Source organism: Pseudomonas guariconensis, from assembly GCF_024127895.1.
Classification (GTDB): Bacteria; Pseudomonadota; Gammaproteobacteria; order Pseudomonadales; family Pseudomonadaceae; genus Aquipseudomonas; species Aquipseudomonas guariconensis_B.
This window is the reverse complement of sequence record NZ_JAMYBK010000001.1, coordinates 112380-170050: the sequence shown is the minus strand read 5'-3', so window position 1 is coordinate 170050 and position 57671 is coordinate 112380. Positions and strand designations below refer to the sequence as shown.

The following is a 57671-nucleotide window of genomic DNA, read 5'->3' as shown; positions in this document are numbered from 1 at the left end:
CGCCGCCGAGCCCATCTACAACCGCCTGGTCGAGTTCGAGCGTGGCGGCACCGCCGTGCAGCCGGCCCTGGCCACCGCCTGGCAGGTGTCCGAGGATGGCCTGCGCTACACCTTCCAGTTGCGCGAAGGGGTGAAGTTCCACGGCAACAAGGACTTCACGCCAAGCCGCGACTTCAACGCCGACGATGTGCTGTTCACCTTCCAGCGCATGCTCGACAGGCAGCACCCGTTCCGCAAGGCCTACCCCACCGAGTTCCCCTACTTCGTCAGCATGGGCCTGGACAAGAACATCGCCCACATCGAGAAGAGCGGCCCGCTGAGCGTGACCTTTACCCTCAATACCGTCGATGCCGCATTCATCCAGAACCTGGCCATGAGCTTCGCCTCGATCCTCTCCGCTGAATACGCCGACTACCTGCTGGCCCAGGGTCGGCCCAGCGACATCAACCAGAAACCCATCGGCACCGGCCCCTTCGTGTTCCAGCGCTACCAGAAGGATTCGCAGATCCGCTACAAGGGCAACAAGGACTACTGGGCAGAGCAAGAGGTGAAGATCGACAACCTGGTGTTCTCCATCAACATCGACCCGTCGGTACGCATCCAGAAGCTGCGCCGCAACGAGTGCCAGGTCACCCTCCATCCGCGCCCGGCCGACCTGCCGACCCTGAAGGCCGACAGCTCGCTGCAGATCCTGCAGAAGCCAGGCTTCAACCTCGGCTACATCGCCTACAACACCCAGCACCCGCCTTTCGATCGCCTGGAAGTACGCCAGGCCATGGACATGGCGGTGAACAAGCAGGCGATCGTCCAGGCGGTCTACCAAGAAGCTGGGCAACTGGCGGTCAATGCCATGCCGCCGACCCAGTGGTCCTACGACGACAGCATCGAGGACGCCGGCTTCGACCCGGACAAGGCCCGTGCCCTGCTCAAGGCCGCCGGGGTCGAGGAAGGCACCGAGGTCACCCTGTGGGCCATGCCGGTGCAGCGCCCCTACAACCCCAATGCCAAGCTGATGGCCGAAATGCTCCAGGCCGACTGGGGCAAGGTCGGCCTGAAGGTGCGCATCGTCAGCTACGAGTGGGGCGAATACCTCAAGCGCATGAAGAACGGCGAACACGACATCGCCCTGATCGGCTGGACCGGCGACAACGGCGACCCGGACAACTGGCTGGGTACCCTGTACAGCTGCGACGCCATCGGCAGCAACAACTACTCCCAATGGTGCGACCAGGAGTACGACACCCTGGTCAAGCAGGCCAAGCAGGTGACCGACCGCGAGCAGCGCACCGCCCTCTACCAACAAGCCCAGCAGCGCCTCAAGCAACAGGTGCCGATCACGCCGGTGGCCCACTCCACGGTCAACCAGCCGATCAGCGCCAAGGTCGTCGACTTCAAGGTCAGCCCTTTCGGACGCAACGACTTCTCGGGCGTGAGCGTTGATTGAACATCCCTGCCCCGCACTCCCACGCAGTGCTTGTGGGAGCGGGCTTGCCCGCGAAGAGGCCAGGGCTGGGCGGCACTGAAAGCAGCCGCGCCACATACCTCCTGAGTCTTCCCGAATTTGCCCGGCGATCCCGCGGCAAACCTGTGCAACACCGCGTCACCGCAACGACATCCGGCTCACGAGGCCCGGGTGATAACTAAAAAAAAAAGAAAGGGAGCTTTCATCTTGAGACGAACCACACTCACCGCACTGGCCCTGTCCATCGGCGCGTTCTGCGCCACCGCCCAGGCCGAACCCGCCAGCCAGGACTTCATCCCGATCAGCCTCAAGTCAGGCAGCGAGCAGGACGAGGCCAGCGGTTTCCTCGCCGGCCAGAGCCTGACCGGCAGCACACGCAACTGGTATGCCCGCGAGCGCGCCACCCGCGCGCCGCTGTTCAAGTACTACAAGAGCGACGGCAGCCGCCACGCCACCCACAGCCGCGACAACTGGGTGCAGGGCACCATCCTCAACTACAGCTCCGGCTTCACCCAGGGCACGATCGGCTTTGCCGTGGAAGCCGCCGGCTACAACGCCATCGCCCTGGAGCAAGGCCGCGCGGCAGTGGCCGGGCCCAACAACCGGACCCTCACCGACAGCGACGGCGACGTGGTCAGCCAGTGGAGCAAGCTGGGCCTGGGCAACATCAAGGCGCGCATCTCCAACACCACCCTCACCGTCGGGCGCCAGTCGGTCGATACACCGATGATCGCCTATATCGGCAACCGTGCCCTGCCGTCGAGCTTCCAGGGCGCGTTCCTGCACAGCGCCGAATTCGACAACCTGTCGTTCGACCTGGGCACCTTCGACCGTGTCTCGCCACGTACCGAGCAGAGCCTGAGCAAGTTCCGCAGCGAATACAGCGCCACCGGCGTGGAGACCGACCGGGCCAGCACCGCAGGGGTCAACTACCAGCCGTTCAAGAGCCTGACCACCAGCCTCTACGCCACCAAGGTCGACGACTTCTGGAACCAGTACTACTTCGGTGCCAACCATGTGCTGGGCGACAGTGCGGTGCTGAGCCTGACCACTGGCCTGAACTACTACAAGACCGTGGATGCCGGCAGCAAGAAGATGGGCGAGATCGACAACGACACCTACAGCCTGTCGCTCGGCCTGACCCACCAGGCCCACTCGCTGACCTTCTCCTGGCAGCAGGTCAACGGCAACGAGTACTTCGACTACCTGCACGAGACCAACGGCATCTACCTGGCCAACTCGCTGCTGTCGGACTTCAACGGCCCCAACGAGAAATCCCTGCAGATCAGCTACGTGCTGAACATGGCGCCCTATGGCGTACCGGGGCTCAAGTTCAATGTGTACAACGCTCGCGGCTGGGGTATCGACGGCACCCACTACCGAGGCACGGCCTATGATGTCAACGGCATGGACGGGGAGACTCACTACGAGTGGGGCATCGGCACCAGCTACGCGGTGCAGAGCGGGCCGCTGAAAGACACCAGCATCCGCGCCACTTATACCGCACACCGCGCCAGCAAGGCCCAGGCCGACGGCAGCCTGGACGAACTGCGCATCGTCACGACCATTCCGTTCAACATTCTCTGACCCGTATCGCCACGGCCTGCCTTGTGCGGGCCGTGGCAGCTACGCTGGAACAAACTGCAGGGAGGTTCCATGACATCGCTACCGCTACGTGCCGCCCTGGTGGCAGTAATCCTCGGCGCCGCGCCCCACCTCGCGGCCAAGCCGCTGGTGGTGTGCACCGAAGCCAGCCCGGAAGGCTTCGACATCGTGCAGTACACCACCGCCGTCACCGCCGACGCCTCGGCCGAGGCCATCTTCAATCGCCTGGTCGACTTCAAGCCCGGCACTACCGATATCCAGCCGGCGCTGGCGAAAAGCTGGGAGATCAGCCCCGACGGACTCACCTACACCTTCCACCTGCGCGAAGGGGTGAAGTTCCACACCACCGACTACTTCAAGCCGACCCGTGAATTCAACGCCGACGACGTGCTGTGGAGCCTGCGCCGCCAGCTCGACCCGAACCACCCGTGGCACGACAAGACCAGCGTCGGCTACCCCTATTTCGAGAGCATGGCCTTCAAGGAACTGCTCAAGTCGGTGGACAAGACCGATGACCACACCGTGGTGATCACCCTGACCCGTCCGGAGGCGCCCTTCCTGCGTGACCTGGCCATGGCCTTCACCTCGATCTACTCCGCCGAGTACGGCGACCAGTTGCTCAACACGGGCAAGACCCGCGACCTCAACAGCAAGCCGATCGGCACCGGCCCGTTCGTCTTCCAGCGCTACAACAAGGACGCCCAGGTCCGCTACAAGCCCAACCCCGACTACTTCCGCGGCAAGCCACCGGCCGACGCCCTGATCTTCGCCATCACCCCGGACAACAACGTGCGCCTGCAGAAGCTGCGGGCCAACGAATGCCAGGTCGCGCTCTACCCCAAGCCTGACGACGTGCCCTCGATCAAGACCGATCCCAAACTGAAGGTCGCCGAGACCGAGGCCCTGGTCACCGGCTACATCGCGATGAACACCGAGCGCAAGTACCTGAACGACGTGCGCGTACGCAAGGCGATCAACATGGCCTTCGACCGCACGCCCCACGTCGACCAACTGTTCGGCCAGGGCAACGCGCTGGTCGCCGTCAACCCCTACCCACCGAGCATGATCGGCTTCAACGACGAGAACCGGAACCCACCCCGCGACCTGGACAAGGCCCGCGCCTTGCTCAAGGAGGCTGGCGTGCCAGAGGGCACGGTACTGACCCTGTTCACCCGCAACGGCGGCGGTCCGACCAACCCCAATCCACGCCTGTCGGCCGAAATGCTCCAGTCGGACCTGGCCGAGATCGGCATCAAGCTGGATATCCGCATGATGGAATGGGCCGAGATGCTACGCCGCGCCAAGAAGGGCGAGGCCGACATGGTCTCCACCGGCTGGGCCAGCGACAACGGCGACCCGGACAACTTCCTCGGCCCGCTGCTCAGTTGCGAGGCGGCCCGCAACGGCGAGAACTATGCCCGCTGGTGCAACCCCAAGTTCCAGGAACTGATCACCCGCGCCCGCGAGGTCATCGACAACGACGAGCGCGCAAGGCTCTATGCCGAGGCGTTGGCGGTGTACGATGACGACCAACCCTGGATCAGCATGGCCCATCCGAAGATGTTCACGGCCATGCGCGAGAACGTGGAGGGTTATGTGGTCAACCCTCTGACCAACAACAACTTCGCCACCACCAAGGTGAAGTAGAACAACAACGACCGCCGGCAGCCCACGGGGAACCGGCGGCATTGCCCTGACGGGCTGACCGTACTACCGCCTGGAGAGGTACACCCGACGATGTTGAGTTTTATTGCCCGGCGCCTAGGCCTGTTGATTCCGACCTTCTTCGGCATCACCTTGCTGACCTTCGCGCTCATACGCCTGATCCCCGGCGACCCGGTGGAAGTGATGATGGGCGAGCGCAGGGTCGACCCCGAGATGCACGCCCAGGCCATGGAGCGCCTGGGCCTGAACAAGCCCCTGCCGGTCCAGTACCTGGACTACATCGGCAAACTGGCCCAGGGCGACCTGGGCGAGTCGCTGCGCACCCGCGAAAGCGTGTGGAACGAATTCCTCACGTTGTTCCCGGCCACCCTGGAGCTGGCCTTCGCCGCCTTGCTGTTCGCCGGCATCGTCGGCCTGCTGGCCGGGGTGATCGCCGCGCTCAAGCGAGGCTCGCTGTTCGACCACGGGGTCATGGGCATCTCCCTGGCTGGCTACTCCATGCCGATCTTCTGGTGGGGCCTGATCCTGATCATGTTCTTCTCCGTGAGCCTGGGCTGGACCCCGGTGTCCGGACGCATCGACCTGCTCTACGACATCGAGCCGAAGACTGGCTTCATGCTCATCGATACCTTGCTCAGCGACGAAGAAGGCGCCTTCAAGGACGCGGTGATGCACCTGATCCTGCCGGCCATCGTGCTGGGCACCATCCCGCTGGCGGTGATCGCCCGCATGACCCGCTCCTCCATGCTCGAGGTGCTGCGCGAAGACTACATCCGTACCGCCCGGGCCAAAGGCCTGTCGCCCGCCCGCGTGGTGTTCGTGCACGGCCTGCGCAACGCGCTGATCCCGGTATTGACCGTGTTCGGCCTGCAGGTCGGCACCTTGCTGGCCGGCGCCGTGCTCACCGAAACCATCTTCTCCTGGCCGGGCATCGGCAAGTGGCTGATCGAAGCCATCGGTGCCCGTGACTACCCCGTGGTCCAGAACGGCATCCTGTTGATCGCCTGCCTGGTGATCCTGGTCAACTTCGTCGTGGACATCCTCTACGGCCTGGCCAACCCACGCATCCGTCATCAGCGCTGAGGCCCTCGTCATGACTAGCCCGATTGCGAAATCCGTCACGCCGGCCAGCCCGGTGGACCAGAGCCTGCTCTACCCCTCGCCGTACAAGGAGTTCTGGCAGGCCTTCTCACGCAACAAAGGTGCGGTGGCCGGCCTGGCCTTCATGTGCCTGATCGTGTTCTGCGCGCTGTTCGCGCCCTGGGTCGCCCCGCACGATCCGAGCGAGCAATACCGCGACTTCCTGCTGACCCCGCCGGTATGGCTGGAAGGCGGCACCTGGCAGTTCATCCTCGGCACCGACGAGCTCGGCCGCGACCTGCTCTCGCGACTGATCCAGGGCGCCCGGCTGTCGCTGCTGATCGGCCTGTCGTCGGTGGTGATGTCGCTGGTGCCGGGGATCCTGCTGGGCCTGCTGGCCGGTTTCTTCCCGCACATCCTCGGCCCCTCGATCATGCGCCTGATGGACGTGATGCTGGCCCTGCCCTCGCTGCTGCTGGCCGTGGCCATCGTCGCCATCCTCGGCCCCGGCCTGATCAACACGGTGATCGCCATCGCCATCGTCTCGCTGCCGTCCTACGTGCGCCTGACCCGTGCCGCCGTGATGGGCGAGCTGAACCGCGACTACGTCACCGCCGCGCGCCTGGCCGGTGCCGGCCTACCGCGGCTGATGTTCGTCACCGTGCTGCCCAACTGCATGGCACCGCTGATCGTCCAGGCCACCCTGAGCTTCTCCTCGGCGATCCTCGACGCTGCTGCCTTGGGCTTTCTCGGCCTCGGCGTCCAGCCACCGACCCCGGAGTGGGGAACCATGCTGGCCTCGGCCCGTGACTACATCGAACGCGCCTGGTGGGTGGTGAGCCTGCCCGGCCTGACCATCCTGCTCAGCGTGCTGGCGATCAACCTGATGGGCGACGGGCTGCGTGATGCGCTGGACCCGAAACTCAAGAACGCCGTCTGAGGAGAACGCCATGTCACTGTTGCAGATCGACAACCTGAACGTGCGCTTCGGCGACGCCAATGCCGTGCCCGTGGTGGACGGCCTCGACCTTGCGGTGGAGGCCGGCGAGATCCTCGCCATCGTCGGCGAGTCCGGCTCCGGCAAGTCGGTGACCATGATGGCCCTGATGGGCCTGATCGACGCCCCCGGGCGCATCACCGCCGATGCCCTGAACTTCGATGGCACCGACATGCTGCGCCTCAGCGGCCGCCAGCGGCGCAAGGTGGTGGGCAAGGACATCGCCATGGTCTTCCAGGACCCGATGACCGCGCTCAACCCCAGCTACACCGTGGGCTACCAGATCGAGGAGGTGCTACGCCAACACCTGGGCCTGAAGGGCAAGGCCGCGCGCCAGAGGGCCCTGGAGCTGCTCAAGAAGGTCGAGATCCCGGCCGCCGAAAGCCGCCTGGATGCCTACCCACACCAGCTATCCGGCGGCATGAGCCAACGCGTGGCGATCGCCATGGCCATTGCCGGCGAACCCAAGCTGCTGATCGCCGACGAGCCGACCACCGCCCTGGACGTGACCATCCAGGCGCAGATCATGGAGCTGCTGGTGAACCTGCAGAAGGAGCGCAACATGGCGCTCATCCTGATCACCCACGACCTGGCCGTGGTCGCCGAGACCGCCAAGCGGGTCTGCGTGATGTACGCCGGGCAAGCCGTGGAAGTGGGCCAGGTGCCAGAGCTGTTCGACCTCCCTGCCCATCCCTATAGCGAGGCCTTGCTGGCGGCCATCCCCGAGCACAGCATCGGTGCCGAACGCCTGGCCACCCTGCCCGGCATCGTCCCCGGCCGCTATGACCGGCCCCAGGGTTGCCTGCTGTCACCACGTTGCCCATATGTCCAGGACAACTGCCGCCGGCAGCGTCCGCCCCTCGATCCCCAGGCCCACAGCCTGGTGCGTTGCTTCTACCCGCTGAACCAGGAGGTGGCGTGATGACCGTCGTCCTATCCGCCCGTGAACTGACCCGTCACTACGAAGTCTCCCGTGGCCTGTTCAAGGGCCATGCCCTGGTGCGCGCGCTCAATGGCGTGTCGTTCGAGCTGGAGGCCGGCAGGACCCTGGCCGTGGTCGGTGAGTCCGGCTGCGGCAAGTCCACGCTGGCCCGCGCCCTGACCCTGATCGAGGAGCCGACCGCCGGCTCGCTGCAAATCGCCGGCACCGAAGTCAAGGGGGCCAGCAAGGCCGAGCGCAAGCAACTGCGCCGCGATGTACAGATGGTCTTCCAGAGCCCCTACGCCTCGCTCAACCCCCGGCAGAAGATCGGCGATCAGCTGGCCGAACCGCTGCTGATCAACACCTCGCTGAGCAAGGCCGAGCGCCGCGAGAAAGTGCAAGCGATGATGCAGCAGGTCGGCCTGCGCCCCGAGCATTACCAGCGCTACCCGCACATGTTCTCGGGCGGCCAGCGCCAGCGCATCGCCCTGGCCCGGGCGATGATGCTGCAACCGAAGGTGCTGGTGGCCGACGAGCCGACCTCGGCGCTGGACGTATCGATCCAGGCGCAGGTCCTGAACCTGTTCATGGACCTGCAGAAGGAGTTCAACACCGCCTACGTGTTCATCTCCCACAACCTCGCGGTGGTGCGCCACGTGGCCGACCAGGTGCTGGTGATGTACCTGGGCCGGCCAGCGGAGATGGGGCCGAAGCAGGACATCTACGACAAGCCCCTGCACCCCTATACCCAGGCGCTGCTGTCGGCGACGCCGGCGATCCACCCGGACCCGCTGAAACCGAAGATCCGCATCGCCGGTGAACTGCCCAACCCGCTGAACCCACCGGACGGCTGTGCCTTCCACAAGCGCTGCCCGCATGCCACGGAGCGCTGCGCCAAGGAGATACCGGCGCTGAGGCAGGTGGGCACGCGGCAGGTGGCCTGCCACTATGCCGAGCAGTTTCTCTAGAGCGGCATAGCCGTCCAAGCCAGGCCGCTCCCACGCCGGTATCCAGTGCTGTGGGAGTGGCCCAAATGGCAGTTGCAAAGCCTTGACGGGCATTGGGGCAGCCTGCGAATGGTCACCCCCCTGATCTTGTCACCCATGGCCAGGTCAAGGCACTATCCCCGTCCATGACGACGAGCACCCTCCCCGACGGCCCCGAGCAGACCGCGCTCACCGCCGAAACGGTACTGCGCTACCACCTGTGCTGGAAGCACCGCGACCTGGACGGGGTAATGGCGCTGTACCATGCCGACATCCAGTACCACGACTTTTTCCAGAACCGCGTGCTCGGCTTCGATGAGCTGCGCGACTACGTGCGCGGCTGCCTGCCTCATGAAGCCGACGAGGACATCGTCCATAGCGACCGCATCCGCGTCGACGGCTGTACCGCGTTCATCCAGTATCAAGTGACGGTCCAAGGCGGTGAGGGCTTGGTGGCCTTCCAGTCGAGCGAGGCGATCACCGTCAAGGACGGGCTGATCTGGCGGGTCAATGAATACGCCACCCTGGTGCGCCGTTCGAACGACAGCACCCCCCGTTCGGGCCCACGGCCCGCCACTAGCCGCCTGGGCCTGTCACCACGCCAGTTGAGCAGCATGGCCCAGGACCTGGAATACTATTTCCAGCGTCAACGCCCCTACCTCGACCCGGAGCTGGACCTGCAACAGGTCGCCGACGCCAGTGGCTACAGCCGTAACCAGATCTCCTACCTGCTCAACCAGGTGCTGGGGCAGAGCTTCTACCGCTACGTCAACCAGGCACGTCTGCAACACCTGATGGCCAGCCTCGACGATGACAGCCTCAAGGCCTCGATCGAAGACCTGGCTTTCAATGCGGGCTTCAATTCCTTATCGGCCTTCTACAAGTGCTTTCGCGAACATACCGGGCTCTCGCCCAAGGCCTACCTGAAGCAGATTTCCCTGCGTGCACGCACGTAAGACAGCCCCCACCGCATGACACTAGGATCGCCCACAGACCTTCATCGATGTGGAGCCGAACCTGATGCAACCCTGGCGCACGATCAGCCTCTGGATGGACCAGCTCGACGAGCCACTCAGCGCCCGCCCGGCATTGCAACAGGACCTCGACCTGGATGTGTGCATCATCGGCGCCGGCTACACCGGCCTGTGGACCGCCTACTACCTCAAGCGTCAGGCACCGCAGTTGAACATCGCCGTGATCGAAGCCAAGATCGCCGGCTTCGGCGCCTCGGGACGCAATGGCGGCTGGCTGATGGGCAACCTGCTTGGCGAAGATCGCCTGCTCGCCACCCTGTCGCCGCAACAGCGCCGCGCCAGCATCGACCTGCTGCACGGCATTCCCGACGAAGTCCACGCCGTGCTGCAACGCGAGGCCATCGACTGCGACTACCGCAAGGGTGGCGTGCTCTATTGCGCCGCTCGCTATCCGGAACAGGAACGCAGCCTGCGCGCCTACCTCGACGGCCTCTATCGCCTAGGCATGAACGAACACGATTATCGCTGGCTGCGTCCCGATCAACTGGATGCACAACTGCGGGTGAGCAATGCCTACGGCGCGATCTTCAGCCCGCACACCGCGACCATCCAGCCGGCCAAGCTGGCGCGCGGCCTGGCCCGAGCCGTGGAAAGCCTCGGTGTGCCGATCTACGAAAACACTCCAGCCATCGACTGGCAGCCCGGTCAAGTGCGTACTCCCCTGTCACGCATTCGTTGCCAGTGGATGGTGCCCGCCGTGGAGGGTTACGCGGCCAGCCTGCCACCGCTGGGTAAACATCAACTGCCGGTGCAAAGCCTGCTTGTGGCCACCGAACCACTGCCCGAGTCGACCTGGGCACAGATCGGCCTGTCCCAAGGGCAAGCCTTCAGCGAGAACAGCCGCCAGGTCACCTACGGCCAGCGCACCGCCGACAACCGCCTGGTATTCGGCGCGCGCGGTGGCTACCGTTTCGGCGGCCGGCTGCGCGACAACTTCAACCTGAACCCGGCAGAAATAGAACTACGCCGCTACCTGTTCAGCGAGTTGTTCCCGCAGCTCAAACATGTACGCATCACCCACTCCTGGGGCGGCAACCTGGGCATGGCCCGACGCTTCCGTCCGCACATGCTCTGTGATCGCCAACGCGGCGTTGCCCTTTCAGGCGGCTATGGCGGCGAGGGGGTTGGCGCCACCAATCTCGGCGGCCGCACGCTGGCCGCGCTGATCCTCGACCAGCACAACGAACTGACCGCACAACCATGGGTGCTCGACAACCGCCCATTGTCGAGCCTGGCCACCTGGCCGCCCGAGCCATGCCGCTGGCTGGGCTACAACGCGATCATCCAGAGTTTCGTCCACGAGGACCGGACCCTCGCCAACCCCGCCAATGCGCCCTGGAGGCGGCGCCTGGCCAGCTCGCTTGCGGACTTCATGGAAAGCTTCATGCACTGACTCCCCTTCCCCTCACACAGGATCCACCGGTCATGAGCATTACCCACTTCAAACACACCGACAGCACGGAGCTAGGCAGCTCCAACCCCGTCGCGGCACCCATCGGCGAGCCCGTGGCCGTGACGTCTGTCACCTGCGTCGAGCGTAGCGATGGCGTCGAGACGGGCATCTGGGCGTGCACCCCAGGGCGCTGGCGCCGGCAGATCGTGCAACAGGAGTTCTGCCACTTCATCAAAGGCCGCTGCACCTTCACCCCCGATGGTGGCGAGCCCCTGCACATAGAAGCCGGAGATGCCCTGATGCTACCGGCCAACAGCACCGGCACCTGGGACATCCAGGAAACGGTGCGCAAGACCTACGTCCTGATTTTCTGAACCGCCAATCGCCTGCCGCCCTTCGATAACAACAGACAAAGCAAGGTAAACCGGACATGCGCACGATTATTTTCGCTCCCCTGATGTTGGTCGCCTGCGTGGCCAATGCCACTGAGTCGGTGAAGATCTACAACTGGTCCAGCTACATCGCCCCGGACACACTGAAACATTTCCAGCAAACCACTGGCATCGTGCCGACCTACGACGTCTTCGACAGTAACGAAACCCTCGATGGCAAGCTGATGACCGGCAACTCCGGCTACGACGTGGTATTCCCCTCCAACCATTTCATGGCCCGGCAGATCCAGGGCAAGGCCCTGAAGAAGCTGGACAAATCGCAGTTGCCCAACTGGCACAACCTAAACCCGGTGCTGCTCAAGGCGCTGGAGGTCAACGACCCCGGCAACCAGTACGGTTTCCCCTACCTGTGGGGCAGTACCGGCATCGGTTACAACATCGACAAGGTCAAGGCCGTGCTCGGAGACGACGCCCCGGTGGACTCCTGGGACTTGATCTTCAAGCCTGAGTACATTTCCAAACTCAAAAGCTGTGGCGTGGCAGTGCTGGACAATGGCCCAGAGCTGCTGCCAATCGCCCTGCACTACCTGGGCTTGCCGCACCACAGCCAGGACCCGAAGGACTACGACAAGGCCAAGGAGCTGCTGATGAAGGCGCGACCGTACATCAGCTACTTCCACTCCTCCAAGTACACAGGCGATCTGGCCAATGGCGATGTGTGCGTGGTGGTGGGTTTTTCGGGCGATGTGCTACAGGCGAAGAACCGTGCGCAAGAAGCGAAGAACGGCGTGAAGGTGGGCTATTCGATCCCGAAGGAAGGCGCGCCGATGTGGTTCGACATGGTCGCCATGCCGGCCGATGCGCCAGACGAGAAGGCAGGATATGCCTACATGAACTACCTACTGCAACCCGAGGTGATGGCCAATATCAGTAACCATGTGCAGTACGCCAACGGCAACCTCAAGGCCGATGGGCTGGTGGATTCAGCAATGAAGAGCAACAGCATGATTTACCCGAGCGAGGAAGTGATGGGCAAGCTGTATGCACTGCAGGCCATGCCGGCGAAAATCGACCGCATCAGGACGCGCCTCTGGACCAGCATCAAGGCGGGGCACTGACGAGCTCCGGCCAATGACAAGCTTCGAGCTGCAAGGGAAAACAGGCGTGCCTGCGGTCTAATACCGTTCACTTAAGCCATTGGGGCCGCCTTGCGGCCCTTCGCGGGCAAGCCCGCTCCCACAAGTACGCTGCAAACCTCAAGGAATGCACGATCCTGTGGGAGCGGGCTCGCCCGCGAAGGGCTGCAAGGCAGCCCCAATCGATGTCACATCAGACTTAAGTGAACAGCTTGCAGCTTGAGGCTGAATCAGTGGTGCTCGCGCGTCGCGCGGAACTTCACATCCGGCCAGCGCTCTTCCATCAGCGACAGGTTGACCCGGGTCGGTGCCAGGTAGGTCAGGTGACCGCCACCGTCGATGGCCAGGTTCTCCATGGCCTTGTTCTTGAAGTCCTCGAGCTTCTTCTTGTCGTCGCAGCTGATCCAGCGCGCCGACCAGACAGTGATCGGCTCATAGGCGCACTCGACCTTGTACTCTTCCTTCAGGCGGCTGGCGACCACGTCGAACTGCAGCACACCGACCGCACCGAGGATGATGTCGTTGCTGCGCTCGGGGAAGAACACCTGGGTCGCGCCTTCCTCGGCCAACTGTTGCAGGCCCTGGCGCAGTTGCTTGGACTTGAGCGGGTCCTTCAGGCGCACGCGGCGGAACAGCTCCGGTGCGAAGTGCGGGATACCCGTGAAGCCCAGCACCTCGCCTTCGCTGAAGGTGTCGCCGATCTGGATGGTGCCGTGGTTGTGCAGGCCGATGATGTCACCGGCATAGGCCTCTTCCAGTTGCTCGCGCTCGGATGAGAAGAAGGTCAGCGCATCGCCGATGCGCAGGTCCTTGCCCAGGCGCACGTGGCGCATCTTCATGCCCTTCTCGTACTTGCCCGAGCAGATGCGCATGAAGGCGATGCGGTCGCGGTGCTTGGGGTCCATGTTCGCCTGGATCTTGAACACGAAGCCGCTGAACTTCTCCTCGGTCGGCTCGACGGTACGCTCGTGGGCAACGCGGCCCAGCGGGCGTGGCGCCCAGTCGACCACGGCATTGAGCACGTGGTCGACACCGAAATTGCCAAGCGCAGTGCCGAAGAACACCGGGGTCAGCTGGCCATTGATGAACTCGTCCTGGTCGAACGCATGGCAGGCACCTTGCACCAGCTCGAGCTGCTCGACGAACGCATCGTACTGGTCGCCCAGGTGCGCGCGGGCTTCGTCGGAGTCCAGCTTCTCGATGATCTTCGCTTCGGTGCGCTCATGACCATGGCCGGGGGTATAGACCACGATGTAGTCGCCGGTCAGGTGGTAGACGCCCTTGAAGTCCTTGTAGCAGCCGATCGGCCAGGTGATCGGCGCAGCCTTGATCTTCAGCACCGCCTCGATCTCGTCGAGCAGCTCGATCGGGTCGCGGATGTCGCGGTCGAGCTTGTTGATGAAGCTGACGATCGGCGTGTCGCGCAGGCGGCAGACATCCATCAGGGCGATGGTCCGCGGCTCGACGCCCTTACCGCCGTCGAGCACCATCAGCGCCGAGTCCACCGCCGTCAGGGTGCGGTAGGTGTCTTCCGAGAAGTCCTCGTGGCCGGGGGTGTCGAGCAGGTTGATCATGTGTTCGCGGTAGGGGAACTGCATCACCGAGGTGGTGATGGAGATACCGCGCTGCTTCTCCATTTCCATCCAGTCGGAAGTGGCGTGGCGGTCGGACTTGCGCGACTTCACGGTACCGGCGACGGCAATGGCCTTGCCCATCAGCAGGAGCTTCTCGGTGATGGTGGTCTTACCGGCGTCGGGGTGGGAAATGATTGCGAAAGTGCGGCGTTTCGCGACTTCGGCGGCCTGGTTGGTCATGGGAAATCGCCTGACTGGGGATCAAAAAGGGGCAGTATCATACCTGAAGTCGGGCGTCAGGCCAAAATAGCTGCCGCCAGACCGGACGCCCCTTGGCCTCGACACCCTAGCTGCGAGAAATCGGATCCTCTGCGAACCCTTCGATCGTGACGGGTGCTCGACCGGGCATGTAGGCCACCAGCTCCAGCCTGCCGCCCATGGCCTCCACATAGCCACGCAGAGTAGATATCAGCATGTCGCTGCGATTCTCGACTTTCGAAACATTGCCTTGACGGATGTCGAGACGTTCAGCCAGATCCTCCTGGGTGATCTGGAGCTGTTTACGCAGCGCTCGAAGCGTCATTTCTTCACGGACCAATTCGCGACCGCGCTCCTCCACCCTCGCCCTGCGCTCAGGTGAAAGGCCGTTCATTACGTCATCAAGTGTCTTGTACATGCTTTCAACCTCTGGACAGGTGCCGATCGAACCGCTCATCGGCACGGTCGATCAGGTGCCTGTAGAACCTGCGTTCATTGATGCCCGCCTTATCGCCAGCCACCAACAGAAGCGCACAACGAGAACGATCGAAGGCGAACGCCACTCGCCATACACCACCATCAGCATTGAAGCGCAACTCTTTCATATTCGAATGCCTTGAGCCTTTGAGCGTATCTACGCGAGAGCGTCCCAACGCAGGGCCCCAGCGTTCGAGCAGGTGAAGCTGAGCCAGCAGTTCATCCTGAACCGCCTCTGCCAACCTTTCGAACTCGGTCATGAACTCCAGACACATCCCTATAGACCACAAAAAAATACCTCCAAGAGAATATTCCTTCAAGGGATTACTCGGAAAATTTTCGAATGACCATGGAGAGATAGGGATGTGCTCGAAAAGCAGGTGATTCAACGTCCACAAGTAATATCCACGCTGTTTTTTCGCGTGAAATTTCCTACTCGCCAGTGATTAACGCTGGCCAAATGCCGCTTCAGATGGGAACCTTTACCCCCACGGAGACGTCCACTCCCCTGCAACCCGCCTCGGTTCAGGGCTGGAAACACCTGCATTTCGGGCCCGACGGGGTTCGGCTCATGGCGTGACCGCACAGCTCTGCTGGGCACCACGCTGCTACTCGCGACCACACTGCCCGCCGCCAGGAATGGCCGGCCGCCACGGGGTGTGCTCGCCGACTACACAAAGGAGTCCGCCTGTGGCTGCACGCTACGGAAAAGGGCTGTTGGGATGGGCCGCCGTGCTCGTCATCCTGGCCCTGCTGGTCCACTGGATCGGCATCGACACGATCGCGCGCTACCGCGACGATCTTGGTTTCTACCTGCAAGCGCACCTGGTCCTGGTGCTGGCTTCGATGGCGGCGGCGTTGGCCGTGGGCATCCCCGCCGGCATTGCCTTGAGTCGACCGCACCGGGTCGACAAGGCCGAGCGCTTCATGCAGTTGTTCAACGTTGGCAATACCATCCCTCCCCTGGCCGTTCTGGCCATCGCCCTGAGTGTCCTGGGCATCGGCGCAGGCCCGGCGATCTTCGCCCTGTTCCTCGCCTCCCTGCTGCCCATCGTGCGCAATACCTACGAAGGCCTGAAGAACGTGCCCGCCTCGCTCAAGGAAGCCGCCACCGGCATCGGCATGACCCCGCGCCAGCAGCTCTGGCAGGTGGAACTGCCCAACGCCGTGCCGATCATCGTCGGCGGGGTGCGCGTGGCCCTGGCGTTGAACGTGGGTACAGCGCCACTGGCGTTTTTGATCGGTGCCAACAGCCTGGGCAGCCTGATCTTCCCCGGCATCGCCCTGAACAACCAGCCACAACTGCTGCTGGGCGCGGCCTGCACGGCGCTGCTGGCGCTGCTGCTCGACGCCTTGGTGAGCTTCTCCAGCAAGCGCTGGCTGGAACGTGGCCTGGCCTGACAAGAAGAGGGACTGCATGAAGAAAAGAATCGCCTTGCTGCTGGGCGCGGCCCTGCTGTTCGCAGGATTTGCCCAAGCAGCGCAGAAACCACTGGTGCGGATCGGCGCCCGGGTCTTCACCGAACAGACCGTACTCGCCGAGATCACCGCACAGTACCTGCGTGCCAATGGCTTCGACGTGCGCGTCACCGCAGGCCTTGGCAGCAACCTCGCCCGCCAGGCTCAGGAGACCGGCCAGCTCGACCTGATGTGGGAGTACACCGGTGTCTCGCTGGTGTCCTACAACCACATCGACGAGCGCATGCCCAGCGCCGAGGCCACCTATGCCAGGGTCAAGGCGCTGGATGCGCAGAAGGGCCTGGTCTGGCTGACGCCCTCGAGGTTCAGCAACACCTACGCCCTGGCCCTGCCGCGCAAGGTCGCCGAGGCCTACCCGCAGGTCGCGACCATCAGCCAGCTCAACCAGGTGCTGCGCGATGAAAAGGCACGCAAGCACCTGGTGGCCCTGGACACCGAGTTCGCCAACCGCCCCGACGGCCTGGAAGGCCTGAAGGCGATGTACGACCTGCAGGTCGGCCGCGCCAACATCCGCCAGATGGACGCGGGCCTGGTCTATACCGCCCTGCGCAACGACCAGGTATTCGCCGGCCTGGTGTACACCACCGACGGTCGCCTGAGCGCCTTCGACCTCAAGCTGCTGGAAGACGACAAGCACTACTTCCCCGACTACACCGCCGCCCCCGTGGTGCGCAAACAGGTCCTCGACGCCAATCCACAGCTGGCCGCGCTGCTCAAGCCCCTGGCCGAAACGCTCGACGACGAGACCATGCGCCAGCTCAACGCCAAGGTCGATGTCGAGCACCAGAGCCCGACCACCGTGGCCGCCGAGTTCCTGCGCCAGCATCCCTTCAGCGAGGTACAGCCATGAACCTGCTCGACACCTTCGTCCACCTGGACTGGGCCCAGGTCGTGCAACTGACCTGGCAGCACATCGCCCTGGTCGGTATCGCCGTGGGCCTGGCGATTCTCTTCGGTGTGCCGCTGGGCATCCTGATGACCCGTTTCCCCGCCGTCGCCGGCCCCGTGCAGGCTGCGGCCACGGTCCTGCTGACCATACCGTCGATCGCCCTGTTCGGCCTGCTGCTGCCGTTCTATTCCAAGTTCGGCCAGGGCCTGGGGCCGCTGCCGGCGATCACTGCGGTGTTCCTGTATTCCCTGCTGCCGATCCTGCGCAACACCTACCTCGCCCTGACCAATGTCGAACCCGGCATCCGTGAGGCCGCGCGCGGTATCGGCATGACCTTCGGCCAGCGCCTGCGCATGGTCGAGCTGCCCATCGCCGTGCCGGTGATCCTCGCCGGCGTGCGCACCGCCGTGGTCATGAACATCGGCGTCATGACCATCGCCGCGACCATCGGTGCCGGCGGCCTGGGTGTGCTCATCCTCACCTCCATCAGCCGCAGCGACATGTCCATGCTGCTGGTCGGCGCCGTGCTGGTCAGCCTCCTGGCGATCATCGCCGACCTGATTCTGCAAACCCTGCAACGTGCCCTGACTCCGGAAGGACTGCGCCCATGATCGAACTGAAGAACCTCAGCAAGACCTTCAACGTCAACGGCAAGGACGTCAAAGCCGTCGACTCGGTAAGCCTCACCGTCAACGAAGGCGAGATCTGCGTCTTCCTCGGCCCTTCGGGCTGCGGCAAGAGCACCACCCTGAAGATGATCAACCGCCTGATCACCCCGACCTCCGGCCAGGTGTTCATCAATGGCGAAGACACCAGCGCCATGGACGAGGTGACCCTGCGCCGCCATATCGGCTACGTGATCCAGCAGATCGGCCTGTTCCCCAACATGACCATCGAGGAGAACATCACCGTGGTCCCGCGCCTGCTCGGCTGGGACAAGCACAAGTGCCACGAGCGCGCCCGCGAGCTGATGAACATGATCAAGCTCGAACCCAAGCATTACCTACAGCGCTACCCACGCGAGCTGTCCGGTGGCCAGCAGCAGCGCATCGGCGTGATCCGCGCCCTGGCCGCCGAAGCACCGGTGCTGTTGATGGACGAGCCGTTCGGCGCGGTCGACCCGATCAACCGGGAGATGATCCAGAACGAATTCTTCGAGATGCAGCGGGCGCTGAACAAGACCGTGATCATGGTCAGCCACGACATCGACGAGGCCATCAAGCTGGGCGACAAGATCGCCATCTTCCGTGCCGGCAAGCTGCTCCAGCTCGACCACCCGGATACCCTGCTGGCCCACCCGGTAGACGATTTCGTCAGCGACTTCGTCGGCCAGGACAGCACCCTCAAGCGCCTGTTGCTGGTGCGTGCCGAGGACGCGGCGGACAACGCACCCTCGGTCAGCCCGCAAACGCCGGTGAACGATGCCCTGGAACTGCTCGACGAGCACGACCGTCGCTACGTGGTGGTCACCGACGCGGCGAACAAGGCGCTCGGCTACGTGCGCCGTCGCGACATGCACCGTCAACAGGGAACCTGCGGCGACTTCCTGCGCCCGTTCAACGCCACTGCATCCCATGACGAGCACCTGCGCATCCTGCTATCGCGGATGTACGAGTACAACCGCGCCTGGTTGCCGGTGCTGGATGCCGAGCAGGTGTTCCTTGGCGAGGTGACCCAGGAGTCCATCGCGGCGTACCTGAGCTCGGGGCGTTCGCGCGGGGGCAAGACCAGCATCGTCTCGCCGGCGGAGGCAGTCGGCGCCTGACCGAGGCGTGCCGGATATCGGCCGGTCAACTTGGGGTCGCTGCGCGCCCCAATCGCCGGCAAGCCGACTCCCAGGTACTCCACCCAGCGGCCCCCCTGTGGGAGCGGGCTTGCCCGCGATGGGCCGCAACGCGGCCCTCCTCGGCATCAGAACCCGACGCTGGCCTGCACATAGAAGGTCCGCGGTTCACCCACATACAACCCCGCGTTGTTGTCGCTCGAGCGGGTGTAGTACTGCTTGTCGAAGATGTTCTTCACCCCCGCCGCCAACTTCAGGTTCGACAGCTGCGGCCCGAAGTCGTAGCCACCACGGGCATGCCAGGTCACGTAGCCTGGAATATCGCCATACTGGCCGTCGGCACTGGGCTCGGTGATGTAGTTGCCGTTGAAGCTACCGTCGGCGTTCATCCCGGTACCGGGGGCGCGCTGCTTGGATTGAGCGTAGGCATCCAGGTTCCAGGTCCAGCGGTCGACCTGGTAGCGCAGGCCGGCGGTGACCACCTGGCGGGAGTAGAACGGCAGGTCGCGGCCCTTGAAGCCAGGGATCTCGCCCTCGTAGGTAGCGCGGGTGTAGGTGAACCCGGCATTGGCCGACAAGCCCTGCAGCCGCGGGTCGAGGCCCGACAGGTCATAGCGCATCGACGCTTCGATGCCCTGGTGCTTGGTAGCGCCCAGGTTGGTCCAGCCCACATCGTTGCTGATGTATTGCAGCTCATCGTCGAAGTCGATGTAAAAGGCCGTCAGTTCACCGGCGAAATGGCCATCGTCATAGCGTGTGCCGATCTCGTAAGTCTTGGCCTTCTCCGGCTCCAGGCCGTTGGCGGTACTGTCGCCGACACCGCCCTGGCCGAGCTGGAAGTACTGCAGGCTGCCGAACGACGTCTCGTAGTTGGCGAACAGCTTCCAGGCATCCGACAGGTGGTACATCACGCTCAAGGCCGGCAGCGGCTCGTTGCTGGTGATGCTGCGGTTCTTTTCCGGCACCGGTCTGTAGTTGGCATCCAGCACCGGACGGTCGCGCCAGTCGGTATTGATGTGCTCGAAGCGAATCCCCGGGGTGATGGTCCAGTTGCCCACGTCGATCTTGTCATCGATGTAGTAGGCGCTGGCCTCGGTGCCGCCACTGCGGTCCTGGAAGACATGGCCGTCGGAGGTCGGGGTTGGCGTCGGTACGTTGTCGATCAGCGCCAGGCGGGTGGATTGCTCGCGCATGGCCTCCTTCAGGTAGCGATAGCCGACGCTGACTTCCTGGGTGGTCGGGCCGACGAAGAAGATCCGCGACAGGCGTGGCTCGATGGCGAAGGTGTGGTAGTTGCGCGGGTACGACGACAGGGTCTTCATGTCGCGAGCGGCGATGGCGCTGCCACGGAAGCTGTCGGTGTAGTAGGTCAGCACCTCGAACTGGGTCGCGTCGTCGATCTGCCGCTGCCACTTGAACGACACGTCCTTGCGCCGGCCGCTGAAGTAGTCGTAGTCGCGTACCGACTGGTACGGGTCATGGTCGAACTGGGCCTGGGTCAGGCCGCCAGGCATGTCGGCGCGGCCGTCGTAGTAGTGGAAGTTGAGCCAGAACTCGTCGCGCTCGGTGGGCGCCCAGTGGGTCTTGAGGATGACGTCGTCGATATCGTTGTCGTTGTTGCTGCTGCGATAGCCATGGCCGTTGACCCCGGTGTACAGCAGCGCGACACCCAGGCCATTGTCGGCGGTACCGCCGACGAATGCCGATTCGGTGTGCTTCCAACCGCCGTGGCGGGAGGTTTCGAGGGTAGTGGCCAGCTCGCCAGTGGCCTTCTCGGGGATCGCCCGGGTGACGAAGTTGATCACCCCACCGACGTTCTGCGGGCCATAGCGCACCGAACCCGCGCCACGCACCACGTCGATGCTGTCGAGGTTGCCCGAGGAGATCGGCGCCATCGACAGCTGCGGCTGGCCATAGGGGGCGAAGGCTGCCGGGATGCCGTCGATCAGCACGGTCGAGCGTGGCGACAGGCGGGAGGTCAGGCCGCGCACGCCGACGTTGAGCGACAGGTCGCTGCCGCCGGTGCCGTTGGAGTCCTGCACCTGCACGCCCGGAATGCCACGCAGGACGTCGCGCACGTTCATCGCGCCCTTCTCCACCATGGCCTCGCGGCGCACCACGGTACGCGCGCCGGGATGGTTGTGCACGACGCGCTGCTCGGCGTCGCCCAGCCAGTCGCCGACCACCTTCACATCGGTGGGCGCCAGCTCGAGGCTGCCGGGGGTCGCGCCGCCCGCGCCCTGGGAGGGCTTGATCACCACGGTGTCCTGGGACATCTCATAAGTCAGCCCGCTGCCTTGCAGCAGTTGCTGCAAGGCCTGCTCGGGCGCCAGGTTGCCGGATACCGCAGGGGCCTGCTTGCCAGCCACGAGCTCCGGGCTGAAGAACAGCTGCAGGTTGGTCTGCTGGCCGAGCTGGGCCAAGGCCGAGGCCAATGACTGGGCCTGGATCTGCAAGGCGACCGGCGCCTGCTCGGCATAGGCATGGGTTGCGGCGGCACTGACCGCCACGGCCAGTGCCAGGGTGCGCAGGCGAAGAAGAGGTTTGTTGTTGTTCACGTCGTCGAAGGGTCCTGAAAGTCGGGATGAACGCCAACCGCATGCAAGTGGGAATGCTTGGCAGTTGCAGTTGGCGGGGAAGACGAACGAGCGAAAAAAAACCTGAATCTACTTCGCGATAATTTCGCTGGAGCCATCGCCGTAGGTCTTGATCGCCACGGGCAGGATGCTCGGCAGGGCTCGCAGCAAGGCGTCGGTATCGTCGACGCTGAAGGTGCTGGACAGGCGCAGGCCAGCCGCCTTGCCTGGTGCGACACGCAAGGGCTGGGCACGATAGCGGGAAACCTCGGCGACCACCTCCTCGAGGGTGGCGTTGTCGAATACCAGCTTGCCCTGGCGCCAGGCGGTCAGCGCAGCGGCGTCGACCGCATAGGGCGCGGCCACCTTGCCCTGTCGGTCGATGTGCGAACCCTGGCCGGCCTTGAGCTGCGCCAGCGAGTCGCCCGCCCCACGGACCCGCACCGAGCCCTGCTCCACTGCCACGCGGGTCCGCTCGGGGTCCAGGCGCACGTCGAAGCGCGTGCCGGTCACGGTGACGCTGCCTTGCGCGGTGTCGACCACGAACGGTCGGTCGACGTCATGGGCCACGCTGAACATCGCCTCGCCAGCGGTCAGCAAAACTTGACGTCGGCCGGAGCTGAACGCGACCTGCAAGTGGGTACCGCCATTGAGTTCCAGGTGCGAGCCATCGGGCAACTCGACCTGGCGACGCTCACCCAGGGCAGTCTGCAGATCTGCGTGATGGTTCAGGCGCTGGTACTGCCAGCCGCTCCACCCCAGCCCCAGCGCGGCCAGCGCGACCCCAGCGGCCAGGGCCTGACGCAACAGGCGACGACGCGGCAACCGCTGCACGGGCTCGGGTTGGCACAGGGCCTCCAGGTGCTGGCGAGGAATGAGGTCGGCGGCCTGCCACAGCCGGCCCAGTTGTTCATATTCCTCGCGGTGCCGGGGATGCGCAGCGAGCCACTGGCGCAATTGCGCCTGCAGTTCGGCATCCTGGGGAGCATCCTGGACGCGGGCGAACCATTCGGCCGCCTGGTCGCGGACGGCATCGGCACCGTGCTGTTTCATGAAAAGGCTCTCCTGACTCATCTCGACACATCCAGGTGCTCACGCAGATGTCGGAGCGTGCGGATCATATACTTTTCGACCATGTTCTTGGTCAAACCCATGCGCTCGGCGATCTCCGCCTGGCTCAGCCCTTCGAGCTTCTGCCAGATGAAGACCCGCCGGCAATTGACCGGCAGTTGCGCCAACGCCCGCTCGACACTGTCGGCCAGCTCCAGGGCATGCACATAGGCCTCCGGATCGCCGCTGCCCGCGCCGACCGGCGCGAACGCCTCCTGCTCCAGGGACTGGCGCCGGTCTTCGCGGCGAAAGCCATCCACGGCGATGTTGCGGGCGGTCTGGTGCAAGTAGGCGCGGGGCTGCTCGACCTGTTCGCGCGGGTTTTCCAGAACCCGCACGAAGGCGTCGTGGGTGAGGTCCTCGGCTTGCTGGCGGCTGCGCAGCTTGCGCGTCCAGGTGCCGATCAGCTCGTGGTAATGGTCGAGAAAGCCTTTGTGTCCGGACACGGTCGGGGTCGTCAGGGAGGCAGATGAGGTCGCGAATAGTAATGCTTCTCATCAACGACGGCAAATCGACGATGCCATGGCCCGACCAAGCCTCGCCAGGGCGTCAGTAACAAAAAATTTATGACGGGATTCATGCACAGGCGTGCCAGGAACATGTGGCCATAAATATGAACACCTGGTCGCTATTGCAGGCCAACCCGCACACCCCCGAAAACAGCGCTGACCTTGTGGGCACGGGTCTACCTGCGAAGTGGCCAACGGGTTCCATTCCACAATTTTTTACGCTTGTGATCCTGGGGGGAACATCCGAGGGTCACATGAGTCGGTTATTCAAGGCACTGCTCGTCGATCCACGACGATCGCGTCGGGATTGGCTGTTGATCTTGCTTTCTTCACCGCCTAAAGTGCGCGCCGAACGTCCATGCTGGAAACGATCCATCCGGCTCAAGTACTGACGACGAGACAGCAAGGTCACCCGCCGCTCCGTATCACGGGCACGGTTGACCTTTTTGCTTTCGGCGACATGCCTTGGGAAGTAGGCGAACCAAAGTGGGGATACGGAGGACGTTCAGTTTGCAGCCACTTACCTTTTCAGTTTGCCCATGGAGCCCTTGAGCATGTCGATCCAGGTCGAAGACTATTTCGCGCGCGACACCTTCCAGAAGATGAAGGCGTTCGCCGACAAGCAGGAAACCCCGTTCGTACTCATCGACACCCAGATGATCAGCCAGGCCTATGACGACCTGCGCGCCGGGTTCGAGTTCGCCAAGGTCTACTACGCGGTCAAGGCCAACCCGGCGGTCGAGATCATCGACCTGCTCAAGGACAAAGGCTCGAACTTCGACATCGCCTCGATCTACGAGCTGGACAAGGTGATGAACCAGGGTGTCAGCGCCGACCGCATCAGCTACGGCAACACCATCAAGAAGTCCAGGGACATCCGCTACTTCTACGAGAAGGGCGTGCGCCTGTACGCCACCGACTCCGAAGCCGACCTGCGCAACATCGCCAAGGCCGCGCCGGGCTCGAAGGTCTACGTGCGCATCCTCACCGAAGGCTCCACCACCGCCGACTGGCCGCTGTCGCGCAAGTTCGGCTGCCAGACCGACATGGCCATGGACCTGCTGATCCTCGCCCGCGACCTGGGCCTGGTGCCTTATGGCGTGTCTTTCCACGTCGGCTCCCAGCAGCGCGACATCAGCGTGTGGGATGCCGCCATCGCCAAGGTCAAGGTGATCTTCGAGCGCCTGAAGGAAGAAGACGGCATCGAGCTGAAGATGATCAACATGGGCGGTGGTTTCCCGGCCAACTACATTACCCGCACCAACAGCCTGGAAACCTATGCCGAGGAAATCATCCGCTTCCTCAAGGAAGACTTCGGCGACGAACTGCCGGAGATCATCCTCGAGCCAGGCCGCTCGCTGATCGCCAACGCTGGCATCCTGGTCAGCGAAGTGGTGCTGGTGGCGCGCAAGTCGCGTACGGCGGTCGAGCGTTGGGTGTACACCGACGTGGGCAAGTTCTCCGGCCTGATCGAAACCATGGACGAAGCCATCAAGTTCCCGATCTGGACAGAGAAGAAGGGGGAGATGGAAGAAGTGGTGATCGCCGGCCCTACTTGCGACAGCGCTGACATCATGTACGAGCACTACAAGTACGGCCTGCCGCTGAACCTGGCCATCGGCGACCGCCTGTACTGGCTGTCGACCGGCGCCTATACCACCAGCTACAGCGCGGTGGAGTTCAACGGCTTCCCGCCGCTGAAGGCGTACTACCTGTAAGAAACATGGGGCCGCTTCGCGGCCCATCGCCGGCAAGCCGGCTCCCAGGGGCAGCGCTGCTCACTCATCATGAGCCATGCAGAGGACTCCGTGGGCTTGCCGGCGATGGGCTGCAAAGCAGCCCCGATGCGACCTCCAATGCCTCAGAGGCCGCGCTGCTCGATCTCCCCGGCATACGCCGCCGCATACTCCGCCAACAATGGCCCACCACCCAGCAAGGTCGCCAGCGCGCTGCGCAGGAAGTTCAGGTTACCCGCCTCCCGTGCCCGTTCCAGCCAAGGCCTGGCCTCGGCCATCTGCCCCCGCTCGACCAACACCATCGCCAGGCTGAACATGCCACGAAAATCCCCCGCCTCGGCCGAGCGCCGGTACCAGCGCAGCGCACGTGCCGGGCTTGCCGGGGTGGCGATGCCTTGCTCCAGGTAACGACCGTACAGGTTCATCGACTTGGCATGCCCCAGGTACGCGGCCTTTTCGTAGCAGGCGAGCGCCTGCGCCTGGTTCGCTTGCACGCCACGCCCGGTGGCCAGCAGGTTGCCCAGGTTGTACAGGCCCCAGTCCAATCCTGCGCGCGCAGCCTGCTGGAAATGCCGCGCCGCCCCTGGCAGGTCCACCTCGCCGCCCCAGCCATGCTCCAGGCAACGCCCGAGCATGTTGTGCGCCATGGGACTGCCGTTTTCGGCGGCAATGGCGAACCATTGCCGGGCCACCTGCGGATCGCGCTCGATGCCCCGCCCGTCGAGCAGGATCTGCCCGAGCAGCAACTGCGCCTCGACGATGCCCTGCCCGGCCGCGGCGAGAATCGCCTGGGCGGCCTTGCCGGGGCTGTCCTCGAGCATGGCCTGCAGCCCGGCGACATCCACCACGTGCTCACGACGTAGCTGGTACGACATGGCTCAGACCTCGGCCCAGCGGCGCAGCAGGTTGTGGTAGGTGCCGGTCAGTTGCAGCAGCGCCGGGTGATCCGGCACATCGGCGGTCAATTGCTGGATGGCATTGTCCATCTCGAACAACAACGCGCGCTGGCTGTCCTCGCGCACCAGGCTCTGGGTCCAGAAGAACGCCGCGTAGCGCACACCGCGGGTGACCGGGTTGACCTTGTGCAGGCTGGTGCCGGGGTACAGCACCATGTCGCCCGCCGCCAGCTTGACCTGCTGCACACCGTAGGTGTCCTGGATCACCAGCTCGCCGCCGTCGTAGCTCTGCGGGTCGCTGAGGAACAGCGTCGAAGACAGGTCGGTGCGCACCCGCTCCGGGCTGCCCTTGGGCTGGCGCAAGGCATTGTCGATATGGAAATCGAAATTGCCGCCTTCGCGGTAGCAGTTGACCAGCGGCGCAAAGACCTTGTGCGGCAGCGCCGCCGACATGAAACGCGGGTTGCGCCACAGCCGCTCGATCAAGGCGCTGCCGATCTCCTTGCCCAGGGGGTGCCCTTCGGGCAACTGCAGGTTGTGCTTGGCCTTGGCTGACTGATAACCCGCGGTGACCTTGCCATCGGCCCAGTCGGCCTGCTCCAGGGCTTCGCGGATGCGGGAGAGTTCGTCGACCTCGAACAGGCCGGGAATGTGGAGCAGCATGCTGGCGGCACCTGGTAGGGAGATAGGGCGCCAATGATATTGATTCCCTTTTACGCTTCACAAGCCCCATTCGCCACCCAAGACGTTTCAGCAGGGGAAAACCGTAAAGGGAATTTGTAAAGATTGTAAATTTCTAGCGAATGGTAACTCTTCTCAATTGTTAGTCACAATTGCTTACATTATGATCCGCGGCCTTCACACCTTGGGGAAGGTCCACACATGCGTCACGTACCATCTGCTGTGAGTTCACCACGCCTGCTCGTCTCCGCCATCGGCATGGCGATCGGCGCCACCTCTGCCTATGCCGCCGATCCGGCTGCCAACAGTGCCATCACCCTCGACACCACCAGCGTTACCGGCAAGGCCGAACAGGCTTCTACCGAGTACAAGGTCGACAAGGCTTCGTCGCAGAAATACACCGCGCCGCTGGTGGATACTCCGCGCTCGATCACCGTGATCCCGCAGCAGGTGATCAAGGACACCAACGCCCTCACCCTGCAGGACGCCCTGCGCACCGTACCGGGTATCACCTTCGGTGCTGGCGAAGGTGGCAACCCTCAAGGCGACCGGCCTTTCATCCGCGGCTTCGATGCCCAGGGCGACACCTACCTCGATGGCGTGCGCGACACCGGTGCCCAGACCCGCGAAATCTTCGCCGTCGAATCGGTCGAAGTGGCCAAGGGCCCGAACTCGGCCATCGGCGGCCGTGGCGCGGCTGGCGGCACCATCAACCTGGTGAGCAAACGCGCGCACCTGGGTAACACGTTCGATGCCGCCTACACCTGGGGCAGCGACCAGACCCAGCGCTACACCCTCGACGGCAACTACCAGTTCAGCGACACCGTGGCCGGGCGCCTCAACCTGATGACCCACGACAGCAAGGTCGCCGGCCGCGACAAGGTCAACTACGACCGCTGGGGTATCGCCCCCTCCCTGGCCTTCGGCCTCGGCACCCCGACGCGGGTGAACCTCGACTACTACCACATGGAAAGCGATGACCTGCCCGATTCGGGCATCCCCTACAGCATTCCACGTGCCGGCAGCGGTGCCCGTACCTCGGCCCATCCAGACAAGCCGGTCGATGGCGGTGACAGCGACAACTTCTACGGCCTGACCGACCGCGACTTCCGCAAGACCCGCACCGACATCGCGACCATCGCCATCGAGCACGACCTGAGCGACTCGCTGACCATCAAGAACACCCTGCGCCACGGCAACAGCATGCAGGACTATGTCCTGACCCAGCCTGACGACAGCGCCGGCAACGTGAACAACAACGGTGTATGGCGCCGCGCCAACACCCGCGTGGGCAACACCGCCACCACCACCAACCAGACCGACCTGTTCGGCGAGTTCTTCGTGGGCGGTTTCAAGAACAGCTTCTCCACCGGTGTCGAGTTCACCAAGGAAGAGTCCGATCGCCAGGGCTATACGGTAACGCCGAACGGCAAGCTCACCTGCACCGGCCCTGGCAACGGCGGTAGCTGTACCTCGCTGAGCGATCCGAACCCGGACGACGCCTGGGACGGCACCGTCTCGCGCAACTACGCGGGCACCAAGACCAACAGCAAGACGCGTGCGATCTATGCCTTCGACACCCTGGAACTGACGCCCCAGTGGCTGCTGAACATGGGCCTGCGTTACGACCATTTCGACACCAAGTTCCGTACCTACGACGCCTCCGGTGCAACGGTCGTGAACAAGGACGGCGTCCCGACCAAAGGCCGCGACAAGAGCGAGTTCTTCACCGGGCAGTTGGGCCTGGTGTGGAAACCGGCCGAGAACGGCAGCGTCTATATCTCCTATGCCACGTCCGCGACGCCACCAGGCGCCATGCTCGGCGAGGGTACAGAAGGCAACCCGCTGCCAGGCACCACCGACCGTGGCGGCAACATCCTGAGCAGCGACCTGGAACCGGAAGAAACCACCAACTACGAGATCGGTACCAAGTGGGATCTGCTGGACGAGCGCCTGTCGCTGGCGGCTGCGATCTTCCGCACCGAGAAGGAGAACGCTCGCGTCCAGGTCGACACCGCCAGCTACGAGAACGTCGGCGAAACCCGCGTGCAAGGTATCGAGCTGTCGGCCAGCGGCAAGCTCACCGACAAGTGGCAGGTGTTCGCCGGCTACACCTACCTGCAGGCTCGCCAGATCGATGGTGGCCCGCTGGGCAAGGCCAACGACGGCAACCAGCTGCCGAACACGCCGAACAACAGTGCAAGCCTGTGGACCACCTATGCGATCACGCCGAAGCTGACCGTCGGTGGTGGCGCCTTCTACGTGGATGACGTGTATGGCAGCGTGGCCAACACCACCATGGTCGACAGCTATGTGCGCTACGACGCCATGGCGGCATACAAACTGACCAAGAACATCGACCTGCAACTGAACGTGCAGAACCTCACCAACGAGGTCTACTACGACAAGGCGTATTCCACTCACTTCGCCAACCAGGCGGCCGGGCGCACTGCCCTGCTGACCACCAGCGTCCACTTCTGACGACGCTGCTCGAAAGCCCCGCCCATTCCGATGCGCGGGGCTTTCGCGTACCAAGGCATAATGCACGCCGTGCCCCGCCAGGCGGCAAGACAAGGTGAACGATGTGGTGAAGAAGTCGCTGTTTCAATTGCACTGGTTCTTTGGCATCACCGCTGGGCTGGTGCTGGCCTTGATGGGTATCACCGGTGCCATCTGGTCGTTCCAGGAAGAACTGCTGCGCCTGTTCAACCCGGACGTCCTCAAGGTCGAAGTCCGCCAGGAGGGGGTATTGCCGCCCGCCGAGCTGGTACGCCGGGTCGAAGCCGCCCAGGGCGACAAGGTTTCGATGCTGTGGGTCGATACCCGTGAAGGCAACGCTGCGCGGATCTTCTTCACCCCACCACCTGGCGAGCGTCGTGGCCAGCTGCGCTACGCCGACCCGTACACCGGCGAACTCAAGGGCGATGTCGCCGGCCAGGACTTCTTCGGCCTGATGCTGCAACTGCACCGTTTCCTGGCCATGGGCGATACCGGCCGGCAGATCACCGGCGCCTGCACGCTGATGCTGGTGTTCTTCTGCCTGTCCGGCCTGTACTTGCGCTGGCCACGCCAGGCGTTGAGCTGGCGAGCCTGGTTGACCTTCGACTGGGCCAAGCAAGGCCGCGCTTTCAACTGGGACCTGCACGCCGTGGCCGGTGCTTGGTGCCTGCTGTTCTACCTGCTGTTCGCCCTCACCGGCCTGTTCTGGTCCTACGAGTGGTATCGCGAGGGGTTGAACAAGCTACTGGCCGACGCACCTGCCGCCGGCCAGCAGCACAAGCGCGGCGAAGGGCGTGGCCGCCATGGCCTGCAGAACGCGGACAAGAACGCAGCGCCACTGGTGGTCGACTACGACGCCATCTGGAACAACCTCAAGGCCGCGGCCGGCCCGGGCCTGCTCACCTACAACCTGCGCCTGCCCCCGGCAGGCGGGCAGCCCGCCACGCTGTTCTACCTGCTCGACGACGCCGCCCACGAGCGCGCCTTCAACAGCATGACCCTGGACCCGACCAGCGGCCAGGTGAAGCGCCACGAACGCTATACCGACAAGTCCTTCAAGGCCCAGCTACTGCAAAGCGTCTACGCCCTGCACGTGGGCAGCTACTTCGGCCTGCCGGGGCGCATCATCGTGACCATCGCCAGCCTGAGCATGCCGCTGTTCTTCGTCACCGGCTGGCTGCTGTACCTCGACCGGCGGCGCAAGAAACGCCAGGTCCGCGCTGCCCGTGGCAACGTCTCACCCGCCTCGGCAGGCGGCGACAGTTGGCTGATCGGCTTCGCCAGCCAGAGCGGCGTCGCCGAGCAACTGGCCTGGCAGAGCGCCGGCCAGTTGCAGGCCGCCGGCCTGCCGGTGCACGTGCGCCCGCTGGCCGAGTTGGGCGAAACCGACCTGCGCCAGGCCCGGCGTGCGCTGTTCGTGGTCAGTACCTTCGGTGACGGCGAGGCGCCCGACAGCGCCCGCGCCTTCGAACGCAAGGTGCTGGGCCAGCCGTGGGCCCTGGACAATCTCAGCTATGCCCTGCTGGCCCTGGGCGATCGCCAGTACCCGCACTTCTGCGGCTTCGCCCGCCGGCTCCAGGCCTGGCTGGGCGAACGCGGCGCCACCAGCGCCTTCAGCCCGGTGGAGGTGGATAACGCCGACCAGGCGGCCTTGCAACAGTGGCACCAGGCGCTGGCGCAGTTGACCGGTACCCAGCCGGTGACAGCCTGGCAGGCGCCGAGCTTTGGCACCTGGACCCTGGCCCGACGCGAGTTGCTCAACCCGGGCAGCCAGGGCGCGCCAGTCTACCTGCTCGGCCTGCAGCCCGATGAACCGGCGAGCTGGATGGCTGGCGACCTGGTGGAAATCCTGCCCCGCAACGGGCAGGCACACGTCGCCGCCTGGCTCGCTGGGCTGGGCCTGGATGCCAACACACCGGTGCAGGTCGACGGCCTCGGCGAACGGCTCGGCCAGGCCTTGGCCAGCCGCCAGTTGCCAGCCAGCCACGGGCACCTGGTGGGGCTGCATGCCCAGGCACTGGTCGATGCGCTGGTGCCCATCGGCAGCCGCGAATATTCCATCGCCTCCATCGCCAGCGATGGCGTCCTGGAACTGATCGTGCGCCAGGAGCGCCATGCCGACGGTCATCTCGGCCTGGGCTCGGGCTGGTTGACCGAATACCTGCCGCTGCACGGCAGCGTCAGCCTGCGCCTGCGCCGCAACAGCGGTTTCCATCTGCCCCAGGCGCCGGCGCCACTGGTGCTCATCGGCAACGGCACCGGCCTGGCCGGCTTGCGCAGCCTGCTCAAGGCGCGCATCGCGGCGGGCGAGCGGGACAACTGGCTGCTGTTCGGCGAACGCAACCGCGCCCATGATTTTCTCTGTGGCGACCAGTTGCAGGGCTGGCTGGCCAGCGGCGACCTCGCACGCCTGGACCTGGCATTCTCGCGGGACCAGGCGCAGAAGGTGTACGTGCAGGATGTGCTGGTGCAACACGCCGATGAACTGCGCCGCTGGGTCAATGACGGTGCTTGCGTGTATGTCTGCGGCAGCCTGCAGGGCATGGCCGCAGGGGTGGATGCGGCGCTCGAGGGTATTCTTGGTGCCGAGGTGCTGCAGCGCCTGATCGAGGATGGGCGCTACCGGCGGGATGTGTATTGATCGGTCAATCGGTGGTGCTTTGGTCGTCCTGGGGCCGCTTCGCAGCCCCAAGATAGGCGTTGAATGACCACGCTGGCGCGACGCTCAATGCAACTCGAAGCTGTCGGCATCCAGGTTGGCCGGGAAGCGCGAGCGGTACGCCGCCAGGTCCGCCGCGCTCAACACCGCAGTGAACACCCCGTCAGCCTCCCCGGCGCTGAGCAGGCTCTCGCCCTGGAAATCCAGCACCTGGCTGTCGCCCGAATAGGCAAAGCCCTTGCCATCGGTGCCCACCCGGTTCACCGCTGCCACGTAGCACAGGTTCTCGATGCCCCGCGCCGGCAACAGGCGGTTCCAGTGCTGGCGGCGCGCGGCCGGCCAGTTGGCGGTATACAGCAGCAGGTCGGTGTCCTGGGCGTCACGGCTCCAGACCGGGAAACGCAGGTCGTAGCAGATCAGCGGGCGAACGCGCCAGCCCTTGATCTCGAACTGCACCTGGCGCTCGCCCGGCGTATAGTGCTTGTGTTCGCCGGCCATGCGGAACAGGTGGCGCTTGTCGTAATGCAGGATCTCGCCATCCGGCCGCGCCCAGAGCAGGCGGTTGCGATGACTGCCATCGGCGGCCTGGACGATCACGCTGCCGGTGATCACCGCATCGTGCTTCTTCGCCTGGGCCTTGAGCCACTTGTAGGTCGGGCCGTTCTCAGGCTCGGCCAGGCGCTCGGAGTCCATGGAGAAACCGGTGGTGAACATCTCCGGCAGGATCACCAGGTCTACGTCGCCGGCCTGCTCCAGCAGTTCCTCGAAATGCTCGTAGTTGGCCTGGCGGTCCTGCCAGGCCAGGGTGGTCTGCACCAGGGCGACTTTCAGGTTGGGCAGTTGGCTCAGATCGCGCATAGTCTTTCCGCCGCCTGACGCAGCGTCTCCTCACGTTTGGCAAAGCACAGGCGCACCAGGCGTTGCTCGGGGACAGGTTGCTGGTAGAACACCGAGACCGGGATCGTCGCCACACCGTGCTCGCGGGTCAGCCACAGGGACATGTCGACATCGTTGAGGTCCGGGCGGATCTGCGAGTAGTCCACCAGTTGGAAATAGGTGCCCGGCGTGCGGGTGAAGGTGAAACGCGAAGCCTGCAGCAGGTCGCAGAACAGGTCGCGCTTGGCCTGGTAGAAGCCCGGCAATTCGTCCAGGTGCTCCGGATGCTCGGCCATGTAGTCGGCCAGGGCGCATTGCAACGGGGTCACGCCACAGAAGTTGACGTACTGGTGGACCTTGCGCAGTTCGGCGCTCAAGGCCGGCGGCGCGACCACGTAGCCGGTCTTCCAGCCGGTGACGTGGTAGGTCTTGCCGAACGAGCTGACCACGAAAGCCCGCGCATACAGCTGCTCATGGGCCAGCACACTGGCGTGGCGCACGCCATCGTAGATCAGGTGCTCGTACACTTCGTCGCTGACCAGGTAGATGTCGCGTCCTTCGATCAGCCTTGCCAACTGGTCCAGGTCGTCGCGACCGATCAACGCACCGCTGGGGTTGTGTGGCGAGTTGAGGATGACCATGCGCGTACGCGGGGTCAGGGCATCGCTGAACGCCTGCCAGTCGATACGAAAATCGCCATCGCGAAGCTGCACATGCACGCAGCGACCGCCGGCCAGCTCCACGGAAGGTTCGTAGCTGTCATAGGCCGGATCGAAGACGATCACCTCGTCGCCGGCCTGGATCACCGCCTGGATGGCGCAGAAGATCGCCTCGGTGGCACCGGGGGTGATGGTCACTTCATGGTCGGCATCGACGTTCACGCCATAGTGCCGTGCGACCTTCGCCGCCACCTGCTGGCGCAAGGCCGGCAGGCCGGTCATGGGCGCGTACTGGTTATGGCCGGCGGCCACGTGCCGGCCAACCGCATCGAGCAATGCCTGTGGGCCATTGAAGTCGGGAAATCCCTGGGACAGGTTGAGCGCACCGGTCTGCACGGCCAACTGCGACATGGTGGTGAAGATGGTCGTGCCGACGTTCGGCAATTTGCTGCGGATCATGGGGGCCCTCTTTCCTGCACGTTGCATACGGCACGGGGTAGAGCCCGAGCATAGCGGATCGAGCGGTCAGGAAAAAGCTGCAAGCTACAAGCTGCAGCTTGCAGCCCGAAGCTTACTTGCGCTTGTCCTTGCGCTTCTTCTCGGCCTTCTTGTGGTGCGACATCAGGCGGCGCTTCTTGTTGACCTGGCGATCGGTGAGGGTGTTCTTCTTGCCCTCGTACGGGTTTTCGCTGCCCTTGTATTCGATGCGGATCGGCGTACCGACCAGCTTGAGCACCCGGCGGTAGGTGTTCTCCAGGTAACGCGAGTAGGAACGCGGGATCTTGTCGGTCTGGTTGCCATGGATCACGATCAGCGGTGGGTTGGCCCCCCCGAGGTGGGCATAGCGCAGCTTGATGCGCCGACCGTTGACCATCGGCGGCTGGTGCTCGCTGATGGCGTCCTCGAGGATCTGGGTCAGGCGGCTGGTCGGCCAGCGGGTCACCGCCGACTTGAACGCGGCCTGCACCGACTTGTACAGGTGGCCCACACCGGTGCCGTGCAGCGCGGAAATGAAGTGGATATCGGCGAAGTCGACGAAGAACAGCCGGCGCTCCAGCTCGGTCTTCACGTAGTCGCGCTCGCCTGGCTCCATGCCGTCCCACTTGTTCAGCGCGATGACGATGGCACGCCCCGCCTCCAGGGCGAAGCCCAGCAGGTTCAGGTCGTGGTCGACCACCCCTTCGCGGGCATCCATGACGAAGATCACCACGTTGGCGTCCTTGATCGCCTGCAACGTCTTGACCACGGAGAACTTCTCGACTTCCTCGTGGATCTTGCCGCGCTTGCGCACCCCGGCGGTGTCGATCAGGGTGTACTTCTCTTCATCGCGCTCGAACGGGATGTAGATACTGTCGCGGGTGGTGCCAGGCTGGTCGTAGACCACCACACGCTCTTCGCCGAGCATGCGGTTGACCAGGGTCGACTTGCCGACGTTCGGGCGGCCGATGATGGCGATCTTGATACCGTCCTTTTCGCTCGGGCCAGGGATGCGCGCGGCTTCTTCGCCTTCGGCGACTTCTTCGTCGAGGGCTTCCTCGGCCTTGTCGCGCGGGATATGCCCTAGCACCGCTTCCATCAGCGCGTTGACGCCACGGCCCTGGGAGCCGGCCACCGGGATGGCGTTGCCCATGCCCAAGGGCGAAAACTCGGCGCGGGCGACGTCCGCGTCGATGTTGTCGATCTTGTTGGCGACCAGGATGGCTTCCTTGTTCCGCTTGCGCAGGTGTTCGGCGATCATCTGGTCGGCAGCGGTCATGCCGGCACGGGCATCGACCAGGAACAGCACGTAGTCGGCTTCCTCGATGGCCATCAGCGACTGCTCGGCCATCTTCTCGTCCATGCCCACTTCGTCGCCGGTGATGCCACCGGTATCGATCAGGATGTAGGAGCGGCCTTGCCAGGTCGCCTCGCCGTACTGGCGGTCACGGGTCAGGCCCGACAGGTCGCCGACGATGGCATCGCGGGTCTTGGTCAGGCGGTTGAACAGGGTGGACTTGCCGACGTTCGGCCGTCCCACCAGGGCGATTACGGGAACCATGCGGCTCTCCACTCTTGAATTCTTGAAAATGCAAAGGCCGCTGCAAGGCAGCGGCCGGAGTTCGTGCGGCGCGTCATGCGCCATTGCCTGAGCCCCATGACGGACTCAAGCATAGCCTCAGCGGATGGTCAGCGCCTCGAGCTTGCCGCTGTTGCCGAAGACATAGATGGTGTCGCCGACCACCAGGGGACGGGCGCGCAGGCCATCGCTGTCGATCCGCTCGCGACCGACGAAGCGGCCATCGACCTGGCTGAGCAGGTGCAGGTAGCCCTCGAAGTCACCCACCGCCACGTAGCTGGAGAACACTTCCGGTGCCGACAACTGGCGGCGGGCCATGGAATCGTTGCTCCACAGGGCGCTGGAGGAGCGCTCGTCGATGCTCTCGACGGTGCCCGAGGCCTCGCTGACGTAGACGTTGCCGAAGCCCTGGGCGACACCCACGTAGCTGGAGGCATCGCGCTGCCACAGCACGCGGCCGCTTTCCAGGTCGAGGCCGGCGACCCGGCCCTGGTAGGTGCTGACATACAGCATGCCGCCAGAGAGCAGCAGGCCACCGTCGATATCGACCACCCGATCCAGCTCGGAACGGCCCTGCGGGATGGCCACGCGGCTCTCCCACACCGGCACGCCGTTCTGGGTATCCACGGCGATCACCTTGCCGGTGGACAGGCCAGCCACGGCCAGGCGGTTGGTCACGATCGGCGCACCGGTACCGCGCAGGGTCAGCACGGCCGGGCTGCTTTCGTAGATCCAGCGACGGTCACCGGTGGCGGCGTCGAGGCCGATCAGGCGGTCGTCCTGGGTCTGCACCACCACCACGTCACCGTTGGTGGCAGGTGGCGCCAGCACTTCGCTGGTCACCCGCGAACGCCAGCGCTCCTCGCCGGTGCTGGCATCCAGGGCGATGACCTCGCCCTTGAGGGTGCCGAGCATGACCAGGCCATAGCCCACGCCGACGGCGCCGGACACCGGCAGCTCCAGGTCCTTCTTCCACACCACGTCGCCGTTGAGGCGATCCAGGGCGAAGACCAGGCCGTTGACGTCGGAGGCGTAGATACGGTCGTTCTCGATGGCCGGCACCAGGGTGTTGTAGGTCTCGCCCTGGCCGTCGCCGATCGAACGGCTCCACTGCTTCTTGAGCACCACTTCCTCGGTGAACTTGGTCAGCTCGGCCGGAGGCAGTTCCTTCTTGCTGTTGCTGCTGCAACCCGCGGCCAGGACGGCCAGGGCGAGCACTGCTGCTTGTTTCCAACCGATCACGTCAGGCGTCCCCTCTGGCCAGGTCATCCAGCTTCAGTTGCAGGCCACCGACCGCGGCGTCGTCGGACAGCGCGGCCTTGGCTTTCTCGTATGCGCTGTGGGCATCGTCGGCACGGCCGAGCTGGACCAGCAGGTCGCCCTTGAGTTCTTCGCGGCTGGCCAGGAAGGCCTTGTCGGCATCGCCGTCGAGCAGCTTGAGGGCCTCTTCGGCCTTGTCCTGCGCGGCGAGCACGCGGGCCAGGCGCTGGCGCGAGATCTCGCCCAGGGTCGCATCGGCCGGTTTGTCCATCACGCCCTTGAGCTCGGCAGCGGCATCGTCGAGCTTGCCGCTCTCGACCGCGACCTTGGCCACGAACAGGCTGCCGTACTGGGCGTACGCGGTGCCGCCGAACTCGCTCTTGAGCTTGCCGGCCAGCTCGGCGACCTTGGTCGCATCCGGCTCACCGCTCGGCGTCAGGGCGGTCTCCAGCAGGGCCTGGTACAGCACCGAGGCGCCTTGCGACTGGTTGCTCTGGTACTTCTGCCAGGCCTGCCAACCCATCACCACCGCGGCGGCCAGCAGGGCACCGGTCAGCAGCGGCTTGCCGTTGCGATTCCACCAGTCCTTGGCCGCGGCCAGGCCATCATCATCGATACTCGACACCCCAATACTCCTTTTCAGCAATTCGGCTGTTGAACCGCATCACGCCTGGGCGAGCGCGGCTTCCAGGTGCTCGGCCAGAGCATCCCAGGCAATGTTCTGTTGTTCGCCCTGGCCACGCAGGGGCTTGACGCCAATGACCCGTTGCGCCAGTTCGTCGTCGCCCAGGATCAGGGCGAACAGCGCCCCGCTCTTGTCGGCTTTCTTGAACTGGCTCTTGAAGCTGCCACCACCGGCGTTGACCGCCAGGCGCAGGCCCGGCAGGCGATCGCGCAGATTTTCGCAGAGGCGCAGGCCGGCCAGTTCCGCCTGTTCGCCGAAGGCACACAGGTAGACGTCGATCTGGCGGCTGATGGACTCGGGCACCTTGCCCAGGGTCTCCAGCAACAGGATCAGGCGCTCGATGCCCATGGCGAAGCCCACGCCCGGGGTCGGCCTACCGCCCATCTGCTCGACCAGGCCGTCGTAGCGGCCACCGGCACAGACGGTGCCCTGGGCGCCAAGCTTGTCGGTGACCCACTCGAACACGGTCTTGCTGTAGTAGTCCAGGCCACGGACCAGCTTGGTGTTGATGACGAACGGAATGCCAGCGGCGTCCAGACGTGCCTTGAGGCCCTCGAAGTGCACGCGGGAGTCCTCGTCCAGGTAGTCTTCCAGCTTCGGCGCGTCGGCCAGCACCGCTTGGGTGCCCTGGTCCTTGCTGTCGAGGATGCGCAGCGGGTTGCTTTTCAGGCGACGCTGGCTGTCTTCGTCCAGTTGTTCGATGCGCGCGGAAAGGAACTCGACCAGGGCGTCGCGGTAGCGCGCGCGGGCTTCGCTGGTCCCCAGGCTGTTGAGCTCGAGCTTGACCGCGTCCTGGATGCCCAGCAGCCCCCACAGGCGCCAGGTCAGCATGATCAGCTCGGCGTCGACATCCGGGCCGTCCAGGTTGAACACTTCCACGCCGATCTGGTGGAACTGACGGTAGCGGCCTTTTTGCGGGCGTTCATGGCGGAACATCTGGCCCACGTACCAGAGCTTCTGCACCTGGCCGTTGCCGGTGATGCCGTGCTCGAGCACGGCACGCACGCAGGCGGCGGTGCCTTCGGGACGCAGGGTGAGCGAATCGCCATTGCGATCCTCGAAGGTGTACATCTCTTTTTCGACGATATCGGTGACTTCACCGATCGAGCGCTTGAACAGCTCGGTGAACTCGACGATCGGCGTGCGGATCTGGCTGTAGCCATAGGTGTCCAGCAGGCCGGCCACGGTGCCCTCGAAGTAGCGCCACAGGGGCGACTGGTCGGGCAGGATGTCGTTCATGCCACGGATGGCTTGCAGCGATTTGCTCACGGAAAATCCTTACGAATCTGTGTGTCAGCCACGGGCGATCAGCGCCGCGTCGGCCTCGACCTTCTCGGCCGCTTTCTGGCGAATGAGCTTTTCCAGCTCGTCGACCAGGTTCTCGTTGGTCAGCTTCTGCGACGGCTTGCCATCGATGTAGACCAGGTTCGGCGTGCCGCCGGTGAGCCCCACGTGGGACTCCTTGGCTTCGCCCGGGCCGTTGACCACGCAGCCGATCACGGCCACGTCCATCGGTACCAGCAGGTCCTCCAGGCGCCCTTCCAGTTCGTTCATGGTCTTGACCACATCGAAGTTCTGCCGCGAGCAGCTCGGGCAGGCGATGAAGTTGATGCCACGGGAACGCAGGTGCAGCGACTTGAGGATGTCGTAGCCGACCTTCACTTCCTCGACCGGATCGGCGGCCAGGGAAATGCGGATGGTATCGCCGATGCCTTCGGCCAGCAGCATACCGAGGCCGACGGCGGATTTCACCGTCCCCGAACGCAGGCCGCCGGCTTCGGTGATGCCCAGGTGCAGGGGTTGGACGATCTGCCGGGCGAGCTGGCGGTAGGCCTCGACGGCCATGAACACGTCGGAGGCCTTGACGCTGACCTTGAAGTCCTGGAAATCCAGGCGGTCCAGGTGCTCGACATGACGCAATGCCGACTCGACCAGTGCGGCCGGGGTCGGCTCGCCGTATTTCTTCTGCAGGTCCTTTTCCAGGGAGCCGGCATTGACGCCGATGCGGATCGGGATGCCGCGGTCACGGGCGGCATCGACCACCGCACGCACACGGTCTTCGCGACCGATGTTGCCCGGGTTGATGCGCAGGCAGTCGACGCCCAGTTCGGCCACGCGCAGGGCGATGCGGTAGTCGAAGTGGATGTCGGCGACCAGCGGTACGCTGACCTGCTGCTTGATCTTGCCGAAGGCCTCGGCGGCGTCCATGTCCGGTACCGAGACACGGACGATGTCGACGCCGGCATCGACCAGGCGCTGGATCTGCGCAACGGTGGCAGCGACGTCGTTGGTGTCGGTGTTGGTCATGCTCTGCACCGCGATGGGGGCATCGCCCCCCACCGGTACATTGCCGACCCAGATCTTCCGGGATTCGCGACGTTTGATCGGAGATTCGCCGTGCATGACTTACTGTCCCAACTTCAGGCGAGCGGTCTCGCCAGTGGTGAACGAGGCAACGTCGACGGCCTGGCCGTTGTAGCTGACCTGGGCGCCGCGGGCGAAGCCCAGGCGCACCGCGAACGGCGGTTTGCCGGTCAGGTCCAGGCTGTCGCCCTTGCGCTTGATGGCGCTGAACAGCACCTTGCCGTTGCCGTCGGTGACCTGGGTCCAGCAATCGGCGGTGAATTGGATTTGCAGCGTGCCGTTGCCGGCAGGAACCGCGGCCGGGGCGCTGGCCACGGGAGCTACCGGAGCGGCAGGAGCCGCAGGCAGGCTGGGCGCCGCCGGGGCGGCAGGCGCCTCGCTGGCAGCCGGTGCAGGCGTCGGGGCGGTCGCAGGCGCGCTCGCGTCGTCGGCCGCCGGGGTTTCGCCGCCGGTCGCCGTCTCGGTCGCGGGGGCAGCCTCCTGCCCGGTGACGGCCTGGTCGAGCGGCAGCGGTGCGGCCTCGGGCTGCTGGCCAGCGCTCACGGCCTGGTCTTCCGGCTCGTCCAGCGGGTGGATCTGGGTGGTGCCATCGGCGCTCTCGACCTCGACGTGCTCCAGGGCGATCCTGGCCAGGTCCTTGCCGCGCTGGCTGTTCTGGTCCTGCCACCAGAAGAAGCCGCCGCCGACCACGGCCACCAGCAACAGCAGGCTGATGCCGCGCAGGATATTGTGCGACAGGCGCACCGGCTCCTCGATGCGCCCTAGCGCGTGCACTTCGCTGCCCTTGGCATGGGTGCCGGTGAACTGGTCGAATGCCTCGACCAGCGGCGCCTGGTCCATGTCCAGCAGCTTGGCATAGGCGCGGATGTAGCCACGGGCGAAGGTATGCCCCGGCAGCTTGTCGAAGGCGCCGGTTTCCAGGTTGTTCAGCGAACTTACCGTGAGGTTGAGCTTGCGGGCCACCTCGGCTTGCGACCATTCCCGGCGCTCGCGGGCCTGGCGCAAGACCTCACCGGGATTCTGGCGAGTCGCTGCTGCTACTTCGGGGTGCGCGGCTTTCATCGTTGCTCCGACAGGTATTGCTGATATTCCGGCGTACCGGGATAAAGTCGTTGTAGTTGCTGGCCCAGCTCGGCCACGCTGCTGTGCTCAGCGAAAGCCCGGGCGATACGGCTGCCCAGCAGCAGGCTGCGGGCGTTCTGGCCGCTCAGTTGGCTGAAACGATCGTAGTAGTCCCGGGACGGCACATAATGCCTGTTTTCGTAGGACAACTCAGCCATTTCCAGCAATGCCCGAGGCTGGTGCGGATTGAGCTGCAGGGCCTTGCCCAGGTATTCGTGCGCCTGGTCGCGGCGATCGAGCGCCAGGGCCGTCAGGCCAAGGTTCTCGTACACCCGTGACCGCTCAGGATACAGGGTATCGGTGGCGGCTTGGCGAAACATCTGCTCGGCCTGGCGAAATTGCCCCTGAGCATAAAGGAAACTGCCGTAGTTGTTGCGAATCCGCGTGTCGCCCGGGCGTATCGCCAGGGCCTTGCGCCAATGCGCCTCGGCCAGTGCCGGCTCACCCTCGGCCTGGAACACCAGGCCCAAGGCGGCATGGGCGTCGGCGTCGTTGCCGTTGAGCGCCAGGGCTCGGCCCAGTGGCACCTTGGCCTGTTCGGTCAAACCTTGTTGCAAATAACCCAGGCCCAATTGCACGTAGGCCTGCCCTGCTTCCACCCGCCCCTGGCGGCTGGCCAAGGGGTCACCGCCGCCGGACACGCAGCCGGCCAGCAGCGAAAGCGACAGGATCGACAGCGCGGCGCGCAGGGTCATGGGCGGCCTCGTCAGTGGCGCACGGCGTTGCCTTGCGGCTCTGCGTCGGCGTTCAGCTGGCGCACGGCGATGTAGCGCTCGCTGCGGCGGGTACGGTCCATGACCTGGCCGACCAGCTGGCCGCAGGCGGCATCGATGTCGTCGCCCCGGGTGGTGCGGGTGGTGACGTTGAAGCCACCGTGGTGCAGCAGGTCCTGGAAGCGACGGATGGCATTGTTGCTCGGCCGTTCGTAGCCCGAATGGGGGAACGGGTTGAACGGGATCAGGTTGATCTTGCACGGCACGTCGCGCAGCAGCTCGATCAGCTCGGCGGCGTGCTGCGGCTGGTCGTTGACGTCCTTGAGCAGGGTGTACTCGACGGTGAGCACCCGCTTGCCGCCCAGCGTGGACATGTAGCGCATGCAGGAGTCCAGCAGCACCTTCAACGGGTATTTCTTGTTGATCGGCACCAACTGGTTGCGCAACTCGTCGTTCGGCGCGTGCAGCGACAGCGCCAGGGAAACGTCGATGTGCTTGGCCAGTTCGTCGATCATCGGCACGACGCCCGAGGTGGACAGCGTGACGCGGCGCTTGGAAATGCCATAGCCCAGATCATCCATCATGATCTTCATGGCGGCGATGACATTATCGAAATTCAGCAGCGGTTCGCCCATGCCCATCATGACCACGTTGGTGATGGCGCGGTCGATCTTGGCCGGGACGGTACCGAAGGATTTGTTCGCAAGCCACACCTGGCCGATGACTTCGGCGGCGGTGAGGTTGCTGTTGAAGCCTTGCTTGCCGGTGGAGCAGAAACTGCAGTCCAGGGCACAGCCGGCCTGGGACGAGACGCAGAGCGTGCCGCGGTCGTCGGTGGGGATGTAGACGGTTTCGACGCAGCTGCCGGAGGCAACGCGGACCACCCACTTGCGCGTACCGTCGGCGGAAATGTCTTCACTGACCACTTCCGGCGCGCGAATCTCGGCAACGGCCTCGAGCTTTTCGCGCAAGGCCTTGCCGACATTGGTCATGGCGGCGAAATCGTCGACGCCGAAGTGGTGAATCCATTTCATGACCTGACCGGCACGAAAACGCTTCTCCCCGATCGACTCGAAGAATTTTTCCATTTCCTGGAGGGTCAGGCCCAACAGGTTGATCTTGCCAGTCATGTCACTCATGGAATCACCCAAGACCTGCTTCGCTTAGCGAATGCGGTCGCACAGCTCGGTAGCGGAGAAGAAGTACGCGATTTCGCGGGCAGCCGAAGCTTCCGAGTCGGAACCGTGGACGGCGTTCTCGTCGATGGAAACGGCGAAGTCGGCGCGGATGGTGCCTGGAGCGGCTTCTTTCGGGTTGGTGGCGCCCATCAGCTCGCGGTTGGCCAGGACGGCGTTCTCGCCTTCCAGGACCTGGACGATGACCGGGCCGGAAGTCATGAAGGCAACCAGGTCAGCGAAGAAGCCGCGCTCTTTGTGCTCGGCGTAGAAGCCTTCGGCTTCGGCCTTGGACAGCTGCTTCATCTTCGAAGCGACGACGCGCAGGCCGGCTTTCTCGAAGCGAGTGGTGATCTCGCCGATGACGTTCTTGGCGACGGCGTCGGGCTTGATGATGGAGAAGGTACGTTGGACAGCCATGGATAACTCCAGAAATATGAGTGTTGCGAAAAATTAAACCCGCGAATTATACGCGGGTTCCAAGGGATTGCCTAACCTGCGGACACGCTCAGTCGGCTTCTTCGATCCAGGCCGCCTGGATGGCTTCGAGCACTTTCTCGCCGCCACGTTGCGGATCATCGCTGAAGTCTGGCAGCTCCAGCACCCAGCGATGCAGATCGACGAAATTCACATAACGAGGATCGACGTCTGGCTTGCTTTGCGCAAGCTGGATGGCGATCTCAAGTACATCAATCCATTTCAGGCTCATGCGTAGACCTCAGTGCGGCGCTTCGGCGGCGTGGTTGAGCGAGTACTTGGGAATCTCGATCGTCAGGTCCTCTTCGCCGACGATGACCTGGCAGGCCAGGCGCGACTGGGCCTCCAGGCCCCAGGCCTTGTCCAGCATGTCCTCTTCCAGCTCGTCGGCTTCCTCCAGCGAGTCGAAACCCTCGCGGACGATGCAATGGCAGGTGGTACAGGCACAGACGCCACCACAGGCGCTTTCCATCTCGATGTGATGCTCGTGGGCCAGTTCCAGGATGTTGGTCCCTGGCTCCACCTCCACCACCAGCCCATCCGGGCAGAACTTCTCGTGCGGCAGGAAAATCACCTGGGGCATCGGTTACTCCTCGATCTCATTCAGGTTGCGCCCGGCCAGTGCGGCTTTGACCGTCGAATCAAGGCGACGGGCGGCAAATGCATCGGTCACCTGCGACAGACGCTTGGTCTGCTGCTCGATGGCCGCGCCATCGGTGCCGCTGAGCAAATCACGCAATTCTTGCATCTGGTGCTCGATGGCTACGCGCTCCTCGGCACTGAGCAGGCGGTCGCCGTCGGCGTCCAGAGCGCCCTGCACCGCCTCGAGCAGTCGCTCGCCGTCGACCTGGTGCTCGCGCAGCTGGCGCGCCTGCTTGTCGGAGCCTGCGTGCTCGAAGGAATCCTTGAGCATGCGTGCGATCTCGCCATCGGTCAGGCCGTAGGACGGCTTGACCTGGATGCTCGACTCCACGCCCGAGCCGGTCTCCCGGGCCGAAACGCTGAGCAGGCCATCGGCATCGACCTGGAAGGTCACGCGGATCTTCGCCGCGCCCGCGACCATGGCCGGGATGCCGCGCAGCTCGAAGCGCGCCAGGGAGCGGCAGTCGCTGACCAGCTCACGCTCACCCTGCAGGACGTGGATCATCATGGCCGACTGGCCATCCTTGTAGGTGGTGAACTCCTGGGCCCGCGCCACCGGGATGGTGGTGTTGCGCGGGATCACCTTCTCCATCAGCCCGCCCATGGTCTCGAGGCCCAGGGATAACGGGATGACGTCCAGCAACAGCAGCTCGCCGCCCTCGCGGCGGTTGCCGGCCAGGGTATCGGCCTGGATCGCGGCACCGATGGCCACCACCTGGTCCGGGTCGATGGAAGTCAGCGGGGTACGCCCGAACAGCGCGCCAACCGCCTCACGCACACGCGGCACGCGGGTGGAACCACCCACCATGACCACCGCCCCGACATCCTCCAGCTCGACGCCACTGTCGCGCACGGCGCGGCGGCAGGCCTTGAGGCTGCGGGCGATCAGCGGCTCGATCATGGCCTCGAACGCGGCGCGGGTCAGTTCGCCCTGCCAGGCGCCGTGGCTGACACGGACCGCATCGGCATCGGTCAAGGCTTCTTTGGCCGCGCAAGCGGCCTGCAGCAGCTGGCGCTGGGCCGCCGGGTCGAGGTCGGCGGACAGCCCAGCCTGCTCGATGATCCAGCCGGCGATGGCGTGGTCGAAGTCGTCACCGCCCAAGGCGGTGTCGCCGCCCGTGGCCAGGACTTCGAAGACACCTGCGCTCAGGCGCAGGATGGAGATATCGAAGGTACCGCCGCCCAGGTCGAAGATCGCCACGACGCCCTCGGCATCCTGGTCCAGGCCATAGGCCACCGCCGCCGCGGTCGGCTCGTTGAGCAAGCGCAGGACGTTGAGGCCGGCAAGCTTCGCGGCATCCTTGGTAGCCTGGCGCTGGGCGTCGTCGAAGTAGGCCGGAACGGTGATCACCGCCCCCACCAGTTCGCCGCCGAGGGTCTGCTCGGCCCGCTGACGCAGCACCTTGAGGATGTCGGCGGACACTTCCACCGGGCTCTTCGGGCCCTGGACGGTGTCGATGAACGGCATGTGCGACTCGCCACCGACGAAGCGGTAAGGCAGTTGCTCGCCCAGTTGCTTGACGTCGGCCAGGCCACGCCCCATCAGGCGCTTGACCGACAGGATGGTGTTCAACGGGTCGCTGGAGGCGGCATCGCGGGCGGCCTGGCCGACTTCGCTGCGGCCATCGAGGTAGCGCACCGCGGAAGGCAGGATGACCTTGCCCTGTGCATCGGGCAGGGGTTCGCTACGGCCGCTGCGCACCGCGGCGACCAGGGAGTTGGTGGTGCCCAGGTCGATCCCCACCGCCAGACGACGCTGGTGCGGCTGGGGGCTCTGACCGGGTTCGGCGATCTGCAGTAGGGCCATGCTTATCTGAGTACCTTAGGCGTCATCACGGGCGACGCCGGGATTAATCGTCGAGGCGCTCTTCCAGTTGGCGCACTTCTTGGGCGAGCTTGTCGAGGAACTGCATGCGGCGCATCAGGCGCTCGGCCCTGTCGCGCTCGGCAGCATCGTCCCAGCAGGCGGCGAATTCCTCGTTCAGCGTGTCCTGGGCGACCTTCAGGCGCTTCTTGAACACCGCGACGCCGTCCAGGTCGGCCTCGTCCTGCAGCTCTTCGAGCTCTTCGCGCCACTGCATCTGCTGCAGCAGGAAGTCCGGGTCGTGCACGGTGACTTCCTGGGGCACTTCGTGGCCACTGATGGCCAACAGGTAACGGGCACGCCGCGGCGCGCTGCGCAAGGTCTGGTAAGCCTCGTTGAGGGCGGCTGACTTTTCCAGGGCTACGCGCTGCTCACGCTCGGAGGCGTCGGCGAAGCGGTCCGGATGGACCTCGCGGGCCAACTCGCGATAGCGAACGGCCAGCTTGTCGAGGTCCAGGCGAAAGCTGGGCTTGAGGTCGAACAGGGCGAAATGGCAAGGAGTACCCACGTCAACCCTCAGACATTGAAGCTTTCGCCGCAGCCACACTCACCGCGCACGTTGGGATTGTTGAACTTGAAGCCTTCGTTCAACCCTTCCTTGACGAAGTCCAGCTCGGTGCCGTCCAGGTAGACCAGGCTCTTGGGATCGATGATCACCTTGACGCCATGGCTCTCGTACACCTGGTCCTCGGCAGCCAGCTCGTCGACGAACTCCAGCACGTAGGCCAGGCCCGAGCAGCCGGTGGTGCGCACGCCCAGGCGGATGCCCTCACCCTTGCCGCGCCCTTCGAGGGAACGCCGCACGTGGTTGGCGGCGGCTTCTGTCATGCTGATAGCCATCGGAACTCTTTCCTCAACGTCAGTTACCTTGCCACAGGCGACTTAGAGCAAGCCTTTCTTCTGCTTGTAATCGCGCACGGCCGCCTTGATGGCGTCCTCGGCGAGCACGGAGCAGTGGATCTTCACCGGCGGCAGCGCCAGTTCCTCGGCCAGCTGGGTATTCTTGATGGTCTCGGCTTCGTCCAGGGTCTTGCCCTTCATCCACTCGGTGGCCAGGGAGCTGGAGGCGATGGCCGAGCCGCAGCCGTAGGTCTTGAACTTGGCGTCTTCGATGATGCCCTGTTCGTTGACCTTGATCTGCAGGCGCATGACGTCGCCACAGGCCGGCGCGCCGACCATGCCGGTACCGACATCCGGGTCCTCGGCGTTCAGCTTGCCGACGTTGCGCGGGTTTTCGTAGTGGTCGATGACCTTTTCACTGTATGCCATGGTGCAATTCCTTCCTCATCAGGGAGCCGCTCTTGCCGGCGACTGCTTAGTGGGCGGCCCACTCGATCTTGGAGATGTCAACGCCGTCTTTGTACATGTCCCACAGCGGCGACAGCTCACGCAGTTTGTTCACGGCCTCGCAGACCTTCTGCGCGGCGTAGTCGACTTCTTCTTCGGTGGTGAAACGGCCGAAGGTGAAGCGGATCGAGCTGTGCGCCAGCTCGTCGTTGCGGCCCAGGGCGCGCAGCACGTAGGAAGGCTCGAGCGAAGCGGAGGTGCAGGCCGAGCCGGACGATACCGCGATGTCCTTGAGGGCCATCAGCAGCGATTCGCCTTCCACGTAGTTGAAGCTCAGGTTCAGGTTGTGCGGCACGCGGGCGGTGCGGCTGCCATTGACGTACAGCTCTTCCAGGCTCTGGACCTGTTCGAAGAAGCGGTCGCTCAGCGCCTTGATACGGGCGTTCTCGCTGGCCATTTCCTGCTTGGCGATGGCGAAGGCCTCGCCCATGCCGACGATCTGGTGGGTGGCCAGGGTGCCGGAGCGCATGCCGCGCTCATGGCCGCCACCGTGCATGGTGGCTTCCAGGCGCACGCGCGGCTTGCGGCTGACGTACAGCGCGCCGATACCTTTCGGGCCGTAGGTCTTGTGCGCCGAGAAGGACATCAGGTCGACCTTGAGCTTTTGCAGGTCGATCTCGACCTTGCCGGTCGACTGGGCGGCATCGACGTGGAACAGCACGCCGCGGGAGCGGGTCAGCTCACCGATGGCGGCGATGTCGTTGATGGTGCCGATCTCGTTGTTGACGTGCATGACCGAGACCAGGATGGTGTCGTCGCGCAGCGCCGCCTCGACCATGGCCGGGGTGATGATGCCGTCTTCGCCAGGCTCGAGGTAGGTGACCTCGAAGCCCTCGCGCTCGAGCTGGCGAGCGGTGTCCAGGACCGCCTTGTGCTCGATCTTGGAGGTGACGATGTGCTTGCCCTTGGTGTGATAGAAGTGCGCGACACCCTTGATGGCCAGGTTGTCGGACTCGGTCGCGCCGCTGGTCCAGACGATTTCCCGCGGGTCGGCATTAACCAGGTCGGCGACCTGGCGGCGAGCGTTCTCGACCGCTTCCTCGGCCTTCCAGCCGAAGACGTGGGAGCGCGAGGCCGGGTTACCGAAGTTCCCGTCGACCAGCAGGCAGTCGGCCATCTTCTGGGCGACGCGGGGATCGACCGGGGTGGTCGCGGAGTAATCGAGGTAGATCGGCAACTTCATTGAGTATCTCCTATCAGGCGGTGGCGTCGCTCGTCGCTACGTTCAGTCGACGGCGGACGTCTCAATCTTGTCCAACTGGGCGTTGCGGCCCGCGACACGGCGCAGGTCCTGGCGCTGGGCGACTTCCTGCACCTCACGGCGCATGACGAGGTCAGCCAGGCTGATGCCGCTGAGGAATTCATGGATCTGCTGGCTGAGGTCGCACCACAAGTGGTGGGTCAGGCAGGTGTCACCGGCGTGGCAATCCCCCAGCCCCTGGCAACGGGTGGCATCGACCGATTCGTTGACCGCATCGATGACCTGGGCCACCTGGATGGTTTCCATGCCCCGCGACAGCTGGTAGCCGCCGCCCGGACCGCGCACGCTGGAAACCAGGCTGCTGCGGCGCAGCTTGGCGAACAGCTGTTCCAGATAAGAGAGGGAAATGCCCTGGCGCTCGGAAATGTCGGCCAAAGACACCGGCCCATGCTGCGCATGCAACGCCAGGTCAAGCATGGCGGTCACGGCATATCGGCCTTTGGTAGTCAGTCGCATGGCTAGTGGATACCACGGGAGTTACAGGATGTGAGCGAGTATGCGATTCCCGAGCATTTAAGTCAACTATTAGACCTACTGCTTTAGTCGGGCTTACATCGGGGAGGCGGGCGCGATTGTAGCAGACAAGGGGCGTGAGCACACGCCCCATCGTCGCTGCGCCGTAATCAATGTGGCTGAGTGTCGCTCTGCGCGGCCGGCTTGACCTCGGTGAAGTCTTCCTCGGGCAACGCCGGCAGCTCCTTGCCGCAATAGTCGCTGCCCAGCTTGGTCAATGCCCCGCACACGCCCTCCAGGCGCTCGTCGACCGCGTGCAGGTGATCGAGCATCTGGCCGATGGCGCGAGCCACCGGGTCGGGCATGTCGCCACTGACACCATAGGCATCGAAGCCGATCTTGTCGGCCATGGCCTTGCGCTTGGCCTCGACCTCGTCGTCCTCGGCCTTGACGATGATCCGCCCGGGGATGCCGACCGCGGTGGCACCGGCCGGCACCGCCTTGGTCACCACCGCGTTGGAACCGATCTTGGCCCCCGCGCCGACGGTGAACGGGCCGAGCACCTTGGCCCCGGCACCGACCACCACGCCGTTCTCCAGGGTCGGGTGGCGCTTGCCCTTGTTCCAGCTGGTGCCGCCCAGGGTCACGCCCTGGTACAGGGTGACGTCGTCGCCGATCTCGGCGGTCTCGCCGATGACGATGCCCATGCCGTGGTCGATGAAGAAGCGCCGGCCGATGGTGGCGCCCGGATGGATCTCGATACCGGTCAGCCAGCGGCCGAAGTTCGACACCAGGCGCGCCAGCCACTTGAAGTCACGCACCCACAGGGCATGACCCAGACGATGCAGCCAGATGGCGTGCATGCCCGGGTAGCAGGTCAGTACCTCGAAGGCGTTGCGCGCCGCCGGATCACGATGGAATACGCTCTGGATATCTTCACGCAGACGTTCGAACATCTTTTTAGTCCTTGCGCTTATGCGGCTCGCCCCTGGCGACCTTCTGGGTCTCGGTGAGGATGCCGCGCAAAATGCTCATTTCCGAACGATTGACCGCGCTGCGCCCATAGAGCCGGCGCAGGCGCGGCATCAGGTGCTTGGGCTTCTCGGGGTCAAGGAAGCCGATGTCCACCAGGGTTTTCTCCAGGTGTTCGTAGAACAGCTCCATCTCGTCCATGGTCGCCAGCTCGCCGCTGCGCAGCGAGTTGGCTTCGAATTTCTCGACCTTCGACGGCGCCCCTTGGGCCACCAGCCAGGCCATGCGCACCTCGTAGGCGAGCACCTGGACGGCAGCGGCAAGGTTCAACGAGCTGAAGTCGGGGTTCGAGGGAATGTGCACGTGAAAGTGACATCGCTGCAGTTCTTCGTTGGTCAGGCCGGCGTGCTCGCGACCGAACACCAGGGCGATTTCCTCGCCGGCGCCGGCCTGCTCCACGACCTTGATCCCGCACTCGCGGGGGTCGAGCAGCGGCCACGGGATACTGCGGTCGCGGGCGCTGGTGCCAAGCACCAGGCTGCAGCCGACCAGCGCCTGCTCGAGGCTGCCCACCACTTGGGCGTTATCCAGCACATCGTCGGCACCGGAGGCACGCGCAGTGGCGTCCACGGCGGGGAAATCCTGTGGCTGGACCAGTACCAGGCGCGACAAGCCCATGTTTTTCATGGCACGAGCAGCGCCGCCGATATTGCCGGGGTGGCTGGTATTGACCAGAACAACACGAATATTTTGCAGCAAGGTATCGAGCTCACAGATACAAGGAAAAGGGGAATCGATCTTACAGAACCGACAGGCGTAACGCCATGAAAGCAAATGTCACCCTTCTGCCGGAACAGTTTTCTGATAGAATGTGCGGCTTTCTTCTTTAACATCCCAGGTGAAACGCCCATGCAGCCTATGCTGAATATCGCGCTGCGCGCCGCTCGCAGCGCCAGTGAACTGATTTTCCGCTCCATCGAACGCCTGGATAGCATCAAGGTCGACGAGAAAGAGGCCAAGGACTACGTCTCCGAGGTCGATCGCGCCGCCGAGCAGAGCATCGTCAACGCCCTGCGCAAGGCCTACCCGAACCACTCCATCCAGGGAGAGGAAACCGGCCTGCACGCCGGCTCCGGCGAAGACGGCAAGGACTACCTGTGGATCATCGATCCGCTGGACGGCACCACCAACTTCCTGCGTGGCGTTCCTCACTTCGCGGTCAGCATCGCCTGCAAGTACCGCGGCCGCCTCGAGCACGCCGTGATCGTCGACCCGGTACGCCAGGAAGAATTCACCGCCAGCCGCGGTCGCGGCGCCCAGCTCAACGGCCGCCGCCTGCGCGTCAGCTCGCGCAGCAGCCTGGAAGGCGCCCTGCTGGGTACCGGTTTCCCGTTCCGTGACAACCAGATCGCCGACCTGGACAACTACCTGGGCATGTTCCGCGCCCTCACCGGCCAGACCGCCGGCATCCGCCGCGCCGGCGCTGCCAGCCTGGACCTGGCCTACGTCGCCGCCGGCCGTTTCGACGCCTTCTGGGAGTCGGGCCTGTCCGAGTGGGACATGGCTGCGGGCGTACTGCTGATCCAGGAAGCGGGTGGCCTGGTGAGCGACTTCAACGGTGGCCACGACTTCCTCGACAAGGGCCATATCGTCGCGGGCAACATCAAGTGCTTCAAGGCGGTGCTGACCGCCATCCAACCGCACCTGCCCGAGCACATGAAGCGCTAAGCGCGGATTGCAGCCACAAAAAAAAGCACCCCGCGGACCGCGCGGGGTGCTTTTTTTTGTGGCTGCAATTCACAACAGCGTGGGAGCGAGCGTGCCCGCGAACAAGGGTGTAGCCCTTGCTAAAGGGCATCTCCCACAAGGGGAGTTATTGGCCGACCTGGTTGTCACTCAGGACCAGGTTACCGTTCTTGTCCAGCGGGATGGTCGAGCCCGGCTCGTGGTTCATCTTCACCTGGCCGACCTTGTCGCCGATGGAGTACTTCACGTTATAGCCAACCACCTTCTCACTGATGTCGTTGACCGTGTTGCAGCGGGTCTGGGTGGTGGTATAGGTGTCACTGTTCTGCATGTGCTCCTGCACCTTGTTGCCCGCATAGCCACCACCGACCGCACCGGCCACGGTGGCGATCTTCTTGCCCGTGCCACCACCGATCTGGTTACCCAGCAGGCCACCCGCCAGGGCACCGACCACGGTGCCGGCGATCTGGTGCTGGTCCTTGACCGGCGCCTGGCGCGTCACGGTAACGTCCTTGCACACCTCACGCGGCGTCTTCACCTGTTGCTTGATCGGCTGCACGTCCATGACCTGGGCGTACTCAGGCCCCTTGTTCACCAAGCTGTAGGTCGCCACAGCACCTCCGGCGGTCACACCGACAGCACCCAGTACCGCACCCACCAGCATTGATTTGTTCACGCGAACCTCCTGATCGTACCCGCGGGATCTTGCCCGCCTTCTCCCAGCCTTGGAGCGAAAAAAAAGGCGCGAGTTCAACACTCGCGCCCTTCTTTACGCCAAACGGTGTAGGACAACGCCTTACGGACGGTCGTCCACCCCCTCGGCCTTGACCGTCGGGATCAGGTCTTCGCTGCTCAGGTTCAGCCAGATCAACACCACGTTGGCGATGTAGATCGACGAGTAGGTACCCGCCAGGACACCGATGAACAGCGCCAGGGAGAAGCCGAACAGGTTGTCGCCGCCGAAGAACAGCAGCGCGGCCAGGGCCAGCAAGGTCGACACCGAGGTGGCGATGGTCCGCAGCAGGGTCTGGGTGGTCGAGACGTTGATGTTCTCGATCAGCGAGGCCTTGCGCATGACCCGGAAGTTCTCGCGCACGCGGTCGAATACGACGATGGTGTCGTTGAGCGAGTAACCGATGATCGCCAGCACCGCAGCCAGCACCGTCAGGTCGAAGGTGATCTGGAAGAACGACAGGATACCCAGCGTCACCACCACGTCGTGGACCAGCGAGACGATGGCACCGACGGCGAACTTCCACTGGAAGCGGAAGGCCAGGTAGACCAGGATGCCGCCCAGGGCCAGGAGCATGCCCAGGCCGCCCTGGTCACGCAGTTCCTCGCCCACTTGCGGGCCGACGAACTCGACGCGCTTGACCGTCGCCTGGTTGTCGCCGCCAACCTTCTGCAAGGCCGCCGCGACACGGTTGCCCAACTGCGGATCATCGCCCGGCATACGTACCAGCAGGTCGGTGGTGGCACCGAAGCTCTGCACCACGGCCTCCCCGAAGCCCGCCTGGGCCAGCTCGGCACGTACCGTCGTAAGGTCCGCCGGACGCTCGTAGGTCAGCTCGATGAGCGTACCGCCGGTGAAGTCCAGACCGAAGTTCAGGCCCTTCTGCCACCAACTGAACAAGGCCAGCACGGTGAGGAGCAGGGTAATGGCGAACGCGACATTGCGCACGCCCATGAAATTGATGGTTTTCATCGCAGCTCCCTCAAACCCACAGCTTCTTGATGTCACGCCCGCCGCAGGTCAGGTTGACCATGGCGCGGGTCACCATGACGGCGGTGAACATCGAGGTGAAAATCCCGAGGGACATGGTGACCGCGAAGCCCTTGACCGGGCCGGTACCCATGGCGAACAGGATGCCACCGACCAGCAGGCTGGTCAGGTTGGCGTCGATGATCGCGGTGTAGGCACGGTTGAAGCCTTCGTGGATGGCGCGCTGCACCGACATGCCAGCCCTGATTTCCTCGCGGATCCGCGAGAAGATCAGCACGTTGGCGTCCACCGCCATACCCATGGTCAGCACGATACCGGCGATACCCGGCAGGGTCAGCGTCGCACCCAACAGCGACATCAGCGCCAGCAGCAGGACCATGTTGCCCGCCAGGGCGATGGTAGCGATCACGCCGAAGCCACGGTAGATGGCCATGATGAACAGCGAGACGAACAGCATGCCCCACAGGGAGGCATCGATGCCCTTGACGATGTTGTCGGCGCCCAGGCTCGGGCCGATGGTGCGCTCCTCGGCGAAGTACATCGGCGCGGCCAGGCCACCGGCGCGCAGCAGCAGGGCCAGCTCGGACGACTCGCCCTGGCCGTTCAGGCCGGTGATGCGGAACTGGCTGCCCAGCGGCGACTGGATAGTGGCCAGGCTGATGATCTTCTTCTCTTCCTGGAAGCTCTGTACCGGCACTTCCTTCTCGACGCCATCGACCGTCTGCTTGACATAGCGCGTCACCGGTTTCTGCTCGATGAAGATCACCGCCATGCTGCGACCGACATTGGTGCGGGTGGCGCGGCTCATCAGCTCGCCGCCGTGGCCGTCGAGGCGGATGTTGACCTGCGGGCGGCCCTGCTCGTCGAAGCTGGCCTGGGCATCGGTGACCTGGTCACCGGTGATGATCAAGCCACGCTCGACCGCGGCGGAGCGCCCGCCTTCACGGAACTCGAACACCTCGGTGGTGGCCTTGGAAGCGCCCGGCTCGGCACCGAAGCGGAACTCCAGGTTGGCGGTCTTGCCGAGGATACGCTTGGCCTCGGCGGTGTCCTGCACGCCTGGCAGCTCGACCACGATACGGTTGGCACCCTGGCGCTGGACCAGCGGCTCGGCCACGCCCAGCTCGTTGACCCGGTTGCGCACGGTGGTCAGGTTCTGCTTGATCGAGTATTCGCGGATCTCGGCGACTTTCGCCTGGGTCAGCGCCAGACGCAGCACGGCGAGCTCGTTGCGCTCGGTGGTGGTCAGGTCGAAGTCATTGAAATTCTTGCGGATCAGGCTACGGGCCTGCTCGCGGGTGGCATCGTTGGCGAAGCCCAGCATGATGCCGCCGTCCTGCTGGGGCAGGCTGCGATAGCGGATGCGCTCTTTGCGCAGCAGGGTCTTCACTTCGCCTTCATAGACCTTCAGGCGGGCGTTCATGGCCTTGTCCATGTCCACTTCCAGCAGGAAGTGCACACCACCGGACAGGTCCAGGCCCAGCTTCATCGGGCTGGCGCCCAGGTTGCGCAGCCATTGCGGGGTGGTCTGGGCCAGGTTCAGGGCCACGACGTAATCATCGCCCATCGCCTTGCGCACCACATCCTTGGCCGGCAGCTGATCTTCCTGGTTGACCAGGCGCACCAGCGCGCTGCCCTTCTCGCCCAGGCTGCTGCCCTTGACGGTGATGCCGGCATCGGTCAGGGCCGTGGTGGCGCGGTCCAGGTCGGCCTGGGAGACCTGCAGGGCCGAGCTGGCACCGCTGATCTGCACCGCCGGGTCATCCGGGTAGAGGTTGGGAGCGGAATAAATAAAGCCGATCGCCAGTACCACCAGGATCAGCAGGTATTTCCACAGAGGGTATTTGTTCAGCATCACGCCGCCCGTTCAAGACGCGGGGCGCGTTGCGCGCCCCGACTGGAAAAGAAAAACGATGACTCAGATAGCCTTGAGCGTACCTTTTGGCAGGGTCGCCGCCACGGCGCCCTTCTGGAACTTCAGCTCGACGTTGTCGGAAACTTCCAGGACCACGAAATCATCGGAAACCTTGACGATCTTGCCAGCGATACCGCCGTTGGTGACGACTTCGTCACCTTTTTGCAAGTTGCTCAGCAGGTTCTTCTGCTCTTTGGCACGCTTGGCCTGCGGACGCCAGATCATCAGGTAGAAGATGACCAGGAAACCGACCAGGAAGATCCATTCGAAGCCGGTACCGGCGGGGCCGGCGGCAGGGGCAGCAGCGTCCGCGTAGGCGGCGGGAATCAGAAAGCTCATTGGGCACTCCAGTGACTAAGGTTTTGTTAAGTGCGGACAGTCAGTCCAAGGGCGGCACAGGCAGCCCGCGCTTGGCATAGAAGGCGTCGACAAAGGCGGCCAATTTACCTTGTTGAATAGCCTCGCGTAAACCGGCCATCAAACGCTGGTAATGGCGCAAGTTGTGGATCGTATTCAGCATGCTGCTCAGCATTTCGCCGCACTTGTCCAAGTGATGCAGATAAGCGCGAGAGAAGTTCTTGCAGGTGTAGCAGTCGCAGGTTGGATCCAGTGGCGAATCATCATGGCGATGGAACGCGTTGCGGATCTTGATCACCCCGGTATCGACGAACAGATGGCCGTTGCGCGCGTTGCGCGTGGGCATCACGCAATCGAACATGTCGACGCCGCGGCGCACACCCTCCACAAGATCCTCGGGTTTGCCTACCCCCATAAGGTAACGAGGTTTGTCAGCGGGCATCTGCGCCGGCAGGTAGTCCAGCACCTTGATCATTTCGTGCTTGGGCTCCCCCACCGACAGGCCGCCGATCGCCAGGCCGTCGAAACCGATGTTTTCCAGGGCCTCCAGCGAACGCATGCGCAGGTCCTGGTACATGCCGCCCTGGACGATGCCGAACAGCGCCGCGGTATTGTCGGCATGGGCGTTCTTCGAGCGCAGGGCCCAGCGCAGCGACAGCTCCATGGAGGCTTGCGCCACGTCGTGCTCGGCCGGGTACGGCGTGCACTCGTCGAAGATCATCACGATGTCCGAGCCCAAGTCGCGTTGGACCTGCATGGATTCCTCCGGCCCCATGAACACCTTGGAACCGTCCACCGGCGAGGCGAAGGTCACGCCCTCTTCCTTGATCTTGCGCATGGCGCCCAGGCTGAACACCTGGAAGCCGCCGGAGTCGGTGAGGATCGGGCCTTTCCATTGCATGAAGTCGTGCAGGCTGCCGTGCTTCTTGATCACCTCGGTACCCGGGCGCAGCCACAGGTGGAAGGTATTGCCAAGGATGATCTCGGCGCCGATGGCCTCGATATCGCGTGGCAGCATGCCCTTGACCGTGCCATAGGTGCCCACCGGCATGAACGCCGGGGTTTCCACCGTGCCACGGGGGAAGGTCAGGCGACCGCGACGGGCCTTGCCGTCGGTGGCCAGCAGTTCGAAGGACATTCGACAGGTGCGACTCATGCTTGATCCTCGGGGCCGCGTGGCGCCGGATTGCGGGTGATGAACATGGCATCACCGTAACTGAAGAAGCGGTACTCCTGCTCGACCGCCGCCGCGTAGGCAGCCATGGTCTCGGGGTAGCCGGCGAAGGCCGAGACCAGCATCAGCAGCGTGGACTCCGGCAGGTGGAAATTGGTGACCAGGGCATCGACCACATGGAACGGCCGGCCCGGGTAGATGAAGATGTCGGTGTCGCCACTGAAGGCTTTCAGCTGGCCATCACGCGCCGCGCTCTCCAGCGAGCGCACGCTGGTGGTCCCCACCGCGATCACCCGACCGCCACGGGCACGGCAGGCCTCGACGGCGTCCACCACCGCCTGGCTGACTTCCAGCCACTCCTTGTGCATGTGGTGGTCCTCGATCTTGTCGACGCGCACCGGCTGGAAGGTCCCGGCCCCCACGTGCAGGGTGACGAAGGCGCATGCCACGCCCTTGTCGGCGATCTTCTCCAGCAGCGACTCGTCGAAGTGCAGCCCCGCCGTGGGCGCTGCCACCGCGCCGGCACGTTCGGCGTAGACGGTCTGGTAGCGCTCGCGGTCGGCGCCTTCGTCGGGCCGGTCGATATAAGGCGGCAGCGGCATGTGCCCTACCCGCTCCAGCAGCGGCAGCACGTCCTCGCTGAACCGCAGCTCGAACAGCGTCTCGTGGCGCGCGACCATCTCGGCCTCGCCGCCGCCGTCGATGAGGATTTGCGTACCCGGCTTGGGCGCCTTGCTGGCGCGTACGTGGGCGAGCACGCGGTGGTTGTCCAGCACGCGCTCGACCAGCACCTCCAGCTTGCCACCGGAGGCCTTCTGGCCGAACAGCCGCGCCGGGATCACCCGGGTATTGTTGAACACCATCAGGTCGCCCGGGCGCAGGTATTCGAGCAGGTCGGTGAAGCGCCGGTGCGAAAGCGCCCCGCTCGGCCCGTCGAGGACCAGCAGACGGCTGCCATGGCGCTCGGCCAGGGGGTGGCGGGCGATCAGGGAATCGGGGAGTTCGAAGGAAAAATCGGCGACGCGCATGATG

54 protein-coding genes (1 of these 54 only partly in view) are annotated in these 57671 nt (G+C 64.4%); 19 read left to right on the top strand and 35 right to left on the bottom strand.

From position 1 onward, the window contains the following. From NJF35_RS00800 to NJF35_RS00750, 11 genes are all read left to right on the top strand, one after another. On the top strand, window positions 1-1444 hold the 3' portion of the coding sequence (locus NJF35_RS00800) for an ABC transporter substrate-binding protein (protein ID WP_253090583.1). Its footprint begins 149 nt before the window's first position; the window shows 1444 of its 1593 coding nt (coding positions 150-1593); its start codon lies off the left edge, out of view; it ends in the stop codon at window positions 1442-1444. Between the two features lie 225 nt (window positions 1445-1669). Further along, complete coding sequence (locus NJF35_RS00795) at window positions 1670-3049, top strand: OprD family porin (RefSeq protein WP_225788647.1); 1380 nt, start codon at window positions 1670-1672, stop codon at window positions 3047-3049. A 69-nt stretch (window positions 3050-3118) separates the two neighbouring features. Then, entirely contained in the window at window positions 3119-4714 is a 1596-nt protein-coding gene (locus tag NJF35_RS00790; protein ID WP_225788646.1) for an ABC transporter substrate-binding protein, read from the top strand. Between the two features lie 90 nt (window positions 4715-4804). Then, on the top strand, window positions 4805-5815 hold the full coding sequence (locus NJF35_RS00785; protein ID WP_060515691.1) for an ABC transporter permease subunit: 1011 nt from the start codon (window positions 4805-4807) through the stop codon (window positions 5813-5815). 10 nt (window positions 5816-5825) lie between these two features. Then, entirely contained in the window at window positions 5826-6752 is a 927-nt protein-coding gene (locus NJF35_RS00780; RefSeq protein WP_225788645.1) for an ABC transporter permease subunit, read from the top strand. Between the two features lie 10 nt (window positions 6753-6762). Further along, window positions 6763-7731, top strand: coding sequence for an ABC transporter ATP-binding protein (locus tag NJF35_RS00775; RefSeq protein ID WP_225788644.1), 969 nt, complete (start codon window positions 6763-6765; stop codon window positions 7729-7731). After that, window positions 7731-8699 carry a peptide ABC transporter ATP-binding protein gene (locus NJF35_RS00770; protein WP_225788643.1) on the top strand — a complete coding sequence of 323 codons (969 nt, stop codon included), beginning with the start codon at window positions 7731-7733 and terminating at the stop codon, window positions 8697-8699. Before NJF35_RS00775 ends, NJF35_RS00770 begins: the two co-directional genes overlap by 1 nt. A gap of 164 nt (window positions 8700-8863) precedes the next feature. Then, window positions 8864-9673, top strand: coding sequence for a helix-turn-helix domain-containing protein (locus NJF35_RS00765; RefSeq protein ID WP_225788642.1), 810 nt, complete (start codon window positions 8864-8866; stop codon window positions 9671-9673). 64 nt (window positions 9674-9737) lie between these two features. Next, window positions 9738-11144 (top strand): NAD(P)/FAD-dependent oxidoreductase, encoded by a 1407-nt coding sequence (locus tag NJF35_RS00760; RefSeq protein WP_225788641.1) that lies wholly within the window; start codon window positions 9738-9740, stop codon window positions 11142-11144. Between the two features lie 32 nt (window positions 11145-11176). Beyond that, entirely contained in the window at window positions 11177-11518 is a 342-nt protein-coding gene (locus tag NJF35_RS00755) for a cupin domain-containing protein (protein ID WP_225788640.1), read from the top strand. 56 nt (window positions 11519-11574) lie between these two features. Further along, window positions 11575-12654: a polyamine ABC transporter substrate-binding protein gene (locus NJF35_RS00750; protein ID WP_225788639.1), complete on the top strand. Its 1080-nt coding sequence runs from the start codon at window positions 11575-11577 to the stop codon at window positions 12652-12654. A 248-nt stretch (window positions 12655-12902) separates the two neighbouring features. Here NJF35_RS00750 and NJF35_RS00745 read toward each other — a convergent pair whose 3' ends face one another. From NJF35_RS00745 to NJF35_RS00735, 3 genes are all read right to left on the bottom strand, one after another. Continuing rightward, window positions 12903-14486 carry a peptide chain release factor 3 gene (locus tag NJF35_RS00745; RefSeq protein WP_253090582.1) on the bottom strand — a complete coding sequence of 528 codons (1584 nt, stop codon included), beginning with the start codon at window positions 14484-14486 and terminating at the stop codon, window positions 12903-12905. A gap of 106 nt (window positions 14487-14592) precedes the next feature. Further along, entirely contained in the window at window positions 14593-14961 is a 369-nt protein-coding gene (locus NJF35_RS00740; RefSeq protein WP_410900155.1) for a helix-turn-helix domain-containing protein, read from the bottom strand. Further along, a complete protein-coding gene (locus tag NJF35_RS00735) occupies window positions 14927-15241 on the bottom strand; it encodes a type II toxin-antitoxin system RelE/ParE family toxin (RefSeq protein ID WP_253090581.1) in 315 nt (104 codons plus the stop codon). The genes NJF35_RS00740 and NJF35_RS00735 overlap by 35 nt, the downstream gene beginning before the upstream one ends. A gap of 430 nt (window positions 15242-15671) precedes the next feature. On the opposite strand from NJF35_RS00735, the gene NJF35_RS00730 reads away from it, so the two are divergent. The 4 genes from NJF35_RS00730 to NJF35_RS00715 are packed head-to-tail and all read left to right on the top strand — an operon-like array spanning window position 15672 to window position 19114. Further along, on the top strand, window positions 15672-16382 hold the full coding sequence (locus NJF35_RS00730) for an ABC transporter permease (RefSeq protein WP_225788635.1): 711 nt from the start codon (window positions 15672-15674) through the stop codon (window positions 16380-16382). A gap of 16 nt (window positions 16383-16398) precedes the next feature. Beyond that, window positions 16399-17310 carry a glycine betaine ABC transporter substrate-binding protein gene (locus NJF35_RS00725; RefSeq protein WP_225788634.1) on the top strand — a complete coding sequence of 304 codons (912 nt, stop codon included), beginning with the start codon at window positions 16399-16401 and terminating at the stop codon, window positions 17308-17310. Further along, a complete protein-coding gene (locus NJF35_RS00720; RefSeq protein WP_225788633.1) occupies window positions 17307-17960 on the top strand; it encodes an ABC transporter permease in 654 nt (217 codons plus the stop codon). The genes NJF35_RS00725 and NJF35_RS00720 overlap by 4 nt, the downstream gene beginning before the upstream one ends. Then, on the top strand, window positions 17957-19114 hold the full coding sequence (locus tag NJF35_RS00715; protein WP_253090580.1) for a betaine/proline/choline family ABC transporter ATP-binding protein: 1158 nt from the start codon (window positions 17957-17959) through the stop codon (window positions 19112-19114). Before NJF35_RS00720 ends, NJF35_RS00715 begins: the two co-directional genes overlap by 4 nt. 146 nt (window positions 19115-19260) lie before the next feature. Here NJF35_RS00715 and NJF35_RS00710 read toward each other — a convergent pair whose 3' ends face one another. From NJF35_RS00710 to NJF35_RS00700, 3 genes are all read right to left on the bottom strand, one after another. Beyond that, the gene (locus tag NJF35_RS00710; RefSeq protein WP_253080772.1) at window positions 19261-21690 is read right to left on the bottom strand and encodes a TonB-dependent siderophore receptor; all 2430 of its coding nucleotides are present in this window, start codon (window positions 21688-21690) and stop codon (window positions 19261-19263) included. A 108-nt stretch (window positions 21691-21798) separates the two neighbouring features. Beyond that, window positions 21799-22761 carry a FecR family protein gene (locus NJF35_RS00705; protein ID WP_225788630.1) on the bottom strand — a complete coding sequence of 321 codons (963 nt, stop codon included), beginning with the start codon at window positions 22759-22761 and terminating at the stop codon, window positions 21799-21801. A gap of 17 nt (window positions 22762-22778) precedes the next feature. Further along, window positions 22779-23264 (bottom strand): RNA polymerase sigma factor, encoded by a 486-nt coding sequence (locus NJF35_RS00700; RefSeq protein WP_225788629.1) that lies wholly within the window; start codon window positions 23262-23264, stop codon window positions 22779-22781. Window positions 23265-23881: 617 nt separating this feature from the next. Here NJF35_RS00700 and NJF35_RS00695 point away from each other — a divergent pair. Next, window positions 23882-25045 carry a type III PLP-dependent enzyme gene (locus tag NJF35_RS00695; RefSeq protein WP_225788628.1) on the top strand — a complete coding sequence of 388 codons (1164 nt, stop codon included), beginning with the start codon at window positions 23882-23884 and terminating at the stop codon, window positions 25043-25045. Between the two features lie 143 nt (window positions 25046-25188). Here NJF35_RS00695 and NJF35_RS00690 read toward each other — a convergent pair whose 3' ends face one another. Beyond that, window positions 25189-25938 (bottom strand): tetratricopeptide repeat protein, encoded by a 750-nt coding sequence (locus tag NJF35_RS00690; protein WP_225788627.1) that lies wholly within the window; start codon window positions 25936-25938, stop codon window positions 25189-25191. Window positions 25939-25941: 3 nt separating this feature from the next. Continuing rightward, window positions 25942-26622, bottom strand: coding sequence for a Fe2+-dependent dioxygenase (locus NJF35_RS00685; protein ID WP_225788626.1), 681 nt, complete (start codon window positions 26620-26622; stop codon window positions 25942-25944). 219 nt (window positions 26623-26841) lie between these two features. On the opposite strand from NJF35_RS00685, the gene NJF35_RS00680 reads away from it, so the two are divergent. Both NJF35_RS00680 and NJF35_RS00675 read left to right on the top strand, forming a co-directional pair. Continuing rightward, on the top strand, window positions 26842-29121 hold the full coding sequence (locus tag NJF35_RS00680; protein ID WP_225788625.1) for a TonB-dependent receptor: 2280 nt from the start codon (window positions 26842-26844) through the stop codon (window positions 29119-29121). 103 nt (window positions 29122-29224) lie between these two features. Beyond that, entirely contained in the window at window positions 29225-31780 is a 2556-nt protein-coding gene (locus NJF35_RS00675; RefSeq protein ID WP_253090647.1) for a PepSY domain-containing protein, read from the top strand. Window positions 31781-31864: 84 nt separating this feature from the next. Here NJF35_RS00675 and NJF35_RS00670 read toward each other — a convergent pair whose 3' ends face one another. The 21 genes from NJF35_RS00670 to trmJ all read right to left on the bottom strand — a co-directional run bounded on the left by NJF35_RS00670 (window position 31865) and on the right by trmJ (window position 50483). Beyond that, window positions 31865-32656 carry an amidohydrolase gene (locus tag NJF35_RS00670; protein WP_253080774.1) on the bottom strand — a complete coding sequence of 264 codons (792 nt, stop codon included), beginning with the start codon at window positions 32654-32656 and terminating at the stop codon, window positions 31865-31867. Then, entirely contained in the window at window positions 32644-33792 is a 1149-nt protein-coding gene (locus NJF35_RS00665) for a pyridoxal phosphate-dependent aminotransferase (RefSeq protein ID WP_225788623.1), read from the bottom strand. The genes NJF35_RS00670 and NJF35_RS00665 overlap by 13 nt, the downstream gene beginning before the upstream one ends. A 112-nt stretch (window positions 33793-33904) precedes the next feature. After that, window positions 33905-35371 carry a ribosome biogenesis GTPase Der gene (der, locus tag NJF35_RS00660; RefSeq protein WP_225788622.1) on the bottom strand — a complete coding sequence of 489 codons (1467 nt, stop codon included), beginning with the start codon at window positions 35369-35371 and terminating at the stop codon, window positions 33905-33907. A gap of 117 nt (window positions 35372-35488) precedes the next feature. Continuing rightward, window positions 35489-36631 carry an outer membrane protein assembly factor BamB gene (bamB, locus tag NJF35_RS00655; protein ID WP_225788621.1) on the bottom strand — a complete coding sequence of 381 codons (1143 nt, stop codon included), beginning with the start codon at window positions 36629-36631 and terminating at the stop codon, window positions 35489-35491. A 1-nt stretch (window position 36632) separates the two neighbouring features. Then, window positions 36633-37274 (bottom strand): tetratricopeptide repeat protein, encoded by a 642-nt coding sequence (locus NJF35_RS00650; protein WP_225788620.1) that lies wholly within the window; start codon window positions 37272-37274, stop codon window positions 36633-36635. 39 nt (window positions 37275-37313) lie between these two features. After that, window positions 37314-38603: a histidine--tRNA ligase gene (hisS, locus tag NJF35_RS00645; protein ID WP_253080775.1), complete on the bottom strand. Its 1290-nt coding sequence runs from the start codon at window positions 38601-38603 to the stop codon at window positions 37314-37316. 24 nt (window positions 38604-38627) lie between these two features. Beyond that, a complete protein-coding gene (gene ispG, locus NJF35_RS00640; RefSeq protein WP_225788618.1) occupies window positions 38628-39737 on the bottom strand; it encodes a flavodoxin-dependent (E)-4-hydroxy-3-methylbut-2-enyl-diphosphate synthase in 1110 nt (369 codons plus the stop codon). Between the two features lie 3 nt (window positions 39738-39740). Beyond that, the gene (locus NJF35_RS00635; protein ID WP_253090579.1) at window positions 39741-40760 is read right to left on the bottom strand and encodes a helix-turn-helix domain-containing protein; all 1020 of its coding nucleotides are present in this window, start codon (window positions 40758-40760) and stop codon (window positions 39741-39743) included. Further along, window positions 40757-41515 (bottom strand): type IV pilus biogenesis/stability protein PilW, encoded by a 759-nt coding sequence (gene pilW / locus NJF35_RS00630; RefSeq protein WP_253090578.1) that lies wholly within the window; start codon window positions 41513-41515, stop codon window positions 40757-40759. The genes NJF35_RS00635 and pilW overlap by 4 nt, the downstream gene beginning before the upstream one ends. An 11-nt stretch (window positions 41516-41526) precedes the next feature. Beyond that, the gene (rlmN, locus tag NJF35_RS00625; protein ID WP_225788615.1) at window positions 41527-42672 is read right to left on the bottom strand and encodes a 23S rRNA (adenine(2503)-C(2))-methyltransferase RlmN; all 1146 of its coding nucleotides are present in this window, start codon (window positions 42670-42672) and stop codon (window positions 41527-41529) included. 24 nt (window positions 42673-42696) lie between these two features. Next, window positions 42697-43128 (bottom strand): nucleoside-diphosphate kinase, encoded by a 432-nt coding sequence (ndk, locus tag NJF35_RS00620; RefSeq protein WP_225788614.1) that lies wholly within the window; start codon window positions 43126-43128, stop codon window positions 42697-42699. Window positions 43129-43216: 88 nt separating this feature from the next. Next, complete coding sequence (iscX, locus tag NJF35_RS00615) at window positions 43217-43417, bottom strand: Fe-S cluster assembly protein IscX (protein ID WP_225788613.1); 201 nt, start codon at window positions 43415-43417, stop codon at window positions 43217-43219. 9 nt (window positions 43418-43426) lie between these two features. After that, window positions 43427-43768 (bottom strand): ISC system 2Fe-2S type ferredoxin, encoded by a 342-nt coding sequence (gene fdx / locus NJF35_RS00610; protein ID WP_043208095.1) that lies wholly within the window; start codon window positions 43766-43768, stop codon window positions 43427-43429. Between the two features lie 3 nt (window positions 43769-43771). After that, window positions 43772-45634 carry a Fe-S protein assembly chaperone HscA gene (gene hscA / locus NJF35_RS00605; protein ID WP_225788612.1) on the bottom strand — a complete coding sequence of 621 codons (1863 nt, stop codon included), beginning with the start codon at window positions 45632-45634 and terminating at the stop codon, window positions 43772-43774. Between the two features lie 43 nt (window positions 45635-45677). Next, a complete protein-coding gene (hscB, locus tag NJF35_RS00600; protein WP_253080779.1) occupies window positions 45678-46199 on the bottom strand; it encodes a co-chaperone HscB in 522 nt (173 codons plus the stop codon). An 8-nt stretch (window positions 46200-46207) separates the two neighbouring features. After that, a complete protein-coding gene (gene iscA, locus NJF35_RS00595; protein WP_253080780.1) occupies window positions 46208-46531 on the bottom strand; it encodes an iron-sulfur cluster assembly protein IscA in 324 nt (107 codons plus the stop codon). Between the two features lie 42 nt (window positions 46532-46573). After that, entirely contained in the window at window positions 46574-46960 is a 387-nt protein-coding gene (gene iscU / locus NJF35_RS00590; protein WP_225788609.1) for a Fe-S cluster assembly scaffold IscU, read from the bottom strand. Between the two features lie 46 nt (window positions 46961-47006). Next, window positions 47007-48221 (bottom strand): IscS subfamily cysteine desulfurase, encoded by a 1215-nt coding sequence (locus tag NJF35_RS00585; protein ID WP_225788608.1) that lies wholly within the window; start codon window positions 48219-48221, stop codon window positions 47007-47009. Window positions 48222-48263: 42 nt separating this feature from the next. Next, entirely contained in the window at window positions 48264-48755 is a 492-nt protein-coding gene (iscR, locus tag NJF35_RS00580) for a Fe-S cluster assembly transcriptional regulator IscR (RefSeq protein ID WP_253090577.1), read from the bottom strand. Window positions 48756-48922: 167 nt separating this feature from the next. Continuing rightward, window positions 48923-49708 (bottom strand): serine O-acetyltransferase, encoded by a 786-nt coding sequence (gene cysE, locus NJF35_RS00575; RefSeq protein ID WP_253080782.1) that lies wholly within the window; start codon window positions 49706-49708, stop codon window positions 48923-48925. A gap of 4 nt (window positions 49709-49712) precedes the next feature. Next, entirely contained in the window at window positions 49713-50483 is a 771-nt protein-coding gene (gene trmJ / locus NJF35_RS00570; protein WP_225788605.1) for a tRNA (cytosine(32)/uridine(32)-2'-O)-methyltransferase TrmJ, read from the bottom strand. Between the two features lie 150 nt (window positions 50484-50633). Between trmJ and suhB the strand changes: the two genes are divergently transcribed. Beyond that, on the top strand, window positions 50634-51452 hold the full coding sequence (suhB, locus tag NJF35_RS00565; RefSeq protein ID WP_225788604.1) for an inositol monophosphatase family protein: 819 nt from the start codon (window positions 50634-50636) through the stop codon (window positions 51450-51452). A gap of 145 nt (window positions 51453-51597) precedes the next feature. Here the strand turns inward: suhB and NJF35_RS00560 are convergent, their stop codons facing one another. From NJF35_RS00560 to queA, 6 genes are all read right to left on the bottom strand, one after another. Next, the gene (locus NJF35_RS00560) at window positions 51598-52146 is read right to left on the bottom strand and encodes a glycine zipper 2TM domain-containing protein (protein WP_225788603.1); all 549 of its coding nucleotides are present in this window, start codon (window positions 52144-52146) and stop codon (window positions 51598-51600) included. Window positions 52147-52266: 120 nt separating this feature from the next. Next, complete coding sequence (gene secF, locus NJF35_RS00555; protein WP_225788602.1) at window positions 52267-53175, bottom strand: protein translocase subunit SecF; 909 nt, start codon at window positions 53173-53175, stop codon at window positions 52267-52269. A gap of 10 nt (window positions 53176-53185) precedes the next feature. Then, entirely contained in the window at window positions 53186-55048 is a 1863-nt protein-coding gene (gene secD / locus NJF35_RS00550) for a protein translocase subunit SecD (protein WP_253090576.1), read from the bottom strand. A 63-nt stretch (window positions 55049-55111) separates the two neighbouring features. Then, complete coding sequence (yajC, locus tag NJF35_RS00545; protein ID WP_023382222.1) at window positions 55112-55447, bottom strand: preprotein translocase subunit YajC; 336 nt, start codon at window positions 55445-55447, stop codon at window positions 55112-55114. 40 nt (window positions 55448-55487) lie between these two features. After that, window positions 55488-56603: a tRNA guanosine(34) transglycosylase Tgt gene (gene tgt / locus NJF35_RS00540; RefSeq protein ID WP_225788664.1), complete on the bottom strand. Its 1116-nt coding sequence runs from the start codon at window positions 56601-56603 to the stop codon at window positions 55488-55490. 14 nt (window positions 56604-56617) lie between these two features. Continuing rightward, the gene (queA, locus tag NJF35_RS00535; RefSeq protein ID WP_225788600.1) at window positions 56618-57667 is read right to left on the bottom strand and encodes a tRNA preQ1(34) S-adenosylmethionine ribosyltransferase-isomerase QueA; all 1050 of its coding nucleotides are present in this window, start codon (window positions 57665-57667) and stop codon (window positions 56618-56620) included. Window positions 57668-57671: the final 4 nt, after the last annotated feature.

Excerpts from the sequence above, each read along its gene's own strand:
- NJF35_RS00715 (WP_253090580.1), top strand. The coding sequence starts at position 17,957 with ATGATCGAACTGAAGAACCTCAGCAAGACCTTCAACGTCAACGGCAAG.
- queA (WP_225788600.1), bottom strand. The coding sequence starts at position 57,667 with ATGCGCGTCGCCGATTTTTCCTTCGAACTCCCCGATTCCCTGATCGCC.
- NJF35_RS00670 (WP_253080774.1), bottom strand. The coding sequence starts at position 32,656 with ATGCGCGATCTGAGCCAACTGCCCAACCTGAAAGTCGCCCTGGTGCAG.
- cysE (WP_253080782.1), bottom strand. The coding sequence starts at position 49,708 with ATGTTCGAACGTCTGCGTGAAGATATCCAGAGCGTATTCCATCGTGAT.
- secF (WP_225788602.1), bottom strand. The coding sequence starts at position 53,175 with ATGAAAACCATCAATTTCATGGGCGTGCGCAATGTCGCGTTCGCCATT.
- NJF35_RS00760 (WP_225788641.1), top strand. The coding sequence starts at position 9,738 with ATGCAACCCTGGCGCACGATCAGCCTCTGGATGGACCAGCTCGACGAG.
- NJF35_RS00790 (WP_225788646.1), top strand. The coding sequence starts at position 3,119 with ATGACATCGCTACCGCTACGTGCCGCCCTGGTGGCAGTAATCCTCGGC.
- NJF35_RS00705 (WP_225788630.1), bottom strand. The coding sequence starts at position 22,761 with ATGAAACAGCACGGTGCCGATGCCGTCCGCGACCAGGCGGCCGAATGG.
- NJF35_RS00765 (WP_225788642.1), top strand. The coding sequence starts at position 8,864 with ATGACGACGAGCACCCTCCCCGACGGCCCCGAGCAGACCGCGCTCACC.
- NJF35_RS00690 (WP_225788627.1), bottom strand. The coding sequence starts at position 25,938 with ATGTCGTACCAGCTACGTCGTGAGCACGTGGTGGATGTCGCCGGGCTG.
- iscA (WP_253080780.1), bottom strand. The coding sequence starts at position 46,531 with ATGGCTATCAGCATGACAGAAGCCGCCGCCAACCACGTGCGGCGTTCC.
- NJF35_RS00725 (WP_225788634.1), top strand. The coding sequence starts at position 16,399 with ATGAAGAAAAGAATCGCCTTGCTGCTGGGCGCGGCCCTGCTGTTCGCA.
- rlmN (WP_225788615.1), bottom strand. The coding sequence starts at position 42,672 with ATGAGTGACATGACTGGCAAGATCAACCTGTTGGGCCTGACCCTCCAG.
- NJF35_RS00720 (WP_225788633.1), top strand. The coding sequence starts at position 17,307 with ATGAACCTGCTCGACACCTTCGTCCACCTGGACTGGGCCCAGGTCGTG.
- NJF35_RS00780 (WP_225788645.1), top strand. The coding sequence starts at position 5,826 with ATGACTAGCCCGATTGCGAAATCCGTCACGCCGGCCAGCCCGGTGGAC.
- NJF35_RS00745 (WP_253090582.1), bottom strand. The coding sequence starts at position 14,486 with ATGACCAACCAGGCCGCCGAAGTCGCGAAACGCCGCACTTTCGCAATC.
- suhB (WP_225788604.1), top strand. The coding sequence starts at position 50,634 with ATGCAGCCTATGCTGAATATCGCGCTGCGCGCCGCTCGCAGCGCCAGT.
- fdx (WP_043208095.1), bottom strand. The coding sequence starts at position 43,768 with ATGCCCCAGGTGATTTTCCTGCCGCACGAGAAGTTCTGCCCGGATGGG.
- NJF35_RS00695 (WP_225788628.1), top strand. The coding sequence starts at position 23,882 with ATGTCGATCCAGGTCGAAGACTATTTCGCGCGCGACACCTTCCAGAAG.
- yajC (WP_023382222.1), bottom strand. The coding sequence starts at position 55,447 with ATGAGCTTTCTGATTCCCGCCGCCTACGCGGACGCTGCTGCCCCTGCC.
- NJF35_RS00685 (WP_225788626.1), bottom strand. The coding sequence starts at position 26,622 with ATGCTGCTCCACATTCCCGGCCTGTTCGAGGTCGACGAACTCTCCCGC.
- NJF35_RS00755 (WP_225788640.1), top strand. The coding sequence starts at position 11,177 with ATGAGCATTACCCACTTCAAACACACCGACAGCACGGAGCTAGGCAGC.
- NJF35_RS00635 (WP_253090579.1), bottom strand. The coding sequence starts at position 40,760 with ATGAAAGCCGCGCACCCCGAAGTAGCAGCAGCGACTCGCCAGAATCCC.
- NJF35_RS00740 (WP_410900155.1), bottom strand. The coding sequence starts at position 14,961 with ATGAGCGGTTCGATCGGCACCTGTCCAGAGGTTGAAAGCATGTACAAG.
- tgt (WP_225788664.1), bottom strand. The coding sequence starts at position 56,603 with ATGTCCTTCGAACTGCTGGCCACCGACGGCAAGGCCCGTCGCGGTCGC.
- NJF35_RS00785 (WP_060515691.1), top strand. The coding sequence starts at position 4,805 with ATGTTGAGTTTTATTGCCCGGCGCCTAGGCCTGTTGATTCCGACCTTC.
- iscU (WP_225788609.1), bottom strand. The coding sequence starts at position 46,960 with ATGGCATACAGTGAAAAGGTCATCGACCACTACGAAAACCCGCGCAAC.
- iscR (WP_253090577.1), bottom strand. The coding sequence starts at position 48,755 with ATGCGACTGACTACCAAAGGCCGATATGCCGTGACCGCCATGCTTGAC.
- ndk (WP_225788614.1), bottom strand. The coding sequence starts at position 43,128 with ATGGCTGTCCAACGTACCTTCTCCATCATCAAGCCCGACGCCGTCGCC.
- NJF35_RS00775 (WP_225788644.1), top strand. The coding sequence starts at position 6,763 with ATGTCACTGTTGCAGATCGACAACCTGAACGTGCGCTTCGGCGACGCC.
- NJF35_RS00680 (WP_225788625.1), top strand. The coding sequence starts at position 26,842 with ATGCGTCACGTACCATCTGCTGTGAGTTCACCACGCCTGCTCGTCTCC.
- der (WP_225788622.1), bottom strand. The coding sequence starts at position 35,371 with ATGGTTCCCGTAATCGCCCTGGTGGGACGGCCGAACGTCGGCAAGTCC.
- secD (WP_253090576.1), bottom strand. The coding sequence starts at position 55,048 with ATGCTGAACAAATACCCTCTGTGGAAATACCTGCTGATCCTGGTGGTA.
- NJF35_RS00735 (WP_253090581.1), bottom strand. The coding sequence starts at position 15,241 with ATGACCGAGTTCGAAAGGTTGGCAGAGGCGGTTCAGGATGAACTGCTG.
- hscA (WP_225788612.1), bottom strand. The coding sequence starts at position 45,634 with ATGGCCCTACTGCAGATCGCCGAACCCGGTCAGAGCCCCCAGCCGCAC.
- iscX (WP_225788613.1), bottom strand. The coding sequence starts at position 43,417 with ATGAGCCTGAAATGGATTGATGTACTTGAGATCGCCATCCAGCTTGCG.
- NJF35_RS00750 (WP_225788639.1), top strand. The coding sequence starts at position 11,575 with ATGCGCACGATTATTTTCGCTCCCCTGATGTTGGTCGCCTGCGTGGCC.
- NJF35_RS00665 (WP_225788623.1), bottom strand. The coding sequence starts at position 33,792 with ATGATCCGCAGCAAATTGCCGAACGTCGGCACGACCATCTTCACCACC.
- ispG (WP_225788618.1), bottom strand. The coding sequence starts at position 39,737 with ATGCACGGCGAATCTCCGATCAAACGTCGCGAATCCCGGAAGATCTGG.
- pilW (WP_253090578.1), bottom strand. The coding sequence starts at position 41,515 with ATGACCCTGCGCGCCGCGCTGTCGATCCTGTCGCTTTCGCTGCTGGCC.
- NJF35_RS00770 (WP_225788643.1), top strand. The coding sequence starts at position 7,731 with ATGACCGTCGTCCTATCCGCCCGTGAACTGACCCGTCACTACGAAGTC.
- NJF35_RS00585 (WP_225788608.1), bottom strand. The coding sequence starts at position 48,221 with ATGAAGTTGCCGATCTACCTCGATTACTCCGCGACCACCCCGGTCGAT.